55 protein-coding genes (1 of these 55 running past the window's edge) are annotated in these 54,896 nt (G+C 66.5%); 31 read left to right on the top strand and 24 right to left on the bottom strand.

Annotation, left to right across the window (positions count from 1 at the left end; genetic code table 11):
* A protein-coding gene (locus ACE3QM_RS06135; protein WP_374420949.1) for a LysR family transcriptional regulator crosses the window boundary here: on the bottom strand, positions 1–533 show its 5' portion. Its footprint begins 295 nt before the window's first position; only the first 533 of its 828 coding nucleotides appear in the window; its start codon is at positions 531–533; the stop codon falls past the left edge of the window.
* A 115-nt stretch (positions 534–648) separates the two neighbouring features.
* On the opposite strand from ACE3QM_RS06135, the gene ACE3QM_RS06130 reads away from it, so the two are divergent.
* Positions 649–1,371, top strand: coding sequence for an SDR family oxidoreductase (locus ACE3QM_RS06130; protein WP_374420946.1), 723 nt, complete (start codon positions 649–651; stop codon positions 1,369–1,371).
* Positions 1,372–1,526: 155 nt separating this feature from the next.
* Here ACE3QM_RS06130 and ACE3QM_RS06125 read toward each other — a convergent pair whose 3' ends face one another.
* From ACE3QM_RS06125 to ACE3QM_RS06110, 4 genes are all read right to left on the bottom strand, one after another.
* The gene (locus ACE3QM_RS06125; protein ID WP_048411300.1) at positions 1,527–2,291 is read right to left on the bottom strand and encodes a DeoR/GlpR family DNA-binding transcription regulator; all 765 of its coding nucleotides are present in this window, start codon (positions 2,289–2,291) and stop codon (positions 1,527–1,529) included.
* Between the two features lie 58 nt (positions 2,292–2,349).
* A complete protein-coding gene (locus ACE3QM_RS06120; protein ID WP_374420944.1) occupies positions 2,350–3,447 on the bottom strand; it encodes an NAD(P)/FAD-dependent oxidoreductase in 1,098 nt (365 codons plus the stop codon).
* Positions 3,448–3,550: 103 nt separating this feature from the next.
* The gene (locus ACE3QM_RS06115; protein ID WP_048411301.1) at positions 3,551–4,939 is read right to left on the bottom strand and encodes an aminopeptidase P family protein; all 1,389 of its coding nucleotides are present in this window, start codon (positions 4,937–4,939) and stop codon (positions 3,551–3,553) included.
* 103 nt (positions 4,940–5,042) lie between these two features.
* The gene (locus ACE3QM_RS06110; RefSeq protein WP_374420942.1) at positions 5,043–6,251 is read right to left on the bottom strand and encodes a benzoate/H(+) symporter BenE family transporter; all 1,209 of its coding nucleotides are present in this window, start codon (positions 6,249–6,251) and stop codon (positions 5,043–5,045) included.
* Positions 6,252–6,367: 116 nt separating this feature from the next.
* Between ACE3QM_RS06110 and ACE3QM_RS06105 the strand changes: the two genes are divergently transcribed.
* Complete coding sequence (locus ACE3QM_RS06105) at positions 6,368–7,801, top strand: PLP-dependent aminotransferase family protein (protein WP_374420940.1); 1,434 nt, start codon at positions 6,368–6,370, stop codon at positions 7,799–7,801.
* A gap of 64 nt (positions 7,802–7,865) precedes the next feature.
* Here the strand turns inward: ACE3QM_RS06105 and aroG are convergent, their stop codons facing one another.
* The 6 genes from aroG to ACE3QM_RS06075 all read right to left on the bottom strand — a co-directional run bounded on the left by aroG (position 7,866) and on the right by ACE3QM_RS06075 (position 12,390).
* Positions 7,866–8,927 carry a 3-deoxy-7-phosphoheptulonate synthase AroG gene (aroG, locus tag ACE3QM_RS06100; RefSeq protein WP_048411304.1) on the bottom strand — a complete coding sequence of 354 codons (1,062 nt, stop codon included), beginning with the start codon at positions 8,925–8,927 and terminating at the stop codon, positions 7,866–7,868.
* A gap of 230 nt (positions 8,928–9,157) precedes the next feature.
* A complete protein-coding gene (gene dksA / locus ACE3QM_RS06095) occupies positions 9,158–9,568 on the bottom strand; it encodes an RNA polymerase-binding protein DksA (protein ID WP_019102526.1) in 411 nt (136 codons plus the stop codon).
* A gap of 285 nt (positions 9,569–9,853) precedes the next feature.
* Positions 9,854–10,159 carry a c-type cytochrome gene (locus tag ACE3QM_RS06090; RefSeq protein ID WP_048411305.1) on the bottom strand — a complete coding sequence of 102 codons (306 nt, stop codon included), beginning with the start codon at positions 10,157–10,159 and terminating at the stop codon, positions 9,854–9,856.
* Between the two features lie 92 nt (positions 10,160–10,251).
* Complete coding sequence (locus tag ACE3QM_RS06085; RefSeq protein ID WP_048411306.1) at positions 10,252–10,833, bottom strand: YggT family protein; 582 nt, start codon at positions 10,831–10,833, stop codon at positions 10,252–10,254.
* An 8-nt stretch (positions 10,834–10,841) separates the two neighbouring features.
* Positions 10,842–11,645, bottom strand: coding sequence for a pyrroline-5-carboxylate reductase (proC, locus tag ACE3QM_RS06080; RefSeq protein ID WP_374420935.1), 804 nt, complete (start codon positions 11,643–11,645; stop codon positions 10,842–10,844).
* Positions 11,646–11,697: 52 nt separating this feature from the next.
* A complete protein-coding gene (locus tag ACE3QM_RS06075; RefSeq protein ID WP_374420934.1) occupies positions 11,698–12,390 on the bottom strand; it encodes a YggS family pyridoxal phosphate-dependent enzyme in 693 nt (230 codons plus the stop codon).
* Between the two features lie 247 nt (positions 12,391–12,637).
* Here ACE3QM_RS06075 and ACE3QM_RS06070 point away from each other — a divergent pair, with 247 nt between their 5' ends.
* Both ACE3QM_RS06070 and ACE3QM_RS06065 read left to right on the top strand, forming a co-directional pair.
* Positions 12,638–13,675: a type IV pilus twitching motility protein PilT gene (locus ACE3QM_RS06070; RefSeq protein ID WP_048411309.1), complete on the top strand. Its 1,038-nt coding sequence runs from the start codon at positions 12,638–12,640 to the stop codon at positions 13,673–13,675.
* Positions 13,676–13,720: 45 nt separating this feature from the next.
* A complete protein-coding gene (locus ACE3QM_RS06065; RefSeq protein WP_048411310.1) occupies positions 13,721–14,857 on the top strand; it encodes a PilT/PilU family type 4a pilus ATPase in 1,137 nt (378 codons plus the stop codon).
* Between the two features lie 124 nt (positions 14,858–14,981).
* On the opposite strand, the gene ACE3QM_RS06060 is transcribed toward ACE3QM_RS06065, so the two are convergent.
* Positions 14,982–15,557 carry a TetR/AcrR family transcriptional regulator gene (locus ACE3QM_RS06060; RefSeq protein ID WP_231465161.1) on the bottom strand — a complete coding sequence of 192 codons (576 nt, stop codon included), beginning with the start codon at positions 15,555–15,557 and terminating at the stop codon, positions 14,982–14,984.
* Between the two features lie 273 nt (positions 15,558–15,830).
* Here ACE3QM_RS06060 and ACE3QM_RS06055 point away from each other — a divergent pair, with 273 nt between their 5' ends.
* The 3 genes from ACE3QM_RS06055 to ACE3QM_RS06045 all read left to right on the top strand — a co-directional run bounded on the left by ACE3QM_RS06055 (position 15,831) and on the right by ACE3QM_RS06045 (position 19,102).
* Positions 15,831–17,747 (top strand): diguanylate cyclase, encoded by a 1,917-nt coding sequence (locus tag ACE3QM_RS06055; protein WP_374420931.1) that lies wholly within the window; start codon positions 15,831–15,833, stop codon positions 17,745–17,747.
* Between the two features lie 34 nt (positions 17,748–17,781).
* A complete protein-coding gene (locus ACE3QM_RS06050; protein WP_231581056.1) occupies positions 17,782–18,492 on the top strand; it encodes a pseudouridine synthase in 711 nt (236 codons plus the stop codon).
* A 253-nt stretch (positions 18,493–18,745) separates the two neighbouring features.
* A complete protein-coding gene (locus tag ACE3QM_RS06045) occupies positions 18,746–19,102 on the top strand; it encodes a VOC family protein (protein WP_374420928.1) in 357 nt (118 codons plus the stop codon).
* Between the two features lie 504 nt (positions 19,103–19,606).
* On the opposite strand, the gene fepB is transcribed toward ACE3QM_RS06045, so the two are convergent.
* Both fepB and ACE3QM_RS06035 read right to left on the bottom strand, forming a co-directional pair.
* On the bottom strand, positions 19,607–20,620 hold the full coding sequence (gene fepB / locus ACE3QM_RS06040; protein WP_231465169.1) for a Fe2+-enterobactin ABC transporter substrate-binding protein: 1,014 nt from the start codon (positions 20,618–20,620) through the stop codon (positions 19,607–19,609).
* A gap of 297 nt (positions 20,621–20,917) precedes the next feature.
* Complete coding sequence (locus ACE3QM_RS06035; RefSeq protein WP_374420926.1) at positions 20,918–21,781, bottom strand: M949_RS01915 family surface polysaccharide biosynthesis protein; 864 nt, start codon at positions 21,779–21,781, stop codon at positions 20,918–20,920.
* A 185-nt stretch (positions 21,782–21,966) separates the two neighbouring features.
* Between ACE3QM_RS06035 and ACE3QM_RS06030 the strand changes: the two genes are divergently transcribed.
* Entirely contained in the window at positions 21,967–22,962 is a 996-nt protein-coding gene (locus ACE3QM_RS06030; RefSeq protein WP_048411314.1) for a PHB depolymerase family esterase, read from the top strand.
* An 18-nt stretch (positions 22,963–22,980) separates the two neighbouring features.
* Here the strand turns inward: ACE3QM_RS06030 and ACE3QM_RS06025 are convergent, their stop codons facing one another.
* A complete protein-coding gene (locus ACE3QM_RS06025; protein ID WP_048411315.1) occupies positions 22,981–23,868 on the bottom strand; it encodes a LysR family transcriptional regulator in 888 nt (295 codons plus the stop codon).
* A 119-nt stretch (positions 23,869–23,987) separates the two neighbouring features.
* Between ACE3QM_RS06025 and ACE3QM_RS06020 the strand changes: the two genes are divergently transcribed.
* A complete protein-coding gene (locus ACE3QM_RS06020; RefSeq protein WP_374420923.1) occupies positions 23,988–25,187 on the top strand; it encodes an MFS transporter in 1,200 nt (399 codons plus the stop codon).
* Here ACE3QM_RS06020 and ACE3QM_RS06015 read toward each other — a convergent pair.
* Genes ACE3QM_RS06015 through ACE3QM_RS06005 form a run of 3 tightly spaced genes read right to left on the bottom strand, consistent with a single transcriptional unit; the run spans position 25,142 to position 26,884 of the window.
* A complete protein-coding gene (locus tag ACE3QM_RS06015; RefSeq protein WP_374420921.1) occupies positions 25,142–25,921 on the bottom strand; it encodes an EAL domain-containing protein in 780 nt (259 codons plus the stop codon). The genes ACE3QM_RS06020 and ACE3QM_RS06015 overlap by 46 nt on opposite strands.
* A gap of 52 nt (positions 25,922–25,973) precedes the next feature.
* Entirely contained in the window at positions 25,974–26,429 is a 456-nt protein-coding gene (locus tag ACE3QM_RS06010; protein ID WP_374420919.1) for a DMT family transporter, read from the bottom strand.
* Positions 26,426–26,884, bottom strand: coding sequence for a DMT family transporter (locus ACE3QM_RS06005; RefSeq protein WP_374420917.1), 459 nt, complete (start codon positions 26,882–26,884; stop codon positions 26,426–26,428). Before ACE3QM_RS06005 ends, ACE3QM_RS06010 begins: the two co-directional genes overlap by 4 nt.
* Positions 26,885–26,977: 93 nt before the next feature.
* Here ACE3QM_RS06005 and ACE3QM_RS06000 point away from each other — a divergent pair, with 93 nt between their 5' ends.
* The 12 genes from ACE3QM_RS06000 (at position 26,978) to ACE3QM_RS05945 (ending at position 42,479) form a co-directional block, all read left to right on the top strand.
* Positions 26,978–27,910: a LysR family transcriptional regulator gene (locus tag ACE3QM_RS06000; protein WP_231581058.1), complete on the top strand. Its 933-nt coding sequence runs from the start codon at positions 26,978–26,980 to the stop codon at positions 27,908–27,910.
* Positions 27,911–28,321: 411 nt separating this feature from the next.
* Positions 28,322–28,960 carry an acyl-homoserine-lactone synthase gene (locus ACE3QM_RS05995; RefSeq protein WP_374420915.1) on the top strand — a complete coding sequence of 213 codons (639 nt, stop codon included), beginning with the start codon at positions 28,322–28,324 and terminating at the stop codon, positions 28,958–28,960.
* A 60-nt stretch (positions 28,961–29,020) separates the two neighbouring features.
* A complete protein-coding gene (locus ACE3QM_RS05990) occupies positions 29,021–30,352 on the top strand; it encodes a 3-dehydroquinate synthase II (RefSeq protein ID WP_197081536.1) in 1,332 nt (443 codons plus the stop codon).
* Between the two features lie 63 nt (positions 30,353–30,415).
* The gene (locus ACE3QM_RS05985; RefSeq protein ID WP_231462108.1) at positions 30,416–31,507 is read left to right on the top strand and encodes an SDR family oxidoreductase; all 1,092 of its coding nucleotides are present in this window, start codon (positions 30,416–30,418) and stop codon (positions 31,505–31,507) included.
* Between the two features lie 10 nt (positions 31,508–31,517).
* The gene (locus ACE3QM_RS05980) at positions 31,518–32,927 is read left to right on the top strand and encodes a hypothetical protein (protein ID WP_048411319.1); all 1,410 of its coding nucleotides are present in this window, start codon (positions 31,518–31,520) and stop codon (positions 32,925–32,927) included.
* Between the two features lie 18 nt (positions 32,928–32,945).
* Positions 32,946–34,715, top strand: coding sequence for a class I adenylate-forming enzyme family protein (locus tag ACE3QM_RS05975; RefSeq protein ID WP_374420912.1), 1,770 nt, complete (start codon positions 32,946–32,948; stop codon positions 34,713–34,715).
* Positions 34,676–35,920, top strand: coding sequence for a hypothetical protein (locus ACE3QM_RS05970; protein WP_048411320.1), 1,245 nt, complete (start codon positions 34,676–34,678; stop codon positions 35,918–35,920). The genes ACE3QM_RS05975 and ACE3QM_RS05970 overlap by 40 nt, the downstream gene beginning before the upstream one ends.
* 30 nt (positions 35,921–35,950) lie before the next feature.
* On the top strand, positions 35,951–36,691 hold the full coding sequence (locus ACE3QM_RS05965; protein WP_053074524.1) for an ABC transporter ATP-binding protein: 741 nt from the start codon (positions 35,951–35,953) through the stop codon (positions 36,689–36,691).
* An 8-nt stretch (positions 36,692–36,699) separates the two neighbouring features.
* On the top strand, positions 36,700–38,682 hold the full coding sequence (locus ACE3QM_RS05960) for an outer membrane lipoprotein-sorting protein (protein ID WP_231462114.1): 1,983 nt from the start codon (positions 36,700–36,702) through the stop codon (positions 38,680–38,682).
* Between the two features lie 13 nt (positions 38,683–38,695).
* A complete protein-coding gene (locus ACE3QM_RS05955) occupies positions 38,696–40,015 on the top strand; it encodes an ABC transporter permease (protein WP_374420909.1) in 1,320 nt (439 codons plus the stop codon).
* 37 nt (positions 40,016–40,052) lie between these two features.
* Positions 40,053–40,865, top strand: a complete 813-nt coding sequence (locus ACE3QM_RS05950; RefSeq protein ID WP_374420907.1) for a class I fructose-bisphosphate aldolase — start codon at positions 40,053–40,055, stop codon at positions 40,863–40,865.
* A gap of 51 nt (positions 40,866–40,916) precedes the next feature.
* Entirely contained in the window at positions 40,917–42,479 is a 1,563-nt protein-coding gene (locus tag ACE3QM_RS05945) for a class I adenylate-forming enzyme family protein (RefSeq protein WP_197081537.1), read from the top strand.
* Between the two features lies 1 nt (position 42,480).
* On the opposite strand, the gene ACE3QM_RS05940 is transcribed toward ACE3QM_RS05945, so the two are convergent.
* Positions 42,481–43,209 carry an autoinducer binding domain-containing protein gene (locus ACE3QM_RS05940; RefSeq protein ID WP_048411325.1) on the bottom strand — a complete coding sequence of 243 codons (729 nt, stop codon included), beginning with the start codon at positions 43,207–43,209 and terminating at the stop codon, positions 42,481–42,483.
* Between the two features lie 400 nt (positions 43,210–43,609).
* Here ACE3QM_RS05940 and ACE3QM_RS05935 point away from each other — a divergent pair, with 400 nt between their 5' ends.
* The 5 genes from ACE3QM_RS05935 (at position 43,610) to ACE3QM_RS05915 (ending at position 47,990) form a co-directional block, all read left to right on the top strand.
* Positions 43,610–44,314 (top strand): TenA family transcriptional regulator, encoded by a 705-nt coding sequence (locus ACE3QM_RS05935; protein ID WP_048411326.1) that lies wholly within the window; start codon positions 43,610–43,612, stop codon positions 44,312–44,314.
* Between the two features lie 88 nt (positions 44,315–44,402).
* Positions 44,403–45,212 carry an aldolase gene (locus ACE3QM_RS05930; protein WP_048411327.1) on the top strand — a complete coding sequence of 270 codons (810 nt, stop codon included), beginning with the start codon at positions 44,403–44,405 and terminating at the stop codon, positions 45,210–45,212.
* A gap of 121 nt (positions 45,213–45,333) precedes the next feature.
* Positions 45,334–45,951: a hypothetical protein gene (locus tag ACE3QM_RS05925; protein WP_048411328.1), complete on the top strand. Its 618-nt coding sequence runs from the start codon at positions 45,334–45,336 to the stop codon at positions 45,949–45,951.
* The gene (locus ACE3QM_RS05920) at positions 45,948–47,027 is read left to right on the top strand and encodes an alpha/beta hydrolase (RefSeq protein ID WP_053074528.1); all 1,080 of its coding nucleotides are present in this window, start codon (positions 45,948–45,950) and stop codon (positions 47,025–47,027) included. The genes ACE3QM_RS05925 and ACE3QM_RS05920 overlap by 4 nt, the downstream gene beginning before the upstream one ends.
* 345 nt (positions 47,028–47,372) lie before the next feature.
* Positions 47,373–47,990 carry a tetratricopeptide repeat protein gene (locus ACE3QM_RS05915; protein WP_374420900.1) on the top strand — a complete coding sequence of 206 codons (618 nt, stop codon included), beginning with the start codon at positions 47,373–47,375 and terminating at the stop codon, positions 47,988–47,990.
* A gap of 10 nt (positions 47,991–48,000) precedes the next feature.
* On the opposite strand, the gene ACE3QM_RS05910 is transcribed toward ACE3QM_RS05915, so the two are convergent.
* A complete protein-coding gene (locus tag ACE3QM_RS05910) occupies positions 48,001–48,420 on the bottom strand; it encodes a hypothetical protein (protein WP_048411330.1) in 420 nt (139 codons plus the stop codon).
* A gap of 203 nt (positions 48,421–48,623) precedes the next feature.
* On the opposite strand from ACE3QM_RS05910, the gene ACE3QM_RS05905 reads away from it, so the two are divergent.
* Both ACE3QM_RS05905 and ACE3QM_RS05900 read left to right on the top strand, forming a co-directional pair.
* A complete protein-coding gene (locus tag ACE3QM_RS05905) occupies positions 48,624–49,196 on the top strand; it encodes a YqiA/YcfP family alpha/beta fold hydrolase (protein ID WP_374420898.1) in 573 nt (190 codons plus the stop codon).
* Between the two features lie 271 nt (positions 49,197–49,467).
* A complete protein-coding gene (locus ACE3QM_RS05900; RefSeq protein ID WP_374420897.1) occupies positions 49,468–50,442 on the top strand; it encodes a quinone oxidoreductase in 975 nt (324 codons plus the stop codon).
* A 16-nt stretch (positions 50,443–50,458) separates the two neighbouring features.
* On the opposite strand, the gene ACE3QM_RS05895 is transcribed toward ACE3QM_RS05900, so the two are convergent.
* The 4 genes from ACE3QM_RS05895 to ACE3QM_RS05880 are packed head-to-tail and all read right to left on the bottom strand — an operon-like array spanning position 50,459 to position 52,339.
* The gene (locus tag ACE3QM_RS05895; RefSeq protein WP_048411333.1) at positions 50,459–51,172 is read right to left on the bottom strand and encodes a YafY family protein; all 714 of its coding nucleotides are present in this window, start codon (positions 51,170–51,172) and stop codon (positions 50,459–50,461) included.
* The gene (locus tag ACE3QM_RS05890; protein WP_048411334.1) at positions 51,173–51,625 is read right to left on the bottom strand and encodes an EVE domain-containing protein; all 453 of its coding nucleotides are present in this window, start codon (positions 51,623–51,625) and stop codon (positions 51,173–51,175) included.
* On the bottom strand, positions 51,622–51,990 hold the full coding sequence (locus ACE3QM_RS05885) for a VOC family protein (RefSeq protein WP_048411335.1): 369 nt from the start codon (positions 51,988–51,990) through the stop codon (positions 51,622–51,624). Before ACE3QM_RS05885 ends, ACE3QM_RS05890 begins: the two co-directional genes overlap by 4 nt.
* 28 nt (positions 51,991–52,018) lie before the next feature.
* Positions 52,019–52,339, bottom strand: coding sequence for a hypothetical protein (locus tag ACE3QM_RS05880; RefSeq protein WP_048411336.1), 321 nt, complete (start codon positions 52,337–52,339; stop codon positions 52,019–52,021).
* 403 nt (positions 52,340–52,742) lie between these two features.
* On the opposite strand from ACE3QM_RS05880, the gene ACE3QM_RS05875 reads away from it, so the two are divergent.
* The 3 genes from ACE3QM_RS05875 to ACE3QM_RS05865 form a co-directional block, all read left to right on the top strand.
* Positions 52,743–53,468, top strand: a complete 726-nt coding sequence (locus tag ACE3QM_RS05875) for an MgtC/SapB family protein (protein WP_197081538.1) — start codon at positions 52,743–52,745, stop codon at positions 53,466–53,468.
* Positions 53,469–54,232: 764 nt separating this feature from the next.
* On the top strand, positions 54,233–54,589 hold the full coding sequence (locus tag ACE3QM_RS05870; protein WP_374420894.1) for a DUF1484 family protein: 357 nt from the start codon (positions 54,233–54,235) through the stop codon (positions 54,587–54,589).
* A 23-nt stretch (positions 54,590–54,612) separates the two neighbouring features.
* A partial coding sequence (locus tag ACE3QM_RS05865; protein WP_374420892.1) for a hypothetical protein occupies positions 54,613–54,896 on the top strand: 284 nt, incomplete at its 3' end.

Here is a 54,896-nt window from a genome sequence, read left to right as displayed (position 1 = left end):
AGATCCTGGCCCAGCAATTGCGCCGGCCGCAGCCATGGCTGTGCCGCCAGCGGCGCGTCGGCGCGCATCGTCAGCACATAATCCTCTTCCCACAGCGGCAGGAACAACTCGTCCTCGCAGCGCCTGGCATCCTCGTCCAGCCGCGCGTCGCCGGCGCAGCCCGCCGCCAGTTCCAGCAGCAAGCCATCCACCGCGCGGTAGGCCGCCGTCAGCACACGCGCCACGTCGGCCTGGCCCAGGTCCGCGGCCACGCCCAGCGTCAGCGGCAGGCAGTCCTGCCGGCCGCGAAACAACTGCTTCAGTCCCTCCGCTTCCTCCACCAGCCGGCGCGCTTCCGGGTAGAGCAGGCGCGCGGCGTCGGTGACGTCCACTCCGCGCGGCTGGCGCTGGAACAGCTCGGCGCCCAACTCTTGTTCCAGTTGTCGGATGGTGGCGGACAGCGCAGGCTGGCTCAGGTAGAGACGCGCCGAGGCCTGGGTGATGTTGCGTTCTTCGAACACGGCGATGAAGGCTTTGAGCGAGCGGATGTCCATAAATTAAACCGATGGCAGCAAGTGGAATAAACGATTTTTCGTGGAATCTTCAGCGGATTATAGTGCTGCTCAAGGATTTGATATCAGTTATTTCTATTGCTAAAGGAGAAGTCCCATGACTAAAGCCCTCATCGTGATCACCGGCGCCAGTTCCGGCATCGGCGCCGCCACCGCCCGTTTGTTGTCGCAACAAGGCCATCCGCTCTTGCTATTGGCGCGCCGGGTGGAGCGCCTGGAAGCGCTGGCCTTGCCCAATGCCTTGTGCCGCGCGGTGGACGTGACCGACCGCGCCCAGCTGGCCGCTGCGGTGGCGGAAGCGGAAGGCCGCTTCGGGCCGGTGGACGCCATCGTCAACAACGCCGGCGTGATGCTGCTGGGCCAGATGGCCGAGCAGGCGCCGGAAGAGTGGAAAACCATGTTCGACGTCAATGTGCATGGCCTGCTCAACGGCATCCACGCGGTGCTGGGCGGCATGGTGGAGCGCAAGCGCGGCACGGTGATCAATATCAGTTCGGTGGCCGGGCGCAAGACCTTCCCCAACCATGTGGCCTATTGCGGCACCAAGTTCGCGGTGCACGCGATGTCGGAGAATCTGCGCGAGGAAGTGGCGGACCACGGCGTGCGGGTGGTGACGATAGCGCCGGGCGCGGTGGACACCGAGCTGCTGTCGCATACCAGCAGCGAGGCGATCAAGGCCGGTTACGAAGCCTGGAAACAGGAAATGGGCGGGGTGCTGGCGGCCGAGGATGTGGCCAACGCCATCGTCTATGCCTACCAGCAGCCGCAGAATGTGTGCATTCGCGAGATCGTGCTAGCGGCGACGCGGCAGCAGCCTTAAGAACCTGTTTACGATCTGCTGCGTGTCGGCGATACGGCGTTGAAACCAAGCTCAAAATGCTCATGTACCAGGTGTACATTCCGCTTTTTCGCTCGTTTTCGCCTTGTCTCGCTCTTGCTCGCGAGATCGTAAACAGGTTCTAAGAGGACTGACTGTCAGTCCGCCACGTACAACTGAGTCTCCGCCTCCCGCATCAGCTCGACGACGGCGGGCGGCGGCGGCTGGTCGGTGAACAGCGCGTCTATCTGCGACAGATGGCCCAGTTCCACCAGCGCCGGGCGGTCGAACTTGCTGTGGTCGGCGGCCAGGAACACGTGGCGCGATTGCTGGATGATGGCCTCGGCGCTGCGCACCTCGCGGTAGTCGTAATCGCGCAGCGTGCCGTCCAGCTCGATGCTGGAAATGCCGATGATGCCGTAATCGACGCGGAACTGGCGGATCAGCTGCACCGTAGCTTCGCCGGTGATGCCGCGGTCGCGTTTGCGCAGCATGCCGCCCAGCACGATGACTTCGCAGTCCGGGTAGTCGCACATGGTGTCCGCCACGTGCAGATTATTGGTGATCACCCGCAGGCCGCGGTGTTGGTGCAGCGCCTTGGCCACTTCCTCGGTGGTGGTGCCCAGATTGATGAACAGCGAGGCGTTGTCCGGGATGTGGCGCGCCAGGCATTCGGCGATGCGGCGCTTTTCGTCTATGCACAGCACTTGCCGTGCCTGGTAGGCGACGTTCTCCACGCTGGACAGCACGCTGGCGCCGCCGTGATAGCGTTGCAGCAACTGGTGCTCGGCCAGCAGCGCGATGTCGCGGCGTATGGTCTGCCGGGTGACGGAGAAATGTTCGGCCAGCTTTTCCACGCTGACATAGCTGTCGCGTTTGACCAGGGCCAGCAACTCCTGCTGGCGTTGATTCAGAATGAGCATAGACGGCAAGGCGGCGGGTTGGGACGGTTCGATTGTAAGCGGACAACTTGTCCCGGCGCTATGCCGTCAGCGTTGCCGCCGCGTATTCGGCCAGCGCCAGGCTGGCGGTGAGGCCGGGGGATTCGATGCCGTAGAGCTGAAGCAGGCCGGGCACGCCGTGCTGCGCCGGGCCCTGGATCAGAAAGTCCGCGTCCGGCGCGCCGGGGCCGGCGATCTTGGGGCGGATGCCGGCATAGGCCGGCGCCAGCGCCTGTTCCGGCAGCGCCGGCCACCAACGGCGAATGCCGGCGTGGAAGCGCTCGGCGCGTGCCGGGTCCACCCGGTAGTCGATTGCGTCCACCCATTCCAGGTCCGGGCCGAAGCGTGCCTGGCCGGCCAGGTCCAGCGTCAGATGCGTGCCCAGGCCGCCGGCCTCGGGCAGCGGGTAGATCAAGTGCTGGAACGGCGAGCGGCCTTGCAGCGCGAAGTAAACGCCGCGCGCGTAATAGGGCGTGGGAATGGTTTCACGTGGAACCCCGGCAATGCTGGCAGCGACTCGCGGCGCCGATGCGCCGGCGGCGTTGACCACGCAACGCGCGCGCAGCCGCAGGCCGGCGATGTCCAGTTCCAGCCCATCGTCGCCAACGCGACCGCCGCTCAGCGGCGAGTTCAGCGCCAGCGTCGCGCCGTGGGCTTCGGCGTCGGCCAATAAGGCCAGCATCAGGCCGTGGCTGTCTATTATGCCGGTGGACGGCGACAACAGCGCGGCGCGGGCGTGCACGGCCGGCTCCAGCGCCCGGAGCTGTTCCGCGTCCAGCCAGCGCAGATCATCGACGCCGTTGGCGGCGGCGCGCTGTTGCAAGGCTTGCAGCCGCGGCAGTTCGGCTTCGTTTGCGGCGACGATCAGTTTGCCGCAGCGGCGGTGGGCAATCGCGCGCTGGGCGCAGTAGTCGTACAGCCGCTGGCGGCCGGCCACGCATAGCCGCGCTTTCAGGCTGCCGGGCGGATAGTAGAGCCCGGCGTGGATCACTTCGCTGTTGCGGCTGGAGGCATGTTGGCCGATGGCGCTTTCCGCTTCGACGATGACGACTTCGCGGCCGGCCATCGCCAGCTGCCGCGCCATGGCCAGGCCGATCACTCCGGCGCCTATCACCAGGCATTCCACTTGTTCCATCATCGCTCCCCTTGGCTCAGTCGTCAGATGGTGCGCCCTGGCCCGCGCGGCGTCCATATGGAAAAAGCCGCCCGTGGGCGGCTTTGAACCGGCGTGGCGGCTGGACTCAGCCGGCCATCGCGGCTTCGACTTCTTCCACCGTCTTGGGAATCGGCGCGCCCAGCACGCGGCTGCCGTCGGCGGTGATCAAGACATTGTCCTCGATGCGGATGCCGCCGAAGTCCTGGTATTCGCGGAATGTGTCGTAGTTGATGTACTGGCTGTGGCGGCCTTCGGCGGCCCAGGCTTCGATCAGCGCCGGGATGAAGTACATGCCGGGTTCCACCGTCACCACCATGCCGGCCAGCAGCGGCTTGCCCAGGCGCAGGTAGCCCAGGCCGAACAGCGGGCTGCGCTCGGTGTCCGCGCCATAGCCCACCAGGTCTTCGCCCAGGCCTTCCATATCGTGCACGTCCATGCCGATCTGATGGCCGAGGCCGTGCGGGAAGGCGATGGCGTAGGCGCCGGATTCAACGATGGCGTTGGCGTCGCCGCGGAAGAAGCCCAGCGCGCTCATTCTTTCCACCATCAGCCGCGCCGACAGCTTGTGCACGTCCAGATAGCGCACGCCCGGCTTCATCGCCTCGATGGCGGCCAGCTGCATGTCCAGCACGATGTTGTACAGTTCGCGCTGGCGCGGGCTGAACTTGCCGCCCACCGGGAAGGTGCGGGTGATGTCGCTGGCGTAGCCGCCGCCGGAGGTACAGCCGGTGTCGTTCAGCGCCAGGTCGCCGCTTTCCAGGCGGTTGTCGTGGTGATGGTTGTGCAGCACTTCGCCGCGGCGGGAGAAGATGGACGGATAGGCCAGCTGCCAGTCGCGGCGGCGCATGATGCCTTCCATCTCGCCCACCACTTCGTATTCCATCACGCCGGGCTTGGCGTGGCGCATCGCGGCGATGTGCATGTCGCGGGTCACCGCCAGCGCGGCTTCCATTTCGGCGATTTCCTCATCGCCCTTGATTTCGCGCAGCGCCACCACGGCATGGGTCAGCGGCGCGGAGAAGCCGTCCTTGACCTGGGCCGGATGAACGTCCAGCAGGCGGCCCATTTCGATCAGGGTTTCGCCGCGGTACGGCGCCAGGTAGTGCACGGCGCGGCCGGCGGCGCGCGCGGCGCTCAGCGCGGCGGCCAGGTCGGCGTAGCCGCGGCTGTGTGTCAGGCCGGCCAGCGCGGCGCGTTCGGCCAGGCTGGGCAGCGGGCCGGTCCAGACGATGTCGGCCACGTCCGGATCGTTGCCGAACAAGGTCGCTTCGCCGCTGTCGGCGTCGATGAGGCCGGCCAGGCCCGGCTCGTTCAGGCCGAAGAAATAACGGAAGCTGGAGTCCTGCACGAAGGGCAGGGTGTTGTCGTGGTAGTTCATCGGCGAATCGACATTGCCGACAAACAGCAGCAGGCCGGACAGGCCGGCCGCTTGCAGACGGGCGCGGCGTTGCGCGTATACGGTGGCAGCGAACATGGTTTCCTCGGGAGTGGGAAGGGTCCGCCCGGTGCTTGCCGTGCGGAATATTGTATCCAGTCCCTTAACTTATCATGCTGGCCGCCGCGCGGCCAGTGCCGGTTCAGCCGCGTTGGCGCGCGGCATCGGCGCTGGCGGGCCGGGCCTTGGCCGGGCGCAGGATCAAGGCCACCGCGCCGCCGGCCAGCAAGGCCCACAGCGGCGCGCCCAGGCCGGCGATGCTGACGCCGGAGGCGGCCACCACGAAGGTGATCAGCGCCGCCTCGCGGCGGCTTTCATCGCCCAGCGCCGCGCTCAGCGAGGACGCCAGGGTGCCGAACAGCGCCAGCCCGGCGGCGGTGGCCACCAGCGCCTTGGGCAGGGTCAGGATCAGGCTGGCCAGCGCGCCGCCGGCCACGCCCAGCGCCAGGTAGAGCAGGCCGCAGATCACGCCGGCCACGTAGCGGCGCTTGGGATCGGGGTGGGTTTCCGGCCCGGTGCAGATGGCGGCGGTGATCGCCGCCAGCACCACGCCGTGGCCGCCGAAGGGCGCGGTCAGCATGGACACCGCGCCCAGCAGCGATACCGGCGAGCGCGCCGGGATGTGGTAGCCGGAAGACGACAGCACCGCCATGCCGGGCAGGAATTGCCCGGTCAGCGCCACCAGCGCCAGCGGCAGCGCCAGGTTGAAGAAGGCGCTCCACGACCATTGTGGCGCGGTGAACAAGGGGCCGCCGTCGCCGCCATGGGCCGGCAGCGGCTGGAACAGGCCTTGCGCCGCCGCCAGCAGTAGGCCCAGCAAGATGGCGGCCGGCAGCGCGTAGCGCGGGAAGAAGCGGCGGCCGATGAAGAACAGCGCGGCCATGCTCACCACCAACAGCGGATCGTGGCTGGCGGCGCCGGCCAGCTCCGCGACGAAGCGGAACAGGATGCCGGCCAGCATCGCCGCCGCCAGCGCGGCGGGGAATACCTTCATCAGCCGGTCGAACAAGCCGCTGATGCCCAGCAGGGTGACGATGGCGGCGGCGGCCAGGTAGGCGCCCACCGCTTCTCCATAAGGCACGCCGGGCAGGGCCGCCAGCAGCAGCGCCGCGCCGGGGGTGCTCCAGGCGGTGATCACCGGGGCTTTCCAGCGCCAGGACAGCCACAGGCCGGCCACGCCGGAGCCGATGGACACCGCCCAGATCCAGGAGCCGAGTTGGGCCGGGGACAGGCCGGCGGACTGGGCGGCGTGGACGATGATGAGGAAGGGGCCGGAGTAGCCGACCAATAAGGCCAGCACCGCGGCCAGCGCGGCGGAGGGCGACAGGTCGCGCCAGAAGGTGGACGGCATGATGCGCTTTCTTGCGATGAAAAGTAGCGCCCAGCCTAACGCAGGCACGGGTCCGCGCCTTCCCACAGCCGGCGCAAACAGTTTATGCTGCGCCCAATCTGTTCTATATAACAGCGATGACTGATTCCCTGTATCTACGTATTGCCGCCGAGATCGCGCAGCGGCTGGATAGCGGCGCTTATCCGCCCGGCAGCCGGCTGCCCTCGGTGCGGCGCTTGGCCGCCGAACACGGCGTCAATGCGCTGACCGCGTTGGCGGCTTACCGCCACCTGGAGCGGCAGCAGCGCGTCAGCGCCCGTCCGCGCGCCGGTTTCTTCGCCGCCTTGCCCAGCCGCGCGCAATGGGCGAGCGCCGCCGCCAGCGGCGTGCCGTCGGCGGCGACCCTGGTGCGGGTGGACAGCCGCATGTCGCAATTGATCGAGTGGTCCGGCCTGGACATCGGTACCCAGTTGCACATGGCCGAAGCGCATGGCGGCATGTATCCGGCGGCGGCGCTGGCGCGCCGGCTGCAGCAGGCCTTGAGCGGCCGGCCGGAGTTGATCGGCGCCTATCTGCCGCGCGAGGAGCAGGCACGGCTGAACCGGCTGGTGTGCGAGCTGGCGGCGCAGTGGCAGCTGGCGCTGGAGCCGGACGCCATCCTGTTCACTCATGGCATCACCGAGGCGATCAGCCTGTCGCTGCGCTTGCTGACCCGGCCCGGCGACACGGTGGCGGTGGAGACGCCGGTGTACTTCGGCCTGTTGCAGACGCTGGAGACGCTGGGCTTGAAGGCGCTGGAAATCCCGTGCACGCCGGACGCCGGCCTGTCGCTGGAAGCGCTGGAGTTCGCGCTGCGCCATGGTCCGGCGCCGCGCTGCCTGGTGACGGTGACCAATTTCCAGAACCCCACCGGCGCGCTGATGCCGGACGAGGCCAAGAAGCGGCTGTTGCAGCTGGCTTACCGTCATGGCCTGACCATTATCGAGGACGATGTGTTCGGCGAGCTTTACTTCGGCGAGCAGCATCCGACGCCGCTGAAAGCCTGGGACAGCCGCGGCGAGGTGATCTATTGTTCCTCGTTCACCAAGAGCTTGGCGCCCTCGTTCCGCCTGGGCTGGCTGTCCGGCGGCCGCCATCACGCGGCGCTGGCGCGCTTGAGCAATAGCAGCAGCCTGGTGAGCTCGGCGCTGTATCTGGCGGTGTTGGCGGATATGCTGGCCGATGGCGATTACGCGCGCTTCGCCGCCCAGTTGCGGCGGCAATTGGCGCGCCAGATGCGCCAGCTGGCGGACGCGGTGCTGGCGGCCTTTCCCAAGGGCACGCGGCTGCGGCGGCCGCAGGGCGGGCTGCTGCTGTGGGTGGAATGTCCGGAAGGGCTGGACGCCGGCCGGCTGCTGGAGCGGGCGCTGGCCGAATCCATCAGCTTCGCGCCGGGGCTGGTGTTTTCCGCCGAGCCGCGCTTCGGCCATTGTCTGCGGCTGAACTTCGGCCAGCCGTGGTCGCCGGAACTGGAGCGGGCGATCCGCACGCTGGGGCGCTTGGCCGGCGAGCAATTGCGCGGCGGCGCCTGAAGCGCGCCGGAATGAAAAACGGCGGAGCCTGGCTCCGCCGTCATCTCCTGGCTGGCGCTGAAACTCAGTCCTTGCGCGCGCGGCGCGCCTTCACCGCGTTTGCCAGCGTGGTCAGCAGTTTTTCCGTGTCGTCCCAGCCGATGCAGGCGTCGGTGACGCTTTGGCCGTAGGTCAGCTCGCAGCCCGGTTTCAGGTCCTGACGGCCTTCCACCAGGTGGCTTTCCACCATCACGCCGAAGATATTGGCGTTGCCGGCGGCCAATTGGCCGGCGATGTCGTCGGCCACTTCCATCTGGCGGCGGTAGTCCTTGCGGCTGTTGGCGTGGCTGAAGTCGACCATCAGCTTTTGCGGCAGGCCCACGGAGACCAGTTCCGCCGCCGCGGCGCTGACGTGCTCGGCCGAGTAATTGGGTTCCTTGCCGCCGCGCAGGATCACGTGGCAGTCGGGGTTGCCGCCGGTGGAGACGATGGCGGAGTGGCCGGTCTTGGTCACCGACAGGAAATGGTGGGGCACGCTGGAGGAGCGGATGGCGTCCACGGCGATCTTCAGATTGCCGTCGGTGCCGTTCTTGAAGCCCACCGGGCAGGACAGGCCGGAGGCCAGTTCGCGGTGCACCTGGCTTTCGGTGGTGCGCGCGCCGATGGCGCCCCAGCTGATCAGGTCGGCGAAGTACTGCGGCGTGATCATGTCCAGGAATTCGGTGGCCGCCGGCATGCCCATGTCGTTCAGGGTCAGCAGCAGGCGGCGCGCGATGCGCAGGCCGCTGTTGATGTCGAAGGATTCGTTCAGCAGCGGGTCGTTGATCAGGCCTTTCCAGCCGACGGTGGTGCGCGGTTTTTCAAAGTAGACGCGCATCACCACCACCAGCTCCTGCGACAGCTGCTCGCGCAGCGGCGCCAGTTTCTTGGCGTACTCGATGGCGGCTTCGGTATCGTGGATGGAGCAGGGGCCGATCACCACCAGCAGGCGGTCGTCCTCGCCGCGCAACAGCGCGGAGATGTCGCGGCGGGTGGCGTAGATCACTTCCGAGGCTGCCTCGGTGATCGGCAGTTCGTACAGGTGGGCGATGGGCGGCAGCAGTTCCTTGATTTCGCGGATTCTGACGTCGTCGGTCTGGCGTTGCATAAAGCGTGTCCCTTGCTATTTCAGTTTTTGCATAGCAGCAAGATAACCGGATTCCACGACGCTAGACAAGCGGCCGGCGCGCTTTAAGGCGCTTGATTTTTTAAAGCGCGGGCTTAGACGCAGGCTATCGGCCCGGCGTTTATCCCTCTGTTTTTGCTGGGATTGCCGCGCGGCAATGAAAAACGCCCTGGCGCTAGCAGGGCGTTTTGCGTGGTGAAGCGCGCGGCGTGTCAGTCAGCGTACTGGCGCTTCATGCGTTCGCGGCGTTCCTGGGCTTCCACCGACAGCGTGGCGGTGGGGCGTGCCATCAGGCGGCGCAGGCCGATGGGCTCGCCGGTGTCTTCGCAGAAACCGTAGGAGCCGTCTTCGATCTGGCGCAGCGAGGCCTGGATCTTCTGCAGCAGCTTGCGCTCGCGGTCGCGGGTGCGCAGTTCCAGCGCGTATTCCTCTTCCAGCGTGGCGCGGTCGGCCGGGTCCGGAGTGGCTTCCTGCTCTTGCAGGTGGTTGGCGGTCGCATTTGCGTTAGAGAGCAACTCCTGCTGCATCTGCAACAACCGGTCTTTGAAAAACTCAAGATGGTCGGCGTTCATATAATCGTCGCCGGTCCAGTTGAGGATATCCTGTTCGGTTAGTTTGGCCATATTAGGTGCTTCCAGCATAGAGTTGGCAACAGGCGGAGAAGATTACCGGCGCCCCGCTATTTCTGCAACTGTCTTAGGCGCTTAGGTGATATTAACTCCCTGTTGCTGACAATCGGTATAGCGTTGTTTCACTCCGGTAACAAGCCTGAAGCATCGTTAAAAAGGGCATTGGCGCAAGGACCTTGGACATAAAATGTCCCAGGCAGTTCAAAGGCGGCAATCCGCCGCCTTTTTCCGGGATCCGGCGCGCCGGGGGGCGTGCCGGTTCTGCACTGCCTGGATGGCTTATTTCAGCGACAGCACCCACTTGGCCAGCGCGCGCAGATCCGCGTCCGGGATGCTCGGATGCGGGGTCATCGGCACCGGACCCCACACGCCGGAGCCGCCGTTCTTGATCTTGGCCATCAGCATGGCTTCCGCGCCTTTCTGGCCGGCGTACTTCTTGGCCACGTCCTTATAGGCCGGGCCGACGATCTTCTTGTCCACCGCATGACAGGCGGTGCAGCTGTATTTCTGCGCCAGTTGCAGATTGGCGAAGGCGGGTGTGGCGACGGCGCTCAGCAGGACGGCGGCGAGCAGTGCTTTTTTCATTGGAAGTCTCCTGTGTGGTGATGCAAATCGATTGCCAAATAGACGGCCGCAGCGGAGCGGCCGCAAAAAAATATGACAAATAACCTGAATTCCTACAGTACTACCTTGAGTTGGGTCAAGAAGCTTGCTTCCAGCATGCGCACCGGCAGCATCAGGATCACCTGGATGATCAGGAACAGCACCAGCGGCGACAGGTCGACGCCGCCGATATTGGCCTTGCGGAACGGGCGCAGAAAAGGCCGGGTCAGCGCGTCCAGCACCGGCATCAGCGGGTTGTAGGGGCTGACCCAGCTGAGCACGGCCTGCACGATGACGCTGCCCATCAGCAGGGTCAGCGATTGCTTGAACACCTCCAGCAGCGACAGCAGCGACAAGGCCACCCAGACCTGCGGAAAGGTGAACACTTCCGGCACCGAGCTGAGCAGGGTGACCAGCACATTGGCCAGCAGCGAGACCAGCCAGGCCAGCAGCATGGTGGCGCTGTCGTAGCCGCGCATCGCCGGCACCAGCTTGCGCAGGGGCAGCACCGCGAAATTGGTGGCCGCCATCACGAACTGGCACAACGGGTGTTTGAACGGCGCGCGTGCCACTTGCAGATAGAAGCGCAGCAGCAGCACCAGCACGAACAGGCCGGAAAGAGTGTGGATCAGAAAGCGCAAAGTGTCGAAGAACATGGCGTGGCTTAATCCTGGCTGAGTTGTTGGCCCATTTCGATGGAGCGGTCGCGGCAATCCATGGTGCCGGCGATGATGGCCTGCTTGACGTTTTCCGCCTCAAAGCGGGCGATGGCGCGCTCGGTGGTGCCGCCCTTGGACATCACATTGGTGCGCAAGGTGGCCACCGGCAACGGGCTTTGCTTGGCCAGCTCCACCGCGCCTTCGAAGGTGGCCAGCACCAGCCGGCGCGCCTCGGCTTCGGAAAAGCCGGTTTGCTGCGCCGCTTCCACCATGCTTTCGATGAAGTAGAACACATAGGCCGGGCCGCTGCCGGACACGGCGGTGATGTCGTCCATGCGCTGCTCGTTTTGCAGCCAGATGGTGATGCCGGCCGCCTGCATCACGGTGTTGGCGTCCTGGCGGTCGTCTTCGCTGACGCCGACCGAGGCGAACAGGCCGGACACGCCCTTGCCTATCATCGCCGGGGTATTGGGCATCACCCGCACCACGCGCTTGCTGTTCAGCCAGCGGCACAGCGCGTCCAGGCGGACGCCGGCGGCGATGGAGATCACCAGCGCGCCGTTCAGGCGCGGCGCCAGTTCCAGGCACAACTCGCGCAGATGCTGGGGCTTGACCGCCAGCAGCACGATGTCGCCGATGCCGAAGGCTTCCGGCAAGGCCGCGCCGCCGCTGACGCCGTAGGCCTGCTGCAGGCGCGCCACTTTGTCGGCGTCGGGATCCACCACGTGGATGCGATGCGCCGCCTGCTTGATCAGGCCGGCGATGATGGCGTTGGCCATATTGCCGCCGCCGATGAAGGTAATCCGCATGATTTTTCCTTATAAACCGACCTGAGCGTCTGTGCGTTCAGGCCGATGTCATTCAATGATAATGGCGCGCGCCGAAAATGGCGGTGCCTATCCGCACCATGGTCGCGCCCTCGGCGACGGCGACGGCCAGGTCGGCCGACATGCCCATCGACAAGGTGTCCAGCGCCAGGCCCTCGGCCGCCAGCTGCTGTTGCAGCCGGCTCAGCAGCGCGAACTGCGCCGCCAGCCGCGTGGCGTCTTCGGTGGGTTCCGGGATGCACATCAGGCCGCGCAGCGCGAGCCGCGGCAGCGCCGCCACCGCGCGCGCCAGCTCCAGCGCCTGCTCCGGCGCGCAGCCGCTCTTGCTGGCTTCGCCGGACACATTCACCTGAATGCACACATTCAGCGGTGGCAGCGCCTCCGGCCGCTGCGCCGACAAGCGCTCGGCGATTTTCAGCCGTTCCACCGAGTGGACCCAGTGCGCGAGCTCCGCCACCGGGCGGGTTTTATTGGATTGCAGCGGGCCGATGAAGTGCCATTCGATGTCGAGCGCGGCCAGTTCCGCGCATTTCTGCTGCAACTCCTGCACATAGTTTTCCCCGAAGGCGCGCTGGCCGGCAAGATAGGCTTGCTGGACATCGGCGGCGGGAAAGGTTTTGCTGACCGCCAGCAACTGCGCCGAGCCGGCCGGCCGGCCGGCGGCGCGTTCCGCGTCCGCCAGGCGCTGGCGGACATGCTGCAAGGCTAGGGTGATGGATTCTGTCATGGCGTCGAGAAGTCGTGTGCCGCGGGCCTTGCGGCTTGTTGCCCGGGGCTGGGGTTTCTACAAAGAAGCATGGCCGCGCATCTTTAAAATAATATGGGGTGGCTGCGATATCCCAAATGGCTGAGTTGAGCTTACAATCAGCGCCGGGGCCTGCCGCGCCGGACTGGCGGTTCCGCATCTTTAGCAGCATGAAGCCGCCTAGCGCGTGCAAGCATGGCGGCGGCGCAGTCATCGTGGAGATTATATTATGGAAATTTCGGAGCTCTTGGCCTTTACGGTCAAGAACAAGGCATCCGACCTGCATCTGTCCGCCGGGCTGCCGCCGATGATCCGGGTGAACGGCGATATCCGCCGCATCAACCTGCCGCCGATGGACCATCATGATGTACACGATATGGTGTACGACATCATGAACGATTACCAGCGCAAAATCTTCGAAGACACCTTCGAATGCGACTTTTCCTTCGACCTGCCCGGCATCGCCCGCTTCCGCGTCAACTCCTTCGTGCAGAACCGCGGCATGGGCGCGGTGTTCCGGGTGATTCCGTCCAAGGTGCTGTCGCTGGAACAGCTGGGCGCGCCCAAGATCTTCCAGGAAATCGCTTCGTTTCCGCGCGGGCTGGTGCTGGTGACCGGCCCCACCGGTTCCGGCAAATCCACCACGCTGGCGGCGATGATAGATTTCATCAACGATAACCATTTCTCCCACATCCTGACGGTGGAAGATCCGATCGAATTCGTCCACGACAGCAAGAAATGCCTGATCAACCAGCGCGAGCTGGGCTTGCAGACCCACAGCTTCTCCAATGCGTTGAAATCGGCGCTGCGCGAAGACCCGGACGTGATCCTGGTGGGCGAATTGCGCGATCTGGAAACCATACGCCTGGCGCTGACCGCGGCGGAAACCGGCCACCTGGTGTTCGGCACCCTGCATACCAGCTCCGCCGCCAAGACCATAGACCGTATCGTCGATGTGTTCCCGGCCGGCGAAAAGGAGATGGTGCGTTCCATGTTGTCGGAATCGGTGCGCGCGGTGATCGCCCAGACCCTGCTCAAGACCAAGGACGGCAACGGCCGGGTGGCGGCGCATGAAATCATGCTCGGCACCCCGGCCATCCGCAACCTGATCCGCGAGAACAAGATCGCCCAGATCAATTCGATGATACAGACCGGCCAGCAGCATGGCATGCAGACGCTGGACCAGTGCCTGCAGGAACTGGTGCGGCGCAATATGGTGTCGCCGGCGGACGCCAGGCAAAAGGCCGCCAACAAGGATCAATTCTGAGCGGGCGCTGCTCTACACTGAAATTGTGACTCGCGGGACCGCATCATGGAAAAAGACCAGGCTTCCAAGTTCATACTGGATCTGCTCAAACACGCCACCGGCAAGAACGCCTCCGATGTCTTCATCGCCGCCGATTTCCCGCCGGCGATGAAGATAGACGGCAAAATCACCCCGGTGGCGCCGCAACCCTTGTCCGCCCAGCACACCAAGGAGCTGGTGCGCGCGGTGATGAACGACCGCCAGACCGAGGAGTTCGAGTCCAAGAAGGAGGCCAATTTCGCGATCAACCCGCCAGGCCTGGGGCGTTTCCGTGTCAGCGCCTTCGTGCAGCAGGGCCATGCCGGCATGGTGCTGCGCAAGATCAACACCGAAATCCCCACCTTCGACCAACTCAACCTGCCGCATGTGCTGCGCGACATCGCGCTGATCAAGCGCGGGCTGGTGATCTTCGTCGGCGGCACCGGCTCCGGCAAATCCACCTCGCTGGCGGCGCTGGTGGACTGGCGCAACAGCCATAACCACGATCACATCATCACCATCGAAGATCCGATCGAATACGTGCACCAGCACAAGAAATCCATCGTCACCCAGCGCGAAGTGGGCGTGGATACCGAGGACTGGGACATCGCGCTGAAGAACACCCTGCGCCAAGCGCCGGACGTGATCCTGATGGGCGAGATCCGCGACCGCGAAACCATGGGCTACGGCCTGCAGTTCGCCGAAACCGGCCATTTGTGCCTGGCCACGCTGCACGCCAACAACGCCAACCAGGCGCTGGACCGCATCCTCAACTTCTTTCCGGAAGAACGCCACCAACAGGTGCTGATGGACTTGTCGCTGAACATGCGCTCCATCATCTCCCAGCGGCTGGTGCCGATCAAAACCGGGCGCGGCCGGGTGGCGGCGGTGGAAATCCTGCTCAACAGCCCGCTGGTGTCCGACATGATCTTCAAGGGCGAGATCGCCGGCTTGAAGGAAGTAATGGGGCGCTCGCGCGAGAGCGGCATGCAGACTTTCGACCAGTCCTTGTTCGAGCTGTACGAGGAGGACCTGATCAGCTACGAGGACGCGCTGCGCAACGCGGACTCCATCAACGACCTGCGGCTGAAGATCAAGCTGTACAGCGAGGGCTCCAAGTCGCGCGATCCGCTGGAAGGCATCGACCACCTCGACATCGTTTGACCGCCTGTAGCGAGCCGCCAACGCAAGGACGGATGCCGCGTTGCGCCGGCTTGCCTCAATGCCGAATCTGACTTCAGTTATCCACGCTTGGCATCCGCGCTGCCGCGGCATGCGCCAGCGCGGCTCACAGCTCCAGCGCGGCGGTGGCGGTTTGCAGCAGCCGGTCGGACAGCGTCTCGTCCGCAGTGGCGCGCGACAACAGCAGCGCGCCCACCATCAGCGCCAGACAGGCCTCGGGCGCCAGCGCCGGCCGCGCGCCGGCGGCGGTGTCGCATTGCTGCGCTTGCCGCAGCGTGTGCAGCAAGGCCTGTAGTCCTTCGGAAAAGGCCTGGCGCGTGGGTTTGTCGTGGCGGGCCAACTCGCCGGCCAGCGCGGCGGCGGCGCAGCCGGAATCCGGGAAGTCCCGATGCGCGGCGCTCAGGTAGTCCTTGGCCAGCCGCTTCACCCCGGCGCCGCTGGGTGCCTGCTCCAACTGCGCCTGCCAGATCTCGTTCATGTCCAGCAGCGCCTGGCGACAGGACTGGGCCACCAGATCGTCCTTGCTGTGGAAATGGGCGTAGAAGCCGCCATGAGTCAGGCCCAGATCGGCCATCAGATTGGCGATGCCGACGTTGGCGACGCCCTCGGCGCGAAAACGCAGCGCGGCCATGGTCAGAATCCGCTGTCGGGTTTCGGTCTTGTGGCTTGAGCTGTAACGCATCGTAGACCTTCCTGTTGAGGGCCGGGCATGGGACAGCGACGGCGTGGTGATTCCGTTTTAGATGATAACTATCATTTCTTCAATCGCGATGTGAATCAGCAAGATAGGATGCGCATAAAAATCCCGGCGGCGCGGCGGATTTAGTCCAATATTATTTATATCGACTAAAATTTCCGCGTTTTCGAGCCGGCTTGCAACCAAGGATGGCGGCCGGGCGAAACGCAAATCCCAGCGTTCGCCGGCAGCCGCGGCCGCGCGCTGGCGGAGACCGGCATGCAACAGCGGGACCAGCCCATCGTGGCCTTAGGCGCGGCCACAACGCGGCAATTGGGCGTGACCATCGCCTATTGGGGGCTGGCGCGGCTATTGATGGCCGGCTTCATGACCGAGGACAACTGGCTGACGCCGGCCTGGTTTCCGGCCGGGCTGGCGCTGGCGGTGGTTTTGCGCGGCGGGCAGCGCTATGGCCTTGGGCTGTTCGCCGGCTCGCTGGCCTTCAGTCTGCTGTCGCGGGAACTGGCGCTGGCGGATGCCTTGCTGATTGCCGGAGCCAATGCGGTGGGCAGCCTGCTGGGTGCCTTGCTGGTGCGCTACCGCTGCGGCGGCCGCCTGCCCTTGCGCAGCCTGCCCCATGTGCTGGCCTTCATTGCCGGCGCGGCGCTGGCAGCTACCGTATCCGCTCTGGGCGGCACCGCGGCCCAACTGCATGGCCAGGCGCAGCCGCTGCTGCCGTTGGGCCATCACTTCGTCGCCTGGTGGCTGGCCGATCTGGCCGGCGTGTTCTGTCTGGCGCCTTTCCTGTTGCTGCTGCGCTGGCCCAGCGGCGGCGAAGGACATGGCGGACGCGGCTCGCTGGACGGGCTGATCGCCTGGCTGACGCTGCTGGCGGCCGGCCTGGCGCTGCTGGGCATAGACGACAGTTCCGGCCGCTATGCCGCGCTGCCATATTGCTTCAGCCTGCCGCTGCTGTGGTTCGCCTTCCGCCAGCGCTTGCGGCTGGCGCATGGACTGTCGCTGGGCATTTTGTCGCTGGCGCTGCTGGGCGGGGTGTTGGGGCGTGGCGCCTTCGGTCATGGCGCGCAGGCCTTGCTGACCATCAGCATGATGATGTTGATCCAGACCACCACCTTGCTGGTGTTCGGCGCGCTGGCGGTGGAACTGCGCCGTTCCGAGGCGCGGCTGCGCGGCGTCAACCGCCAGTTGGAAGCCAAGGTGAGCGCTCGCACCCGCGAACTGGCGGACAGCGAGGCCAGGTTGCGGCTGATGGCGGATGCCGCGCCGTTCCCGCTGGCGATGAACCGCTTGCATGGCGGCGAGCTGATCTACGCCAATGCGCGCGCCGAGGAGTTGTTCCGCGATCATCTGGCGCCGGAGCGGTCGTTGCGGGTACAGGATTTCTATGTCGACCCGGCCGAGCGCGAGCGGGTATCGGCGCTGCTGCGCCTGGGCGGTTGCGTCAGCGATCGCGAAGTGAGGTTGCGCGCCGCCGACGGCCGTGAATTCTGGGCGCTGATTTCCTGTTCCGTGGTCAAGGCCGACGATGGCTGGTGCGTGATCAACGGCATTAACGATATCAGCGAGCGCAAGCGCCTGGAGCAGGATTTGCTGCAGGCCAATCGGGCGCTGCGCCAGAACCTGAGCGAGATCGAAACCCTGCAGCAAGGGCTGCGCGAACAGGCGCTGCGCGATCCGTTGACCGGGCTGTTCAACCGCCGTCATCTGGACGATATCCTGCCGCGCATCCTCAGCCATATGCTGGCCTTGCACCGCGATGTGGCGGTGCTGATGATAGATGCCGACCATTTCAAGCGCATCAACGACAACTACGGCCACCCCTGCGGCGACGCGGTGCTGACCGCCTTGGCCGCCCACTTGAGCGATGCCTTCCGCAGCGGCGACATCGTCTGCCGCTACGGCGGCGAGGAATTCTTCGTGCTGCTGCCGGGAGCGTCGCTGGACGCGGCCTATGCCAAGGCGCAGCAGCTGTGCTGCGAAGTGCGCGCGCTGCCCATCGTCGCCCTGGGCCAGCCGCTGAGCATCACGCTATCGGTGGGCCTGGCCTTGAGCCCCTTGCACGGCGTCGACGCCGTCAGCGTGGTCAGGGCGGCCGACGCCGCCTTGTACCGCGCCAAGAAGGAAGGGCGCGACCGGGTGTGCGTGGCCGATCCGGCGCGGCCGCTGGTGTCCTGAGGCCGGGGCGCGCAGGTCGGTGTGCTACCATCCGATGATGGAACTTTACCGACTATTGCAGCAACAAGGCTTCGGCGGCCGCAAGGAATGCCGGCAGCTGATCGACTACGGCCTGGTCGAACTCAATGGCGAGATCGTCGACAACTACCGTCAGCAAGTGGAACTGGCCGATATCCGGCAGCTGGTGGTGGACGACAAGCCCTGGGAGGTGGTGACCGGCCCGCTCTACCTGCTGTTTCACAAGCCGCCCAATTACGAAACCTCGCACAAGCCGCAGCACAATCCGGGCATCTACCGGCTGCTGCCTTATCAGTTCGGCAATCTGGGCATCACCGCGGTGGGCCGGCTGGACGTGGACACCACCGGCCTGATCTTGCTGACCAACGACGGCCAGTTCGTGCACGCGCTCAGCTCGCCCAAGAAGCTGGTGCCCAAGTGCTATCAGGTCACGTTGAAGCACGCGGCCAGCGAGGAATTCATCGCCAAGCTGCAAAGCGGGGTCTATCTGAACGACGAAGGCGCGGAGTTCGCCGCCGACAGCATAGAGCAGCTGGACAGCCACGTGATCCTGCTCACCATCACCCAGGGCAAGTACCACCAGGTCAAGCGCATGGTGGCGGCGGCCAGCAACCGGGTGGAACAGCTGCACCGCATCAGCCTGGGCGAGGTGACGCTGGGCGAATTGCCTCAGGGCGAATGGCGGCATCTTAGCGCGGAAGAGCTGGCCAGCCTGGGCTGGACCTGAGCGGAACGGAGTTCGTCGAGCCCGGTTTCGCGCGCTTAGAACCTGTTTACGATCTGCTGCGCGTCGGCGATACAGCGTTAAAAACGCTTTCAGAATGCTCATGTACCACCTGTACATTCCGCTTCTTCAACCGTTTTCGCCTTGTCTCGCCTTAGCTCGCGAGATCGTAAACACGTTCTTATGAGCAGGCCGCCTTCGGGCGGCCTTTGTTTTGGCTGCGGCCAGCCTGGCCACAGAGACATGAACTTCATGGATGGGAACGACCATGCTTCACCACATCTCTTTCGGCGTCCGCGACTTGGGCCGCTCCGGCGCGTTTTACGACGCGGTGCTCGCCCCGCTGGGCTATGTCCGGGTATTTGAGCACGATACGGCGCTGGGTTACGGCAAGGCCGGCGGAGGCGACAAGTTGTCGCTGAAATGGGTGCCCGAGGTCGCGCTTCCCGGCGATGGCTTCCATCTGGCTTTTGCCGCCGAAACCCCTGATCAGGTGCGCGCGTTTCACGCGGCCGCGTTGCAACACGGCGGGCGCTGCAATGGCGCGCCGGGGCCGCGGCCTCACTATGGATGTCATTATTTCGCGGCTTTCGTCGTGGATCCGGATGGCTAGCGCATCGAAGCGGTGATCAATAAAGCCGGCTGAGTCGGTCTCGGCGGATGATTTGGCCGGCGGAGGGCTGTCAGTCGGCGTTGCGTTGTTTGAGGCCGATGTGTTCTTGAAGTCGCGCTGGGCTCGTTTGAGCCGAGAGCTCGATATCGCATTCCACCCCCAGGGTTGCGCCGTGGCGCCCCTGGGGTTTTTTGCGTCCAAGGCCGGCGTGACCGAAATTGGCCTGGGTTTTGGATGGGGGGTGAAATATACGAAACTATCGAAACAAAGGTATCGATTGCTGTAATTGTAAATTTTAAAATGAATAACATTGATTATTTACTTTAAAAAATTACAATTGACGAGGACGTGGCGGCTAAGCGGCGCAGACAGCCGGAACCGGGCATGGCGGTGGAGATGACGCGAACAACTGCTGGAATGGGATGGAGGTGGAGCGCGCTGCGCTCCGGGAAGGCGGAAGAGGAGGGGAAGGCAGGCCAGTTCAGACGCTGGCCTGCATGCCGCTTATTGGAACTGCCGGGCCAGCCGCGCCAGCAGATTGCGCGAGCTGTAGTAATCGAGGCGGAAGGTGTCGAAACCGGCGGCAAAAACCTGCTTGCCGCGCACCGCGGCATTGTCGGCCAGGAAGGGATTGGCCAGCACGCGCGGCACCATCGCGGGCTCGGCGTTGAACAGCATGATGCTGTTGCCGCGCAGGCCTTCGGCGAATTTCTCGCCGGACAGCTGCACGATGTCGCGGCGCACGCCCTGACTGGTATTGCCCTTGACGCTGTCCGGCGCGGTGGCGAGCGTGAAGCCCAGCGCTTGCAGCAGCTTGCCCTGCGCCGATTCCGGCGTCCACAGATTGGCCCCGGAGCCGTTCTCGTAATAGACCATCGCGGCGGTGGGCTGCGGCGGCAGCTTGAGGCGGGTTTTCAGGCGCGCCACTTCGGCGTCGAAACCGGCGATCACCGCCTGGGCGTCGGCTTCGCGGCCGCTGGCGCGGCCGAGCAGCAAGGCCAGTTCCTGCCAGCTCTTGTCGTCGTAATTGACCACCAGGGTGGGCGCCAGCTGACTGAGTTGCTCGTACAGCTTGAGCGCGGAGTCGCCGCCGGTGCCGGCCATCACGATCAGGTCCGGCTGGGCGGCGATGATGGCCTCGGCGCTGGGTTCTCCCTGGTATAGCGCTTGCACGCCGCGTTGCTTGGCCACCTCGCCCCATTGAGTGAAGAAGCCCTGGCTGTCGGTGACCTTGGAATTGGCGGCGCTGCCGCCGCTGGCCACCACCGGCGCCTGGATGGCGAGCAGGGTGCCGGTTAGCGTCACGCTGGTGGACACGATGCGCAGCGGCGGCCGCTGCAGCGTCAGCGGGCCCTTGGGCGTGTCCAGCGTGCGCGGCCATTGGCCGGTTGCTGCGTTGGCGGCGGGGCCGGCGGCGTTTGGCGCCGGCGCGTCGCAGGCGCTCAGCAGCAGGCCGAAACCGGCGGCCAGCAGCAGCCGCAAGATGGCGCGGCGCGGCGGGATGGAATGGAGAGGCATTGAATGTCCTTGTTTGCGAAAGCGCGGGTGGTTGGCGCGATTTTATTGCAAACAAGAATTGTTATCATTAATACCCAAGCTAAAAACCGCCGCGCGAGGCCTCTCGGCGGCGGGATGTGGCGTTTTGGCATCGGACGGCGGGAGCCTGCCGCCGGCCTTGTCCGGCCTAATAAGCTGTTTACGCGCTGCTGCGCGTCACGGTGAGAGCGAGCTCAAAATGCTCATGCACCAGTCGTACCTACCGCTTTTCACTCGTTTTGTTATCTCACCCTTGCCCGCTAGATCGTAAACAGACTCTTACTCCTGCTGGCGTTTGATCCAGCTGCTTTCCAATTCGCGCATCCGCGCGAACCATTGCTTGCGCATGTATTTGACGAAGGCGGGCGGCGCGGTGGCGAAGTCGTTTTCGTCGGTGTAACAGCCGGGCAGATAAGGCGGCTCGAATTCCCGCTCCCAGCCCTTGGCCTGCAAGGCCAGCTGCGCCTGCGGGCTGCAGTCGGTGGGCAGCGGCAGCCTGGAGGAAAGGCCGTGCTCCGGGTCCAGCCAGCTCATGCCCTGGCGGTCCAGGCCGCGCAGACCGTATTTGGCCTTGCCGGCGTGGAGGATCAGCTTGTAGTCGTTGGGGCTGACGTCGCTGGTGCAAGTGCTGTGGTAGCCGATGACGGTCTCCAGCACGCCGTCGCGGTTCAGGTCGGGAAAGCTGAGCGCGTCCAGGTCGAAGCCGGCGCCGGCGTCGAATTCGCAGCGCTCGACGCCGTCGCTGAGCATCCACTGCCGGCGCGGCTTGCCCTGGCCCAGCGTGTATTGCGCGGCGTAAAGCACGGCGCTCTGGGTGCCGTCGGCGGCGCGCTCGTCTTGCCGTTCTCCCAGCACCAGCAATTGCTGCCCGGCGGCATCGCTCCAGCCGTAGGCGGCGGCCAGTTTGCCGCGCAGTTCCACGCCGTCCGGCAGCGAGGCGAGCCGGTGCACCGGCGCCGCGGCGACCGGCGCGCTGGCGGGGCTGGGCGCGGCAGCGGGAGCGGAGGCCGTGGCGGGAGCCTGCGCCGCGGGCTGGCAGGCGCTCAGCAGCAGAACGATGGCGGCGGGCAGCCAGACGCGGTGTCGCGGGAGCGCGGGGAGAGTGCTCATTCCATGTCTTTGTGGCAATGGGATAAGCGGCATAGTACGAAATCCCGGCCGGCCGTGACAGTCCTGGCAGCGAATTTCGCCACGCCGCAGCTGGCCGTAGGGATGGCTTTTGCCGACAAATCATGACATTGCATTAATTTGCGCCGCGGCCTTGCGATAATCCCGAGGTGCCGGCGCGACAGGCGCGCGCGGCCGCATGAACGGGAAAGGGAGGGCTTATGTTGTCCAAGCGTTTGCTGTGGTTGTGCCTGGTTCTGGCGCAGCCGGCGCTGGCGGCGGAACCGCTGCCGGCTTATCACGGGGATGCCAAGGAGTCGTCGGTGTCCGGTCTGTCGTCCGGCGCCTTCATGGCGGTGCAGTATCAAGTGGCGTTTTCCGCCTCGGTGCGCGGTGTCGGCGTGGTGGCGGGTGGACCCTATTATTGTTCCAAGGGCACCCTGGCCGGCGCGGTGCCGTGCATGAGCGGTCCGCCGCCGTCGGCCGCCGGCCTGGCGCTGACGACGCAGCAGTTCGCGCTGGCCGGTCAGATCGATCCGCTGTCCAATCTGGCCAAGCGCCGGGTGTATCTATTCAGCGGCAGCCAGGACAATACCGTGAAGACGGCGGTGGTGGACAGCGCCGACAGTTATTTCCGCAAGCTGGGCGTGCCGGCGGCGCGCATCGAGTACCAGCGCGGCTTGCCGGCCGGCCATGCCCAGATCACGCCCAGCTATGGCAATGATTGCGGCGAAACCAAGTCGCCCTATGTCAATCACTGCGAATGGAAGGGCGAGGGCTACGATCAGGCCGGCGCGATCCTGAAGCAGATTTACGGCTCCTTGCAGCCGCGTGCGGGCCAGTTGAGCAGCCAGGTGGTGGCGTTCGACCAGACGCCCTATGCGCCGCCGGGCAGCAGTCTGGCCGACGAAGGCTATGTCTATGTGCCGCGCGCCTGCGCCGAGGGCGCGTCCTGCAAGGTGCATGTGGCGCTGCATGGCTGCCGCCAGTACGCGGGCGCCGTGGGCGACGCCTACTATGCGCATGCCGGCTACAACGAGTGGGCGGACAGTAATCGCATCATCGTGCTGTATCCGCAGACCACGGCGCTGCCGCCGGGCAATCCCAATGGCTGCTGGGACTGGTTCGGCTACACCGGCATCAATTTCGCCTGGAAGAGCGGGGTGCAGATGCGGGCGATCAAGGCGATGGCGGACAAGCTGGTGTCGGCGCCCTGAACCTGGTTCCGGCGGCGTTCAGCCGCCGGGAAAGCCGCGTTCGGCGAAGAAGTCGATGAAGGCGCGCAGCCGCGGCGGCAGATAGGGCGAGCTGGGCCATAGCAGGTAGAGCGTGCCGCTGCGCTCGGCCCAGGCGTCCGGCAGCGCCTGCAACCGTCCGTCCGCCAGTTGGCGGCGCACGGTGAAATCCGGCAGGCAGGCGATGCCGGCGCCTTGCTCCGCCAGCTGGATCAGCGCGTCGCCGGTATTGGCGCAGGCATGGACCGGCAGCGCCGGCGCATCCTCGGCGAGGCAGGCCAGCGGCCACGGCGCCAGTTTGCCGCTGCGCGGATAGCGGTAATGCAGGCAGCGATGGCGCGTCAGCTCGGCCGGCGCCGCCGGCAGGCCGTGGCGGGCGAAATAAGCCGGCGCCGCTAGCAGCCGCATGCGGTAGCCGCCCAGCCGCCGCGCGCTCAGCCGCGAATCGCCGGGTTCGCCGCCGCGTACCACCAGATCGAAACCCTCGCCGATCACATCCACCAGCCGGTCGCTATAGTCCAGGTCCAGCTCGATATCCGGGTAGCGTTGCATGAAGGCGGCCAACTGCGGCGCCAGCACGCCGCATTCATGCGGCAAGCCTATCTTCAGCCGGCCGCGCGGCGCGGCCTGGCCCAGCTGCAGTTCGCGCTCGGCCGCCTCCGCCTCGTCCAGGATGCGCCGGCAGCGCTGCAGGTATTGTTCGCCGGCGGCGGTCAGCGTCAGCCGCCGGGTGCTGCGTTGCACCAGGCGCACGCCCAGCCGCTGTTCCAACCGCGCCAGTCCTTTGCCGGCGGCGGAGGCGGAAATGCCCAGCTGCCGTCCGGCGGCCACCAGGCTGCCCTGCTGGGCGATGTGGGCGAATAGCTCGATGCCGCTCATTTTCTCCATGGCCTGCCTCGCTAATTACGGAATCCAGTTCCGTTATATATGGAATTAAAGACTATTTATCCGTATCACGATGGAATCTAGCATAGGCGCTTATTCATGTGCGATACGGGAGAAGCGGGATGGCGGGCAAGAACGGCGAGGCGGCGATGCCGGCGACGGTGTATCTGCTGGGTTTGTGCATTTTCGCGATGGCGACATCGGAGTTCATGGTGGCGGGGATGATGCCGTCGCTGGCGGCGGCGCTGGGCGTGAGTCTGCCGGCGGTGGGCAATCTGGTGTCGGCCTTCGCCGCCAGCGTGGTGCTGGGCGGGCCGGCGCTGACTTGGCTGCTGCGCTCGGCGCGGCGCAAGCACAGCCTGATCGGCCTGCTGCTGTTGTTTCTGGTCGGGCAGGCGGTGGGCGCGCTGGCCGGCGATTACCAGCAGATGCTGTGGTCGCGGCTGATCTGCGGCGTCGCGCAGTCGGCTTTCTTCGGCGTGGCCCTGGCCTTGGCGGCGGAACTGGTGGGCGAACAGCGAGTGGCGCGCGCCGCCGCGCTGGTGCTCAATGGCCTGATGCTGGCCTCGGTGGCCGGCCTGCCGCTGGCGGCCTGGGTGGATCAGAACTGGGGCTGGCGTTTGAGTTTCTGGCTGGTGGCCGGCATGGTGGCGCTGGCGGCGGCGGGCATCGCCGCGCTGACGCCGTCCGGCGCGCGGCCGCAAGCCCTGAGCCTGGGCGAAGAAGGGCGGCGGCTGGCGCGGCCCAGCCTGTGGGCGGCTTATCTGAGCAGCGGCCTGATCATAGGCGCGGTCTTCGCCGCCTTCACTTATCTGGCGCCCCTGTTCACCCGGGTCAGCGGCTTCGCCGCCGCGACGCTGCCCTGGCTGTTCGCCGGCTACGGGCTGGCGACGGTGCTCGGCAATCTGTGCAGCGGCCGGCTGGCGGACAGCCATACCCGCGCGGTGCTGCGCGGCGGCTTGCTGGTGCTGCTGATGGCGCTGGTGGCGCTGGCCTTGCTGGCGCAATGGCAGGCGGCGACGGCGGTGTGCGTGCTGCTGCTGGGCCTAGCCGGCCTGCCGATGAACCCGGCGATGGTGGCGCGGGTGGTGCGCGCCGGCGGCAGCGGGCCGATGGTGAACAGCCTGCACATGTCGGTGGTGAACCTGGGGCTGATGCTGGGCTCATGGGGTGGCGGCGCGCTGTTGGACGCCGGCTGGAGCCTGCGCGCGCCAGTGTGGCTGGGCGCCGCGCTGGCGGCCTTGGCCTTGGCCAGCCTGTGGCTGGACCGCGCCGGTCACAGCTGGCAGGCCACCGGCAGCTCGGCCGGCATGCCCAGGTAGAAGCCCTGGTAGAGTTCGACCCCCAGCTCCTGCATCGCCTGGTGCTGTTCGCTGGTTTCTATGCCTTCCACCGCCATGCGGCAGCCTATCTGCCAGCCCAGCTCCAGCAGCACCGGCAGCCGGTGGCGCTCGCCGGACATATAGTCCAGCAGCAGGCTGCGGTCTATCTTGATCAGGTCCGGGCACAGCGCCTTGACCTTGCCGTGGCGCGCGGCCACCGCGCCGAAATCGTCCACCGACAAGCCGAAGCCAGCTTCCGCGGTCAGGCGCAGGCTGTTGATCAGCGGCTGGCCGTGGTGCTCTACCTCGTATTCCGGCAGCTCGAAGATCACCCCGGCGCTGTCCAGCTCCAGCGAGTCCAGCAGGCCTTGCAGCAGCGGCAGGTGAGTGCGGCCGTCATTGTCCACGACGGCGGTCTGCGCCAGCAGGTTCAGGCTCAGGCAGCCGGCCTGGCCGCTTTGCGCGAAGTTGCGGATGTGGATCAGCCGCGCCAGCTGGTCCGCCTCCAGCGCCAGTTCTGGCTGCAGGCTGGCGAAGAAGGCGTCCGGAGGCGGCGATTGGCCATCCAGCGTGCGGACGCGCAGCAGCGCCTCATGGCCGAACACGCCGCCGCTGCGGTAGAACAGCGGCTGGAACACGCTGCTGAACTGGTAGCCGCCCAGCCGCGCGCAATAACGGCCGTCGGCGTCGCGGTACAGCTGCCGTTCGGAGTGGGGGCCTAGGGGTGGGACCATGGTTGTCTAGCCGCGCGGAGTGGACTTTCAGCATAGCAAGCATTGCGCGGCGCTACCGGGCGGCGGCGCGCGCCATCGCCGGCTGGGCCGCCGGCCGCCGCGCCAGCCACAGCCCGGCCAGGATCAGCGCCGCGCCCAGCAACTGGGCCAGCGCCGGACGTTCGATGCCGGCGAGGCGATCCAGCAGGATGCCGGTCAGCATCTGCCCGGCGATCACCAGCAGCGTGGTTTTCATCATGCCCAGCCGCGTCAGCACATGGCTGTTGACCGCGACGAACAGCGCGCCCAGCACGCCGCCCAGATAAGCGCCGACCGGCGCGTCGGCCAGGCCGCTGCCGGCACTGCCGGATAGCATCGGCAGCAGCGCGCTCAGCAGCAGGAAGCCCACCAGATGATTCCACCAGGACGCGGCGAAGGCGCCGCCTTGCTGGGCCAGGCGGCCGTTGATGGCGCGGCTGGCGCCGATGCAGACGCCGTTGAGCAGCGCCAGCAGGATGTAAACGCTCATATCGGCTCCTGAACGGCGAAGATCAGCACCGCGCAGCCGCCGAGCACCAAGAGCGCGGCCAGCGCGTCGTGGACGGTCAGCGCGCGCCGGGCGGCGAGCAGGCCGAAGCGTTCGCACAGCAGGCCGAATAGCAACTGGCCGGCGATGGCCAGCGCCAGGGTGCCGGCCAGCGCCAGCGGGCTATTGACCGCGATGGCCGCCAGCGCCACCGTCAACGCGCCGGGCAGGCCGCCCAGATAGGCCCAGCGCGGCGGCCGGCCGGCCGCCGGCGCTGGGCTAGATCGCGCTGTCGCGCGCCACAGCGCCAACGCCGTCAGCGCGCCCAGGCCATGCGCCAGCCAAGAGGCTTGCAGCGGGCCGCTGTGCGCGGCCAGCTGGCTGTTGCAGTGAATCATCCAGGCCAGCATCGCGCCGGCGGCGAGCGCCAGCGGGCTGTCCAGCCGTTTTGTGTCCATGGTTGTTATCTCGCGTCAAGGTGTGGCGGACACTGTATATCGTGGCGTGATGCGCGATAATCCGGTTTAGTGGAAACGGATAGTGGAGTCAAAGTGGACAATATCGGAGAAGGCGAGCGTTTTGCCGCGCTGCCCTTGTTCGTCGCGGTGATCGAGTGCGGCAGCTTCGCCGCCGCCGGCCGCAAGCTGGGCTTGAGCAAGTCCGCGGTCAGCAAGCGCATCCTGCAACTGGAGGCGCGGCTGGGCGTGCGGCTATTGCAGCGCACCACCCGGCGTCTGCATCTGACCGAGGCCGGCACGCTGTACCACGGCTATGCGCGCCGCGCCTTGAGCCTGGCGCGCGAGGGCGAGGACGCCATCGCCCGCTTGCAGAGCCAGCCGCGGGGCCTGCTGCGCATCAGCGTGCCCATGGTGTTCGGCCGGCTGCATCTGTCGCCGCTGGCGCCGGAATTCCTGGCCGCGCATCCCGGCGTGCAGCTGGACATGCAGATGGACGACAGAATGGTGGACCTGGTGGAAGGCGGCTTCGATCTGGCGATCCGCATCGGCCACCTGCCGGAATCCAGCCTGATCGCGCGTCGCATCGCTTCCTGCCGCAGCGTGATCTGCGCGGCGCCGGCCTACCTCGCCCGCCATGGGCGGCCGGAAACGCCGGCGGAGCTGGCCGAGCACAATTGCCTGCGCTACGCCTATTACCGCGGCGGCGCGGAATGGACGCTGCAAGGCCCGGACGGCCCGGTGGGCGTGCCGCCGCGCGGCAATTACCAGGTCAACAACAGCGAGGCGCTGCGCGATGCGCTGCTGGCCGGGGCGGGCATCGCCCAGATGCCCACCTTCATCGTCGGGCCGGACCTGGCCGCCGGCCGGCTATTGCCCTTGCTGGAGCGCTATCCCTTGCCGCTGCACGCGGTGTACGCGGTGTTCCCCGAGCGCAAGCATGTGCCGGCCAAGGTGCGGGCCTTCCTGGAGTTCATCGACAGGCGGCTGGGCGGCGAGCCGCCGCCATGGGAACGGGAAAGTTCCTGAAGCGAGCCGTTTGAAACACTGTCCTATGGGTCAGTTATCGCCGTTTCCGGCTGAGCCATCCTGATGGCCTCGCTGGCGCGGCAGCCGCGTATTTCTCGTCGCTCCATCAGCGCTTCTCCGCCGTGAAATCGGCGTCAAAGGCCCGCCACGCGGGCCTTTTGTCTTTTCCGCGCCGCCATCGGCGCTAGCCATCGCCGCGCCGCTCGCCCCTGGCCCACCTAACAGTTCTGCTAGCTTACGCCCGCTCCTGTCGCTCCCTACGATGCAAGCCAGGTCGGACAGCCCGGTTTGCTGTTCGATTCGACCCGCAAGTTCATGAAAGCAAACATGAATTTTTTATGAACCCAGGTCGGTGCCCGCGGCGTGAAGTCCGGCGTGGCCTGTCCTGCGATGTGGAAGGCGATGTGTCGAATGAATGGTTCCGCTTTGAATGTGCAGATTGTCCGGCGTGAGCTGCTGCCGGTGGCCGACCTTGAAAACATGCTGCGGCTGCGCGCCCGGTTTTTCCACGAACGCATGGGTTGGGATGTGCGAGTGGAAAACGGCATGGAGCGGGACGGCTACGACGAGCTCGATCCGCACTATCTGCTGATGAAAAGCCGCGATGGCTGCGTGCAGGGCTGTATGCGGCTGCTGCCGACGCTGGGACCGAACATGCTGCGCGACGTGTTTCCGTCGCTGCTGGCCGGCCAGCCGATTCCGGCCGACGCCCACGCCTGGGAAATCTCCCGTTTCGCGCTGAACCTGGATGGCTCCTGTCGTTACCACGCGCAGCGGCTGGAGCATATCCGCGCCGCGCTGCATCAACTGGTCGGTTTCGCTAGGGAACGCGAGATCCACCGTTATGTGATGGTCACCACCCCGACGGTGCAGCGCTTGCTCGCCCAGCTCGACATCCGGGCGCAGGCCCTGTCGGCGCCAACCCGTTTCGGCGTGGACGAGGCGCTGGTGTTGTCGGTGCCGCTGACCGCGGCCAACCGCCGCGCGGTGGCCCCGTCCGTGTTTTCGATGCCGTCGGCGCCGCCCGTCGTCATCCGGGCCTGGCAGTGAACCGGGCCTTGTTTGTCTCTTTTTCTCGCAACCGCTGTTGCTAAACCACCTGGAACCACCATGGAACAAACCTTGAGCAAACGTCCGTCCGCGAGCGCGGAAAAAACCGCAGCGGCCGACAAGACCGCGGCCAACGACAAGCAGGCGGAGCAACGCAATCCCACGACGCCACGCGAACCGGTGCCGCCGAGCAACGCCGCGCTGTCCCCGTTCACCACCGAGATGCGCAGCAACGATGGCAACGTGCTGTGGTACGACTCCAAGGTGCTGGCGGCGCTGAGCGAAGAGGGCCGCCGCGCCATCATCCAGCGTTTGGGCCAGGGCCGTTACAACGGCATCGTGCTCTACGCCGACAACCTGAAAATGCTGAGCCAGGCGGTGTCGCCGCGGCTGCAGCGCGTGCTGCACATCGAATCGGCCGAGCAGTGGGCCGAGTTGTCGACGCAGATCGCGCCGACCGCCGGCAAGGAACTGATCCAGGTGTCGGTGATTTCCAGCAGCCAGCCCTCTTTGCTGGCCGCCGCCCGCGCCGCCGGCTTCCGCACCAGCTGGCGCGCTCACGTCGATAACGCGGCGTCCTTGCACGCCTCCTTCCACGACGGCATGCACTACGATTTCCTGATGGTGTCCTTCAAGGATCCCACCAATATCCCGCTGGAACTGGTGATCGCCGAGCTGCACAAGACCAATACCGTGCTGCTCAAGGAAGTGAACCAGGACGTGGACGACGCGGTGATCGCGCTGGGCGTGCTGGAACTGGGCAGCGACGGCGTGCTGGTGGCCTTTACCGACATGGAGCAGTTCGACCGCTTCGCCCACAAGATGGACGCGCAGGCCACGCCGCGCATCGATATCCAGGTTGGCGTGATCGAGCGCATCACTCACCTGGGCCTGGGCTACCGCGCCTGCATCGACACCACGCATATGTTCAACCCGGACGAAGGCATTCTGGTTGGCTCCACTTCCACCGGCGGCATCCTGTGCTGTCCCGAAGTCTTCCACCTGCCTTACATGGAACTGCGTCCGTTCCGCATCAATGCCGCCTCGGTGCACAGCTATGTGTTCCAGGCCAATGACCGCACCAGCTATATCAGCGAGCTGCGCGCCGGCAGCACGCTGACCACGGTGAACGCCCGCGGCGAAACCCGCCAGATCTTCGTCGGCCGCACCAAGACCGAAATCCGCCCGTTGCTGCTGATCGAGGCCACCTTCCCGCAAAACCGCAAGGTCAACATCATCATGCAGGACGACTGGCACGTGCGCGTGTTCTCCGACGAGGCCAAGCCGCGCAACGTCACCGAGCTGAAGCCGGGCGATCGCGTGCTGGGCTTCGGCACCGAGCCGGGCCGCCACGTGGGCGTGAAGGTGGACGAACACATCATCGAACTCTGATCCGCCGCGGAAGCGCCCCCGCGGGGGCGCTTCGACGGCTCATCGCGCAATGAGGAGCATCAAGTGCATCAGATCCTGATTTCCGGCGCCACCGGCTTTGTCGGCGGCGCCCTGGCGGCCAATTTCCTGGCGCGCGGCGCCCGCGTGCTGGCCCTGTCGCGCAACGACCCCGACGGCATGCGCACCATCAACGCGGTGGTGGCAGCGGCCAAGGGCTGCGGCCTGGACATCCGTGGCGCGCTGGAAAGCCATCTGGACGTGCTCAACGTCGATTTCGCCCAGCTGGAAGAAACGCTGGACGGCGCCGCGCTGGCCGGCGTCACCGAGGTGTGGCATGTGGCGGCGGAGATGAGCTACTCGTCCCACAAGCTGTCGCAGTCCTTCGCCACCAACGTCGGCAACAGCACTCGGCTGTACGAGGCGGTGCAGCGCCACGCGCCGGCCTGTCGGCGCTTCTACTATGTATCCACCGCCTACGTGGCCGGCATGGCCGGCGGCCTGGTCAAGGAAGAGCTGCATGCGCGCAGCCACATGGCCAACACCTACCAGGTGACCAAGTGGAGCGCGGAGCAGGCGCTGCACCTGCTGTACCAGCGCCACGGCCTGCCGGTGACCCTGTTCCGCCCCAGCGTGGTGGTCGGCCATCGCCACACCGGCTGGGCCTTCCGCAACGGTTTCGGCTTCTATATGTTCCTCAACGCCATGGTGGCCATCGCTCAGGCGGGCCACAAGGAATTGGCGGTGGATCTGGCCGCCGACAGCCGTCCGGACCTGGTCTCCATCGACCAACTGGTGGCCGATGCCTGCGCGCTGACGCTGCGTCAGCAGCAAGGCCGCGACTTTGAAGTGTTCCATTGCGCCGGCGGCCGTTCCGAGCGCATGGAGGACATCGTGAGGATGTGGGGCGAAGTGGCCGGCGTGCGCGCCGCGCTGGGCGCGCCGGCTTCGGCGCTGGACCAGAAATTCGACCGCGCGGTGGAGCCCAACCGTCCGTTCGCCAACCAGGAATGGCAGTTCGACCGCAGCCGGCTGGATGTCGCCGCCAACCGCGCGCAAACGCCGGCGCCCTTGTCGCTGGACGAGCTGCGCATGCTGTGCGCCTGGTATGCCGACGACGCGGCGGCCGAGCAGGCCGTCGCGGCCGAAGCCAACTGAGGAGGCTGCCGTGACCTCTCAGACCGCCACGCTGCCCGTCCGCTCGAACGTCGCGGAGGTCCGGCCGCTCGACGCCTTGTCGGAAGCGTTCGTCCACCTGGGCGAACTGGCCAACGTCAACACCAACCAGATCATCATCGTCGATGGCCGGCTGGACGCCGCCATGCTGGAGCAAAGCGCGCGCCTGGCGCTGGCCGGAGTGCCGCTGCTGCGCGCCCGGCCGTTGCCGGGCCGCCCCGGCCTTCAGTCCGACGCCTTCAGCGGCGCGCGCAGCCTGGTGCGCCATCGCGAACACGCCGGCGCCTGCGATTTCGGCGATACCGAGTTTCGCCGTCTGCTGATGGACTTCAGCCACGATAATCGGCTGGACTGGCGCGAGCGCGCTCCGGTGCAGCTATTGCTGATCACCGCCGCCGACGGCGCCAGCAGTTGCGTCTATCTGTGCACCCATCACGGCGTGGCGGACGCGCGCAGCGACAGCTTGCTGTTCCGCCTGATCATCGACCATTACGCCCATCTGAGCGGCGCGGCGGCCACGCCGCCGTCGTCGGAGCCGCTGCCCTTCGACACCCTGGCCGAAATCCGGCCGGATTGGTATCGGCCGCTGACGCGGACCCTGCGCTGGCTGCGCGGTTTCCGCAGCGTGGCGGCCGACCTGGTGCAGCGCGACATCGGCCTGCGCGTGCCGCTGAGCGGCTCGCGCTGGGAAGGGCGCTCCGCTCATCCGCGCATCGGCGAGCTGGATTTTTTCCACAGCGTGCTGCCGGAGGCCCTGGCCGAGCGACTGATCCGCGTGGCGCGCGCCACCGGCGTCACCGTCAATACCCTGCTGTGCGCGGGGCTGGCGCGGCACCTGGAGCGAGCCAGCGAACGCGGCGACGGCATGTTGCGCATCACGTGCGCGGTCAGCCTGCGCCGGCTGATAGACCCGCGCTACGACCGCAGCTTCCGCAACTACCTGGTGCCGAGCAAGATCCGCGTCCGCCTGGGACTGGGCGCGCGCGGACTGATCCGCTCGGTGCACCAGGCCATAGGCGCGGCGCGCAGCGACCGGCAACTGAGCACCGAGCTGGGCCGGCTGGAATCGTTGTTGCTGGCGCTGCGCCGCAGGCCGCTGCACGGCGTTGCCCGCGCGCTGATCGACGGCTGCCAGGGCACCAACGCCTGCTATTCCAATCCGGGCCGCATCGAGGAGGACTTCTCCAGTTTCGGTTCGGAGCGGCACCGCACCCGGCAATTCATCGGTTTCGGCTGCCTGGTGCCGCCGTACGACTTCATTCTTTACACCCCCACCGTCAACGGCCGGATGCAGCTGGACGTGGTGTATCGCCGCGCCGCCTTCAGCGCCGTTCGCCAGCAGTTCGTCGGCCCCTTGCTGAGCGAGCTGCAGCGTTTGCTGGACGAACTCGAGACCCCCTGAACCAGGACGGACGCCGCCATGAGCTATTTATTCGCCGCCATCGCGCTCGCCGCGCTCGGCTATCTGATCTTCGCCTTCATCCATCTGGGCTTTCCCGGCCGGCTGGCGCTGCTGGCGCGCTGGGACGATCGCATCGACACCGTGCTGGAGGCCGCCGCGCGCCGCCACGGCGCGCGCGAGCTGATCGAACTGGCGCAGCCGTTGAGCTGGCATGAACGCCGCGTCTGGAACGCCGGCCAACTGCTGGAGGTCGTCAATGCGCTGGCCGCTTGCTGGCACAGCCTGGGCGTGGCGCCGGGCGACCGGGTGGCCATCTACAAGGCCAACGATTTCGATTACTTCCTGTTCTCCGCCGCCGCCATCCGCCTGGGCGCGATCGCGGTGCCGATGAACGCCAATGTGGCGCCGGATGTCGCCGGCCGCTATTTCGAGCGCGTCGGCGCCAGCCTGCTGCTGAGCGATGGCGTCAGCTGGGCGCGGCTGCGGCCGTTCGCGCCGGACTGTCTGCGCCAGATAGTGCTGGCGGACAGCCCGGCCTTGCTGGCCGGCGAGCGCACCCATGGACTGACGGCGCTGCTGCGCCAGGATCTGCGCGCGGCGCCGCGGCTGGAGCGCGGCCCGGCCGATCCGCTCTACATCGTGCATACCTCCGGCACCACCGGCGTGCCCAAGGGCGTGATTCTCAAGAGTGAGGGCGTGGCTCAGTCGCTGCGCTCCATCGTGCTGTTCAACCTGGTGTCGCCGCGCGACCTGGCCAGCTTCGCGCTGCCGCTCAACCATCAGGTGTCCCAGCTTTATCTGCACGGCTCGCTGCTGATGGGGGTGCGCTGCATCATCAACGGCGATTTGAGCGCGTCGGGCCTGCTGCGCCAGTTGGAGCAGCGCCGTCCCACGGTGTTCTTCGGCTTCCCCATCACCTATACCCGGCTGCTGGCCGCCGGCGCGGCGGCGCGGCCGCTGGACAGCGTGCGGGTCTGGGGCACCACCGCCGACGCCAGCCACGAAGTACAGCAGCGCGCCTTCCTGCCCAAGGGCTCCTTCTTCCGGCGCCTGGGCCTGCCGGTCAGCGGCTCGCTGTTCATCGACGGCCTGGGCTCCAGCGAGGTGGGCATCGCCGCCTTGCTGCGCATCGCCACGCCGTGGACCCGTCGTTTCGACCGCCGCGTCGGGCGCAAGACTCCGCTCGGACCGCTGATCAAGGTGGCGGACAGCCAGGGCCATCCGGTGGTCAAGGGCCGTCCCGGCCTGCTGATGATCAAGGGCAAGAGCATGTTCGGCGGCTACTGGAACGCGCATGACGTGCTGTACGCGGCTTCCCGCGATGGCTGGTGGTTCACCGGCGACGTGGTGCGCGAGGCCGCCGACGGCGAAATGATCCACCTGGACCGCGAGGTGGACGTGATCCACACCTCGAGCGGGGCGGTGTACACCCTGCCGCTGGAAGAGGTGCTGCTCAAGCGCGACGGCGTGCTGGACGTCTCGGTGTTCGGCGTGCGGCCGGAGCCGGACGCGCCGGAACGGCCGGCGGCGGTGGTGGCCCTGTGCGAGGGCGCCGCGCCGGTGGCGGCGGACGCCCTGCTGCGGGAGCTGAACCGCCAGCTGGAGCCGGAGCAGCAACTAGCCCATCTGTGGATCCTGCCGTGGGAGGACTTCCCCATCGGCGCCACCGGCAAAACCCTGAAACGCCGTCTGCGCGAGCGCTACAACGCGCAACTGCAGGCTTCCGCCACCGCTACCGCGAGTCATGCATGCGCAGCCGTTCCCGTTACCGAATTGCGGCCGTCCTGAGCGGCGCGCTGCTGGCGTTGAGCGCCGGCGCGAGCCGGGCCGACGACGCCGTCGAGGCGGCCGGCGGCCTGCGGCTGGAGCATGACGCGCTGTTGCAGCTGATCCACGAGAGCGGCCGGCTGTATCCGGCGCTGGGCGGCGGGACCAGCCGGCGCGACGGCGCCGAGCTGAGGCTGGACTTGCGCCTGAAATGCGAGGGCGGCGCCTGCGACGGCAGCCGCGCGGTGCTGAAGCCGCGCTTCTGGCTGGGCGATGAATCCAAGCCGGACGCGCTGCCGTCGCAGTTGCCGGAACCGCTGATGGAGGGCTACGCCATCGTGCCGGTGGGTCGTGGCGAGATCGGCGCCGGCAAGCGGCTGATGGGCTGGGGGCCGTCGATGCTGTACAGCCCCACCAACCGGTTGTTTCCGGACAACGGCGCGGTGACGCCGCGGCGTGAAATCGCCGGCAAGCCGATGGCCTTCGCCAGCCTGCCGCTATCCGAGCGCGGCCGGCTCAATCTGTTGGCGGCCAATCCCAATCTGGACCCGGTGCCGGGCGTTCGCGCCAGCGACGGCCTGTTCATGCTGGCGCGCGGCGAATGGAACTGGACCGATCAGCCGGCGGCCACCGCGGGCGCGGTGCTCGCCGGCGGCGGCGGCTTCCAGCCGTATGTCGGCGGCTATGCGCAGTACGGCCTGGACGATGCCTGGACCCTGAGCGGCGAGTTCGCCGCCTCGCGCGGTTACGCGCGCCGCGACGCGACTGGGCCGTGGCTGGCCCAGGACGACGCGCGCTGGCGCTGGGACGGCACGCTGGGCCTGCGCTACGGCCTGGCCTCCGGCGCCGAGATCGGCCTGGAGCTGATTTACAACGGCTACGCGATGACGCCGGAGGAGTGGGCCAATCCGCTGCGGGCCGCCGCGCCGTCCAGCGGCAGCAAGCCCTCGCACAACCGGCCGCTGCATCCGTTCGCGCAGCAGCGTTACGCGCTGCTGCAAACCACCTGGCCCAAGCTGTTCGGCGATCGGCGCTGGGGGCTGACCGCGCGCTGGCAACAGGGGCTGGACCGGCCCAGTTCCGACGCCTTCGTCGAACTGTCCTTCAGCCCCGGCGACGCCGCCACCGTTTACCTGGGCGTGTCCCGCAGCCGGGTGACGGACGATTTGAAGCAGACCAGGGCGTTGCCGCGCAACGCCTACCTGGCGCTGGAAATCCATTTCTAAACCTGATCAAGACCTTATCGGAGGATTGCCGTGTACCTAGTTGAATTTGCATCGGTCACCAAGCGCTACCAGCTTGGCGATGTCGAGGTGGTGGCGCTCGATGGCGTCGACTTCCATGTCCAGCCCGGCGACTTCGTCGCCATCACCGGCCCCAGCGGCAGCGGCAAGACCACCATGCTCAACCTGATCGGCTGCCTGGACTCGCCCTCGGACGGGGAGGTGAGGGTGATGGGCAAGGCGGTCAACGCCCTGGGCGAGCCGGCGCTGGACCAACTGCGCAGCCGCACCTTCGGCATGATTTTCCAGAACTTCAACCTGATCCCGGTGCTGACCGCGGAAGAAAACGTGGCGCTGCCGCTGCATCTGCACGCGTTGTCGCGGCAGGAAGCGCGCCAGCGCGTCGCCGAGGCGCTGCGCGCGGTGGGCCTGGAGCGCTTCGCCAGCTTCCGCCCGGACCAGCTTTCCGGCGGCCAGCGTCAGCGGGTGGCGGTGGCGCGCGCGCTGGTGACGCGCCCGCAGCTGATCCTGGCGGACGAACCCACCGCCAGCCTGGACACAGCCAACGCCATCGCGCTGGTGGAGTTGATGAAGCAATTGAACGCCGAGCAGGGAGTGACCTTCGTGTTCTCCACCCATGACGACCGGCTGCTGCAGCACGTCCGCCGCATCGTGGAACTGCGCGACGGCAAGCTGTCGGTGACCCGAGAGCAGCAAGCGGCCGCGCCGCGCGACGGCCTTGTTCCGCAAACCGACCGTTACGAGGTGATGTGATGTGGGGAATGGCATTTCGCAATCTGTACCGCGACCGGCGCCGCACGCTGGCCACGGTGGTGGCGGTGGGCGTCGGCCTGCTGGCCGTGCTGCTGTTTCTCGGCTACATCCGCTTCGTCGAAGGCTCGCTGGCCTCGGTGGTGATCTATCGCGACGCCAATGCGCATGTGCAGATCTACCGCAAGGACGGGCCGGAGCAACTGGCCGCGACGCCGGCGCAGTACTCGCTGGACCGCGCCGAGCAGCGGATGCTGCATAAGCAGGCGCAGGAGCTGGCGCACTTCCGCCGCGTGTCGGACCAATTGGTCGGCGTCGGCATGGTCAACGCCGGCGGCGAGAACGCGGTCTTCCTCGGCCGCGGCATCGATCCGGCCTTCGAGGCCGCGCTGCAGGCGGCCAGCCCGCTGGCCGCGCCGCCGTCGGCGCTGGGCCGCGACGGCCTGTTGCTGACCCGCCAGCTGCAGGACTTGCTGGGCGCGCCGGCCAAGGGCGGCGACTTGCAACTGTTCGGCGCCTCCTATTCCAACCGCCTCAACGCGGTGGAAGCGCCGCTGAGCGGCGAATTCTCCACCGGCATCGAGGCGATCGAGGACAAGGGCCTGAAAGCGCCGCTCAGCCTGCTGCAATCGCTGTACGACACCGACGCGGTATCGCGCGTGGTGGTGCAGCTGGACGACCGCGGCAACGCCGCCGCCTATCGCGATGCGTTGGCGGCGCGGCTGGAGAGCCTGGCGCCGGGCCGCTACGAGGTGACCACCTGGAATCACCCGCAGATCGGCCAGCTCTACGTCAGCTTCATGGGCTTCTTCAACATGGTGTTCGCCTTCACCGGCACCGTGGTGTTCGTGATCGCCCTCACCACCATCCAGCACACGGTGGCCATGAACGTGGCCGACCGCACTCGCGAAATCGGCATGCTGCGCGCCATGGGCTTCAGCCGCGGCAAGATCGCCGGCCTGTTCGTGCGGGAAAGCGTGCTGACCACACTGATAGCGGCCTGCGTGGCCCTGGGACTCGCCTATATGACCATTTACGCCATCCTCTCCGCCAATCTGCAAACCCAGCTGCCGCGCATCGCCGAACCGGTGAAGCTGGCGCTGGACCTGCCGCTGGGCTGGGCGCTCGCCGCCAGCGCCGTGGCGGCGCTGGGCATCGCGCTGGGCGCGGCCATCACCGCGCGCAAACGCATAGGCGGCGAAGTGCGGGCCAAGGGCAAATCGGTGCCGCTGACCCGGCTGCTGGCCACCACCTCCTGCCTGATGCTGGCCACCATGCTCACCGTCAGCCTGGCTCACGCCGAAGACGCGCCCAGCGAGGCGACCATGCGCGATTGGCTGCGCAAGGCCGATCTGGCCCGCGGCGGCTGGGGCGCCTACAAATGGTCGCTGAGCATACACACCGAAGACCCGGCCGGCGCCACCACCACCACCTATGACATCGCGGTGCGCGACGGCAAGGCGCTGGCGCGCACGGTGGAGCCCAAGCGCTACCAGGGCGAGAAGATCCTGATCGCCTCGCGGGCGATGTGGTACGCCAAGCCCGGCTTGCGCAAGCCGGTCAGCATCAGCCCGCAGCAGCGGCTGGTGGGCGAGGCCGCCAACGGCGACATCGCCGCCACCCAGTACGCCCGCGACTACACCCCGGCCTATGTCGGCAGCGCCCAGGTCAACGGCGTGGACTGCCACAAGCTCAAGCTCGTCGCCGCCACGCCGGGCGCCACCTACGAAAGCATCGTCTACTACCTGGACAAGCGCAGCCTGATGGGCGTGAAGGCGGATTTTCTGACCGCCGGCGGCGCGGTGTTCAAGAGCGCCTCCTTCGAGTACGGCAACAAGGTCAGGGTCAACGGCCGCGAGCAGCCCTTCGTGTCCAGCATGAAGATCGTCAACGCCAACTTCCCGGACCGCTACAGCCGCCTGCAATACGGCCAGGTGGCGCCCAGCAATCCGCCGGACAGCCTGTTCGCGCTGGATACGCTGATGACCATGTGAGAGAGGCCGCGAGATGAACGCCAAATTGTTATTGAGCATGTCGCTGCGCAATGTGCGGCGGCAGGGACGCAAATCCGTTGGCACCCTGGTGGTGATGGCGGTGTCCATCCTGGCGCTGTGCCTGCTGGCCGGCTATATGCAGTCCAATGTGGAGCTGATCCAGAACGCCTTCATGCGCTGGGGCGCGCGTGGTCACCTGGTGATAGAGCGGCCGGCCTCGCAGCTGGCGCGCGAGGTGGAAGGCGCAGGCCAGAACCCGATCGGCGCCACGATGCAAGCAGGCATCGACAAAGTGCTGGCCGCCGATCCGGACGTGGCCGCCCGCGCCCGCATCCTGCGCGTTTCGGGCATGGTGTCCAACGCCCGCGTCAGCACCATCTTCGCCGGCATCGGCCAGGACGTGCAGGAAGTGCGCCGCATCAAGGGCCCGGCCTATGAGTACGACGTGGTGGCCGGCACGCCGCTGTGGCAGGAAACCCGCGCCCATCCGCTGGTGTTGGGCCAGGGCCTGGCCGCCATTCTGGGCTGCGAAGTGCCCAAGGTCGGCTTTGCTCCGGCGCAGCCGGGCCAGACCCCGGCCTCGCGGCCGATGCGCTGCCCGCCCGGTCCGCTGGAACTGACCGTGTCCACCCGTGGCACCGCGCGCATCAACGCCACCCAGGCGCTGCCGACCGGCATCATGGATTGGGGCATCAAGGAAATCAACGACCGCCTGGTGGTGATGCCGATGGCCGAGGCCCAGGCCCTGCTCAACACCCGCGAAATCAGCGAATACCACGTGCTGCTGGCCGACGGCGCGGACCTGGACGCCGCGCGCGACCGGCTGTCCGCCAAGCTCAAGACCGCCGGCCTCGACGTCACCGTGTTCCGCTGGTCCGACCGCGCGGCCTTCTATCAGCAGGTCAAGGCGGTGCTGGGCGGCTTCCTCAACTTCATCGCCATCGTCGCCGGCATCGTCGGCTTCACCAGCCTGCTCAACGCCAGTTACATGAACTTCGCCCAGCGAGCGCGCGAATTCGCCACCCTGCGCAGCCTGGGCTTCACCCGCCGCTTCGTGATGACGCTCACCGCGCTGGAAAACAGCTGGCTGGCCGCGGCCGCGGCGCTGGTCGGCATCGCATGCGCGCTGGGCGTCACCTGGGCGGTGCGCGCGGCCAAGATCATGTGGACTCCGCCCGGCTCCAGCAACGCGGTGCCGGTGGAAGTGGCCTGGGTGGCGCCGGTTTACGCGCTGACCCTGGCGGGCGTGGTCATCCTGGCCGCGCTGGCCAGCGCGATTCCCACCCGAAAAATCCTGCGCCGGCCGATCCGTTCGGTGCTGAGCGAAGGCTGATCCCCCGTTGGACACACACAGCAACAAGGAGGCTTGAATGACTGAAATGGCACGCAAACGTCGCTGGTCCCGCTTTGTAGACCGGCAATCCGGCAAGGCGCTGATCGTTCCCATCGACCATGGCCTGACCATGGGGCCGCTGGACGGCCTGAATCGGGTGGAGGAAGTGCTGCGCTGGCTGGACCCGGAAGTGGTGACCGGCATCGTCGCCCACAAGGGTTTTGCCCAGCGGCTGGGCGGCGCGCCCGGCTGCGGCCTGATGATTCACCTGAACGGCTCGCTCAATATCGGCGCCACCCCGGACCTCAAGCAGATGGTCACCAGCGTGGAAGCGGCGGTGCGCCTGGGCGCGGACGCGGTGTCGATCCAGACCAATTTCTGCGCCGACACCGCCGGCCACAACCTGCAATTGATCGGCCAGGTGGTGGATCAGGCCCATGCCTACGGGCTGCCGGTGCTGAACATGCTGTATGACAAGGGCCCGCTGGCGGGCAAGGGCCTGAGCCATCTGCGCCACTTCATGCGCGCGGCGGTGGAACTGGGCGTGGACGCGTTGAAAGTGGCGGCGCCGGAGGACCTGAACGCCATCCCGGAATTGGTGGACGGCATCCAGGAGCACACCCCGGTGTTGTTCGCCGGCGGCGCGCTGGCCGATGAACTGGCCCTGCTGGAGCTGGCCGCGGCGGTGGTCCGCCACGGCACCGGCGGCATCTGCGTGGGCCGCAATGTGTTCCAGCGCCCCAATCCGCTATCGACGATGACCCGGCTGCGCGACTTGTTCCGCAGCGGCGTGCCGGCGCTGGACTACCGCCGCCTGGCGCAGCCGGTGGCCGAGGCGCTGGAAAACTGAGCGCGAGCCGCCGCCGGCGGCCCGCATTTTCAAATTTGTGAGGTTCAAGACATGTCTGAGGTTCAAAACGCATCTATAGATTCCAGCCCCGGCTGCGTCGACCTGATGGTGGACCGCCATGTGCGCGCCGGGCGCGGCGATTGCGTCGCCCTGATCGAACGCGGCGCCGAGGGCCGCCGCGTCCTCAGTTATCGCCAATTGCAGGCCTTGAGCCTGACGGCCGCGCGCGAGTTGGACATCCTGCTCGCCGGCCGCCGCCCGGGCCAGCGCGTGGCGCTGGTGGGTTCGGCGACGCTGGAAACGGTGATCTACTGGCTGGCGGCGATGCGTTCGCAGCGGCTCGCCTTCATGGTGCACCCGGATTTGCCGGCCGAACATTACGAAGGCCTGTGGCAAAGCTACGACCCTGACCTGATCCTGGCCGACCGCACCGCGCGCCAGCCGCGCGCCGAGGCGATGACCGACCTGGCGACGCTGGCGGCGCGCAAGAGCGCGCCGGCGGCGACGCACGCGGTGGGGGACATCGAGGCCAGCTTTGATCTGAGCCCGGCGCTGGTGCTCGCCACCTCCGGCTCCACCGGCCGGCCCAAGCTATGCGCGCACTCCCATCGCTCGTTCTGGGAGTTCGAGCGCACCGTGACCCGGCCGATGTGGGGGCTGTGCGCCGAGGACAAGGTGCTGGCCAGCACCGGGCCGTTCTTCTCTTTCGGCCTGCAAGGCCTGCACGCGCCGCTCAGCGTCGGTGCCTGCGCGGTGCTGCTGCCGGAATGGGGGCGCCACGCCGATTTTCTCGACGCCATCGAGGCCGAGGCCGTCACCGCCTTCCTGGCGGTGCCCACCCTGTACCACCTGCTGATGGCGCGGGCGGAGCGCGCTTACGACTTCAGCGCGCTGCGGCTGTCCTTCTCCGCCGGCGAACGCCTGCCGCCGGCGATCCGCCAGCGTTGGGAAGCCTGGACCGGCTCGCGGATGCTGGACTCCATCGGCACCACCGAAACCTTCGCGCCCTATCTGTCCGAAACCGCCGACGGCGGGGCCGGCCTGCGCCGCGTCGAGGGCTTCCGCTACCTGGAAACGCCGCACGCCGGGGATGCCGACGCGCCATCCGACGCCTTCACCCTGGACCTGTCCGGCGGCTGTCTGATGCTCGGCTATTTGCGTCCCGGCGAAGCCGGCGCCATCGAGGCGGCGCCGGCCAGCTTTCCCACCCGGGATCTGTTCGTGCGCGCCGGCGAAGGCCTGAGCTTTGTCTCGCGCGACAGCGAACGCATCAAGGTGGCCGGCTATTGGGTCAGCCCGCAGGAGCTGGAGGCTTTCCTGCTGGACGACAAGCGGGTGCTGAAGGCGGCGGCGCTGCCGGTGGTCACCGCCGAAGGGCTGACCCGGCTGCGCGCTTACGTGGTGGCCACCGCCAGCGGCTACGTCGGCGCGGCCCTGGTGGAAGACTTGATGAAGCGCGCCCAAAGCGAACTGCGGCCCAAGGCGTTACGGCCGGACCGCATCGAGCTGGTGGCCGACATCGCCACCACGCCCAGCGGCAAGCTCAAGCGCCAGGAGCTGCAAGGCCTGGTCAGCCATCCGGCGGCCACCGCGGGCGCGGTGCTGGCCGGGTGAGTCAGACGGGGATCAGGCCTTGGGCCAAAGCCCTGGCCACCGCCTGGCGGCGGTTGGACACCTTCAACTTGTTGATGATGTTGCGGATATGAAAATTCACCGTGGACTCGGAGCAGCGCAGGATGCGCGAGGTTTCCCAAGAGGTTTTGCCGGCGGCGGCCCAGCGCAGGCACTCGTGCTCGCGCTGGGTCAGGCTGACCGACGCGGCCAGGCAGGCCTCTTCGATGCGGCAAATGGCCTCGTAAGCGTAGGTGCACAACAAATGCACCGTCGGCGTCAGCATTTGCAGCCATTGGTCGGTGCGCGCGTCGGCGCGGGCGTCGCAGGCCACGGTCATCATCATCGGCTGGCTGCGGCCGACGCCGCGCAAAGAGGTGGCGACGCCGGCGGAAACGCCGTAGGCCGACGCTTCTTCGAACAGATGTTGGGCGGTTTCGTCCTCAAAGCGGTTGCGGTGCCAGATCAACGGCACCGCCGACTGCCGGCAATGGCGCACCACTGGGTCGCGGCCCATCCATTCCAGCCGCGAGTAACGCTCCATCCAGGCCGCCGGGTAATTGGTTTCCACCCGGGGCGCGGGCGTGTCGCCGTTCACGGATTCAATGCCGATCAGGAAGAAATCCAAGCCGATGTTGGAGACCAGCTGTTGGCAGTGCTGTTTGACCTGCTCAATCGTCGCCGCCGACAGCAGGTCGGGCAAAGCGCGGATGACATGCTCTTGCGGATGCATCTGACTTTCTCTGACTTTCAACTGTGGGTCTAACAGCAAATAAGTAATAAGCGCGTGATTTGTCTTGCTGGAAAAAGTCTGACAGGCGCGCCAAAAAATGACAAATGGAAAGTTCTATCAAATTGAAATTTCATGACAATTGGTTCGTGGTTGATATGAACTCATTTGCGCTTGTCAATGTAGCGATAGTTTTAGAAGGAAAAGACAGATGGCCGGTGTTTGTCGTTTTTACTGACAATTACTGACATTTAACTTCTTTATGGTACGGCAACGTGCCGATCTTGGCACCCGGCCCGCGCCGGGCGGCTCGCCGCCGCCAGCCGCAAGGCTGTGCCATTGCCGCAACGCATTAATCGCCGGTCCGATAGGGCCTTCTCAATCTTGGTGTTGGAGCAAACTCATGGACATGCAAATGGCGCTCTTGGAATCGACCAAAGAGCAATTGATCGAACGCATCCGTTCCCATTCCTTCCTGACGCGCTGTCGCGCCGGCGAAGTCTCGCTCGACGAGCTGAAGATCTTCCTGGTGCAGCAAGGCTTGTACAGCGCCTACTTCACACGCTACCTGTGCGCGATGATGGCCAATCTGCCCAGCAACGAGGAAGTGCTGGAACTGGCGGAAAACCTGTTCGAGGAATTGGGCCTGGCGCCGAACAGCCCGCGTCCGCATCATCTGATCTATCGCGAAATGCTGGAGCACTACTCGGTGTCGCTGGACGGCGCGCAGCCGCTGGCCGGCACGCGCCGCTTGATCGACAGCATGTTCCAGCATTGCCGCCACCTGAACCCGGCCGCTGGGCTGGGCGCCTTGTGTCTGGGAGCGGAAGGGCTGGTGCCGCCGATGTACAGCGACATCATCCTCGGCTTCGAGGCGCTGGGCGCGGCGCGGCGCGACATCGAGTTCTTCCACATCCATGTGGAATGCGACGACGGTCACGCCGAAACCATACGCGACATCATGCTGGACATCGCCAGCTCGGCGCCGGAGCAGATCGACCTGATGTTGCAGGCGGGGCATCGCCTGGTGGACGCGCGCTTGGAGTTCTTCAGCTCCATCGAGGCCGCGTACCAGGAGGCATCGCGCGCCCAGCCCGCCATCGCATGAGCGCGGCCCTCCCGTGCCGGGAGGCGTTCCGCGTCCTTCGGGCCGGCCCCGCGCGAAGCGGCCGGCTCTTTTCAAGAAAGGAGACGCCATGACCGATACCATGGCAATGGACAAGCAAAGCTTGATCGAACGGGCGAAGACGCAGATGCAGCAGCATCTGGGCGCGCCGGACTGGTCGCTGCGCGAAAAAGTGGCGCTGACCTGTCGCATCTTGTTCGCGCAGGGCCATGATTCCGGCCTGGCCGGCCAGATCACCGCGCGAGCGGAACGGCCGGGCGAATACTATACCCAGCGGCTGGGCCTGGGTTTTGATGAAACCACCGTCGGCAACCTGCTGCGGGTCAACGCCGACCTGGACGTGCTGGAAGGCGACGGCATGGCCAATCCGGCCAACCGCTTCCATAGCTGGATCTACCGGGCGCGGCCGGATGTGCGCTGCATCATCCATACCCACCCGGTTCATGTCTCGGCGCTATCCATGTTGGGGCGCCCGTTGAAGATCGCCCACATGGACGCCTGCATGCTGTACGAAGACGTGGCCTTCCTGCCGCAGTGGCCCGGCGTGCCGGTGGGCAATAGCGAGGGCGAGATCATCAGCGGCGTGCTGGGGGACAAGCGCGCGGCGCTGCTGGCCCACCACGGCCTGGTGGTGGCCTGCCGATCGGTGGAAGAAGCCTGCATGATGGCGATCCAGTGCGAGCGCGCTGCCCGGCTGCAATTGCTGGCGGAAGCGGCGGGGGAGATTCGCGAAGTGGAGCCGGCGCTGGCGCGGGAAGCGCATGACTGGATCCTGCAGGACAAGCGTTCCCAGGCCGGCTTCGCCTACTACGCGCGCCGCGCGCTGCGCGCGGTGGAGGCCGGGGCCGAGCATCCGCTGGCGACAGCGGCCACGGCATGAGCGGCGACGCCATCCTGCTTTCAGGCAGTACCGTGAGCTTGATCCCCGGTATTAAGCTGCGAGACTGGCCGGCGCTGCGCCTGCGCTGGCCGGCTCACGTCTTTCGCCGAGAAGGGATTGTATGTTGCACAAGCTACACCGTCTGTCCGCCTGTCTGATCAGCCTTTACATCTTGTTCCACCTGCTCAACCACCTGAGCGCGCTGGCCGGCATCCAGGCCCATATCGACTATATGCGCAGCTACCGCCTGCTGTACCGCTTCCCGCCGGTGGAAACATTGCTGCTGGCCTGTGTGCTGTTCCAGGCGGGCTCCGGCCTGTATTTCGTGTGGGCGCGGCGCGGCCAGCGGCAGGGTTTTTTCGATCACGCCCAAGCCTGGTCCGGCCTGTACCTGGCGTTCTTCCTGCTGTTCCACCTCAGCGCGGTGCTGTACGGCCGCTGGGTGCAAGGGGTGGACACCAATTTCTATTTCGCCGCCGCCGGCCTGCATCTGGGCCATTACTTCTTGTTCTTCATGCCCTATTACTTTCTGTCCATCGTCGCCTACTTCACCCATATCGGCTGCGCGTTGCGCTGGCTGTTGCAAGCGCGGCTGGGGCCGCGCGGCGGCGACCGGCTGGCCGGCGGGATGATGGCGGCCGGCGCGCTGCTGTCCGGCGTGGTGATCGCCACCTTCAGCGGCGCCTGGTATCCGGTGGCCATTCCGGCCGCCTATCAATTCAGCGGGCTGGTGCGATGAGGCCGCCGACGCTGGCGCAAAGACTGGAACGGGCGCTGGCGCGCCGCGCGCTGCGCCTGCCCAAGCCCTTGCTCAAGGCGCTGGCCGGTTCGCCGCGCCGTCTGGACGGCCTGACGCTGAACCCGCAACTGCAATTGCTGCTGCGGCTGCGATGGCTGGGCCGTAAGCGCGGCTGGCATCGTCTCGGCGTGGCCGCCGCGCGGCGGGAGCTGGATTGGGAGGGCGGCCTGCTGGCGCAGCGGGCGCCGCAGCGCGTGTTGGTCGAGGACGCGACGCTGACCGGGGCCGCCGGCGCGATCCGCGTGCGCCGCTACCGGCCCGAGGGGCTGGCATTGCCGCTGCCGACCCTGGTGTTCTATCACGGCGGCGGCTTCGTGGTCGGCTCGATCGAATCGCATGACCTGCCTTGCCGCGCGCTGGCCGCCGACGCGCGCTGCCAGGTGATCTCGGTGGATTACCGGCTGGCGCCGGAACATCCCTTTCCCGCCGGCGTGACGGACGCCATCCACGCTTTTCGCGCGTTGGCGGCGGACTGCGCCGCCTGGGGCATGGACCCGGAGCGGCTGGCGGTGGGCGGCGACAGCGCCGGCGGCAACCTCGCCGCCGTGGTCGCGCTGGCCACGCGCCAAGACGCGACGCGGCCGCGCCTGCAACTACTGTGGTATCCGGTGGTGGACAATAGCGCCGGCTTTCCCTCTATCCAGCGCTTTGGCGATGGCTTCTACCTGGAGCGGGCCACCATGACCTGGTGCGTGCGCCACTATACCGGCGGCGGCCAGCTGCGCCATCCACGGGTATCGCCGCTGTTCGACGAGCTGGACGGCGCGCCGCCGGCCTATATTCAAACAGCGGGTTTCGATCCGCTGCGCGACGAGGGCGAGGCCTACGCCGCCAAGCTGGCGGCCGCCGGCGTGCCGGTCCGCTGCGAGCGGCAAGCGGGGCTGATCCACGGCTTTCTCAATATGGCCGGCGACATCGACGAAGCCGCCGCCGCCTTCGCCGCCGCGGTGGCCGCGCTGCGCCGGGCCTGGCGAGTCGAGGCGGAACCGGCGCTGGCGCCCGAGCCGGCGACATAAGCGGCGGCGCGCGTCGACTAATCCTGCAAGAACCTGATTACGATCTCGCGAGCAAGAGCGAGGCAAGGCGTTGCGGCTGAGAAAGCGGTATGTACAAGTGGTATATGAGCATTTCGAAGGCGTACTCACCGTGTAAGAACCTGTTTACGATCTGCTGCGCGTCGGCGATACGGCGTTGAAACCGAGCTCAAAATGCTCATGTACCACCTGTACATTCCGCTTTTTCGCTCGTTTCCGCCTTGTCTCGCCTTAGCTCGCGAGATCGTAAACACGTTCTAAGAGCCCGCTCAAGGCCCGTGCGCATTGCGGCGGCGGGGAATCGGGCGGCGTCCAGAGGAGGCGAAGATGCGCAAGGTGGGGAGATGGATCTTGCTGTGCTGGGCGCTGGCCGCCGCCGCCGAGGTGCCGGGCTGGGCCAGCTACCAACGCGGGGATTTCGCCGCCGCGCGCCGGCAGTTCGAACAAGCGGCTGAGGCCGGCGACCGGGTGGCGGCCTTCGATCTGGCGATGATGGACTGGCGCGGGGAGGGCGCGACGGCGGACCGGGCGCGCGCCCTGCGCTGGCTGCGCCGCGCCGCGGAACTGCGGCTGCCGCAGGCCCAGCATGCGTTGGGCGTGCTGTACGAAACCGGCCAGGGCGTGGACAAATCGCTGACCGAGGCGACGCGCTGGTTCCGCCAGGCGGCGGATCAGGGTTATCTGCCGGCGGAGCTGGACCTGGGCACCCAGTATTTTCTTGGCCGCGGCGCGGCCAAGGATTACCGGCTGGCGGCGTTCTGGTACGAAAAAGCCGCGCAGCAGGGCGATGTCGGCGCGCAGTATTTGATCGCCAGCATGTACGAGCACGGCGATGGCGTGGAACGGGACCTGCCGGCGGCGATACGCTGGTACGCCAAGGCGGCGGCGCAGGGCGATGTCGGCGCCAGGCTCAAGGCGCTGGATCTGGCCAAGCGAGCCAGATGAGATCGGGCGTTCAGGCGCGGGCCGGGCCGCGGCGCATTTCGGCCAGACACTGGCAGGCGGCCTGCCAATCCTGCACGCCGCGCAGGCCGCGCACGATGATGCCGGCCAGGGTGTCGTTGCAGGCGTCCGGGCCAAACTGCATCAGCATCTCGTGCAAGGCGAAGTGCAGCGAAGCGTTGTGCTGCAGCAACAGCCCCACCTGCTCGTGAACGAAACCATCCACGGTGGCCTGGCCGTTACGGTCCACGTGCACATGGTGGCGCGGGCAGAAGCCGGAGCGGATCAGCGCCTGGTCGGCGCGCACATCGTCGAGAAAGGTTTGCGCGCTGTGATGTAGAAAGCCGCAAGCCATGATCAGGCTGGCGACGGAATAGGGCTTGGTGGTGGTGGAGTCGGCGACTAGGGCGTTGTCCGGCAAGGTGGCAAGCATAATGTTCTCCTGTTGTTGTATTTAAACCGCTCCATATGGCATAAATCGTCGGTTTTTTTATATTTTCCGCGCTTTTGTAGCATTCATGCGAATGTATTGGCAAGTCAGTCGAAAGGACGGTTGCCAGGCGCGGCCGCCAGGGTTTGTCTTGGTGCGACAGCCATTTAGAATGAACGTTTTATTCACGCTTTGTTCCCATCCGCATGCATATCGTTTACCTGCACGGCTTCAACTCCGGTCCGCAATCGCTGAAGGCGAATGAAACCGCCGCCTACCTGCAACAACACGCGCCCGATGTGACGCTGCATTGCCCACAGCTGTCGCCGCATCCGGCCGAGGCGATCGAGCAGGCGTCCGCGCTGGTGGCGTCCCTGCCCGCCGACACCTTGCTGATCGGCAGCTCGCTGGGCGGCTATTACGCCACCTTCCTGGCCGAGCGCCATCAACGCCCGGCGGCGCTGATCAATCCGGCGGTGCGGCCTTACGACGACCTGGCGCGCTTCATCGGCGAACAAACCAATCCCTACACCGGCGTGGTCTACACCCTGAGCGACGCCGACATGCAGGCCTTGCTGGCGCAGCGCGTGGCGCGGCCGTCGCCGCGCCGCTACTGGCTGCTGCTGGGCAGCCGCGACGAAGTGCTGGACTGGCGCGAGGCCGCCGCCCGCTATCTGGATTGCCGCCAGACCGTGTTCAACGGCGACGACCACCGGCTGGAGGCCTGGCCGCGCATGCTGCCGGACGTGGTGGCCTGGGGACGCCAGCAATTGGCCTGAGAACCCGTTTACGATCTGCTGCGCGTCGGCGGGATGGATAGAAATGGGCGTTGAAACCAAGCTCAGTGCTCATGTACCACGAGTACATTCCGTTTTTTCGCTCGTTTTCGTCTTGTCTCACCTTAGCTTGCGAGATCGTAAACAGGTTCTGAGAGCCGGCGCGGCGGGCATGAACAGGTTCTGATATCCGGAACAGTCTTTTCAGCGAAGCGGCTTGTTGCGCGCGGGGCGCTTGCCGCACACTGCTCATTTCTCCCGCGAGGACGCAGTCATGACTCAAGCCATCGTTTTCTCCCAGACCGGCGGCCCGGAAGTGCTGGGCCTGCAAAGCCAGACCCTGGGCGCGCCGGGGCCTGGCCAGGTGCGAGTGCGCCACACCGCCATCGGCATCAACTTCATCGATACCTACCAGCGCAGCGGCCTGTACTCGCTGCCCTTGCCGTCCGGCCTGGGCCAGGAAGCGGCCGGGGTGGTGGAAGCGCTGGGGCCTGAGGTGAGCGGCCTCGCAATCGGCGACCGCGTCGCTTACGCCGGCGGCCCGCTGGGCGCATACAGCACCGAGCGGCTGCTGCCGGCGGCGGTGCTGGTGAAGATTCCGGACGGCATCAGCGACGAATCCGCCGCCTGCATGATGTTGCAGGGCATGACCGTGGAGTACCTGGTACAGCGCACTTACCCGGTGCGGCCGGGCCAGACCGTGCTGTGGCACGCCGCCGCCGGCGGCGTCGGCCAGATCGCGGTGCAGTGGCTGACCGCGCTGGGCGCGACGGTGATCGGCACCGTGGGTTCCGACGCCAAGGCCGACATCGTGCGCGGCCTGGGCTGCCAGCATGTGATCAATTACAGCAGCGAGGACGTGGTGGCGCGGGTGCGCGAGATCACCGGCGGCCAGGGCGTGCCGGTGGTGTACGACTCGGTGGGCAAGGACACCTTCCAGATCTCGCTGGCCTGCCTGAGCCCGCGCGGCATGCTGGTCAGCTTCGGCAACGCCTCCGGCGCGGTGCCGCCGTTCGCGCCCTTGGAACTGACCAGCCGCGGCTCGCTGTTCTTCACCCGGCCCAAGCTGGCCGATTACGTGGCGACGCGGGCGGAGCTGGAAGCCTCGGCCCAGGCCTTGTTCGAACGCGTGGCGGACGGCCGGGTCAAGGTGGCGCCGTCGCACCGCTACCCCTTGGCCGAGGCGGCGCAGGCGCACCGCGATCTGGAAGGGCGCAAGACCAGCGGCTCCATCATCCTGCTGCCTTGAGCCGGCGGCGCGGGTCTTATTCCTGGTGCCAGGGCTGACGCTGGTGTCGTTCCAGCCAGGCCAGCGCCTGGCCGTCGCTGTCGACATGGCCCAGATAGCCGGCCAGGCTGATGCCGGGCGGGCAGCTCAAATCCGTGTCGCGCCAGCCTTGCAGCCGGTCCACGCGGAAACTGCGGTAGTCCTGTCGCAGCCCGCACCAGGCGGCCAGCAGCCAGCGGTCGCCCCAGAAAAACAGCGCCAGCGGCAGCAAGGCGCGCTGGCTGTCGCGGCCGCTTTCATCGCGGTAATCCACCCATAGCGGCTGGCGGGAGACAATGGCGTCGCGCAGCGGCGCCAGCCGCTCGCGCGGATAATTGCCCGCTGCCGGCGCGTACAGCGGCTCCGGCGGCAGGCCGGAGGAACCCAGCACCGCGTGGATGCGGCCCAGCGCCGATTGCGCCGCCGCCGCGGTGTCGCGGTCGGCCCAGGCCGCCAGCATGCGCGCGCCCACCTCCAGCGCCGCCAGCTCGCGCGCGGAAAACGCCACCGCCGGCGGCGTGAAGCCGGCTTCCAGCCAATAGCCCTCGCCGGCCTCGCCGTTGACCGGCGCGCCGCTGGCCATCAGGTCGGCCATGTCGCGATAGACCGTGCGCGGCGTCACCTCCAGCCAGTCGGCCAACTGTCGGGCGGTGGTGCGGCGACGGCCGCGCAACAGCAAGAGGATTTGAACCAGTCGGTCGGCTCGGCGCATTCAATCGGGTTCCCGCAGCAAGGATGGCGGCAGTGTCGCCTGCATTGCGCGCGCGATCAACAGGAAATCGGCGCGGCCGATTTCCAGGTGGCCGAAGCGGAAGGCGTAGCCCCAGCGCGCCGGGTCGGCGATGAAGGACAACTGGCCGAGCAGCGGCCGGATCGCGGCGTCCTCGGCCGGCCAGAACGCGATGTCGCGGCGGTAGGGCTCGAAATCGGCGCTGACCCGGAACGGATAGACCCGCGCGTCCGCCACCAGGCCGACGGCGGTGAAGCGCTGGCAGGGCTCGCGCCCCTCCAGGCTCAGCACCGGCGAGTAATAAATCAGCCCATCGCCGGCCGCCATCCGCCGGAGCGGCGCCGCCTTGCCGTGGCAGAGCTGGGCGAAGCCGCCGGCCAGGCCGCGCCGCACATGGTCGCGGCTGGCCACGCCTATCCAGTAGCGTCGGCTCATGCCGCGCTGTGCAGGCCGATCAGATTGCCGTCCAGGTCGGAAAACAGCGCGATCTGGCCCCAGGTTTCCGGCAGCGCGGTCTTGGGCTGCACCACGATGCCGCCGGCGGTCTTGACCCGCTCCAGCGTGGCGTCGAGATCGGCGCCGCCATCCAGGTAGATGCGCACGCCGTCGACATGGGGGCGGGCTTGCGGACTATGCAGCAGCGCGCCGCCGCAACTGCCGTCGGCTTGGGGAAACAGCGCCATGCGATGATTGTCGAAGCTCTCCTCGTGCAACTCCAGCTGCAAGACCTGTTGATAGAAGGCGACGGCGCGCTCGAACTGGAGCACCGGAATTTCAAACCAGTGTAGGACGGGGGACATGCTTAACTCCTTGTGGGGGTGGTTTGGTTTATAGGCAGCGGTAAAAATCCATGCGCCCGGTATCGGCGGCGATGGCGGCGAGAAAATCGCGGCAGGCGGGCGCGCTGGGCCACTGCGCGCACAACTGGCGCGCGCGCTCCGGGCTGTCCGCCAGCGTGAGATGGGCGAAGCGGCGGCCATCGCCGCGCAGCAGCGCATAGCCCAGATAGCCGGCTTCATGGCGCAGCCAGTCGGCGTCGATCTGTTGAGCGGCTTGTTGCAGTTCGGCTTCGGACACCTCTTCCCGCAGCTCGAAGGTGGCGATTTCCAGACCGTGCCCGGCGGGAAGCTGAAATAGAGGCGTATGCATTGGGGGCTTTCTGTGGTGATTGAGCTGTTCGGCTCAGAACCTGTTTACGATCTGCCACGCGTCGTGGGACGTGACACGGTGAGTGCGTCTTCGAAATGCTCATGTACCAACTGTACATTCCGCTTTCTCAGCCGTTTTCGCCTTGTCTCGCTCTTGCTCGCGAGATCGCAAACAGGTTCTCCGAGCCGTGCCCACAGTGTGCGGCCCCCCTGCTGACAGCGTGCTGTCAGCAGGAATCCGCCGCCGCCAATTTTTGTTGTCTGGGTGTGGGGTGGGTGTATTCCCTCGCGTAAAAATCACCGGTCCGAACACGACCCGGCCACGCGGATGTGGCAAACTGCCTGACTGTTTCCCGGCGCGCCGGGAGCGCTGTTTTTTCAATCGACCGCAGGAGGAATAACAAGTGGAAACCTTACTGCAGTTTCTGGGCTTCAACGGGTCTGGTCTGCTGCAAACCTTGCTCAGCCTGTTGACGGCTTTCATCCTGGGCTCGGCCATCGGCTATGAGCGCCAGTTCCGTCAGCGCACCGCCGGCTTGCGCACCAATACCCTGGTGGCGGTGGGCGCGGCGGCCTTCGTCGACATGGCCTTGCAGCTGGACGGCACCGGCGGCGCGGCGCGGGTGGCGTCCTATGTGGTGTCCGGCGTCGGCTTCCTCGGCGCCGGCACCATCATGAAGGAAGGCTTGAACGTGCGCGGGCTGAACACCGCCGCCACCTTGTGGGGCTCGGCCGCGGTGGGCGCCAGCGCCGGCGCCGGCCAGATTCCGCAAGCCTTCTTGATCACCTTGTTCGTCTTGGCCAGCAATACCTTGCTGCGGCCGGTGGTGAACTCGATCAACCGCAAACCCATCGACGACGAAACCAGCGAAGTCACTTACCAGCTGTGCGTGATTTCCAGCCGTGCCGGCCAGAAGCATGCAATGGCCTTGCTCAGCGATCTGCTGGAAGAGTCGAAATACCCGGTGGGGGATTTGGACGTGGAGCCGTTCGGCGACGACGAGGTGGAAATGACCGCCACCCTGCTGTCCACCTCGGTGGAGTGGGAGGAGTTGGAGGAGATCGCCGCCAAACTGGTGGCCCAGCCTTTCATCAGCCAGGCTTACTGGAACCCCAGCACCTCGGAGTGAGCCGGTTGGGAGATGGGACCACGCCCTGGGCCGCTTGTTGGTCCGGGGCGTTTTTGATGGCGGCAGCTTCCGCCGCCAAGGGCCGCTAACAAAACTCAGTTTTACGGCTGAGGCAAGTCGGCGCAACGCAGCATCAGGGGTTTTGTTAGCGAGTCTAAACAGAAGATCTTGCTACCCTTGATGCTTGCCGCCAGTCTGTTTAGGCTTGGTTCCTCGTTGTGCCTAATTGTGTGGTGCAGGAAGTCTAAGCTCAGGCCTCGCCACGCTATGCCCATTCGGAGCGGGCCGTGGCAGGGAGTCCGAAAGGATTGCCGGCTTTTGGTCGAGTGAGCCGGTCTTGCCACCTTGCCATGTGCCTGCTCTAGCCCCATCTCGGCGGGTTTCCAAGCCGATAGGGCGACCGTGCCGCCCCCTTTGGCCTTTCCTCTCGCGATTCCCTCTTACGTTGGCCCTCTGTGCGCGGGAGAACAGAATGAGTCCGCGCTGTCCTTGACGCTCCCTTCCAGCCTGTTTAGGCTTGGTTCCGCGCCGTGCCCAATAACGCGGTGTAGGGCTTGCAAACCCAAAATCGTTTAACCGCAGATGAGCCGTGTCCGCTGGGCACTGCTACATCTGCTGCCACGCTGTGCCCATTCGGGGCGGGCCGTGGCAGGGAACCCGAAAGGGTTGCCGGTCTATTGGTTAAACGAACCGGTTTTGCAACCTTGTCACGTGCCTGTCCTAGCCTCGCCTAGGCAGGTTTCCAAACTGACATGGAGACCGTGATGACCTTTCCTACCTTTCCCTCTTGTATTCCTCCGCCTGATCCGGAAGAAACCGCCGCCGCGCCGCTGGAACAACTGCGGTTATGCCTGCAAGCGCTGCCGGCCGCCGCTGGCAATCTGCTTGAGCTGGGTGCGCTGAGCCGGCAATTGAGCCGCTGCCACGCCGAACTGGACGCCGCGCTGCTGCGAGGCGCGATCGATCTGCGCGCCGCCCATCTGGGCCTGCAAGCCTTGCTCACCCTGCTGCAACGCCGCGACGAGCCGCTGCTGTTCAGCAGCGAGGAAGCGTTGGCTTTGCTGGAGCCGGTGCAGCAGCGCTTGAAACAGGGCCTGAGCCAGGTGAATCGATTGTTCTGACGGTTTGGATGGAGGGCACTGCCATGATGAAGCTATTGAAGCAGCACAACGACGCGCTCAAGCGCGCCGCGCGCTTGATCATCGCCTACGAGGCGCGCATCGGAGCGATTGCCTTGGTGGATGATCACCCGGCGTATCCGGCCAACACCGCGGCGATCAATCAGGAGATCAAGCAGGCGCTGGCGGAGTTTCGCCGTTGGCAGCAACGGCATGGCGATCAGGAATGCGCCCACGCCGCCATCCTGGCGATGTGGGCGTCCGGCGCGTGGCGCAACCGCGATACCTGCGCGCGGCTGTGCTACCGGCA

Source organism: Chromobacterium sp. (assembly GCF_041912965.1).
Taxonomy (GTDB): domain Bacteria; phylum Pseudomonadota; class Gammaproteobacteria; order Burkholderiales; family Chromobacteriaceae; genus Chromobacterium; species Chromobacterium aquaticum.
The sequence above is the reverse complement of the archived record's forward strand: the minus strand, read 5'-3'. Positions and strand labels throughout refer to the sequence as shown.

Coding starts and splice junctions, on each gene's coding strand:
- ACE3QM_RS06130 (WP_374420946.1), top strand. CDS start 649: ATGACTAAAGCCCTCATCGTGATCACCGGCGCCAGTTCCGGCATCGGC.
- ACE3QM_RS06125 (WP_048411300.1), bottom strand. CDS start 2,291: ATGCTCATTCTGAATCAACGCCAGCAGGAGTTGCTGGCCCTGGTCAAA.
- ACE3QM_RS06120 (WP_374420944.1), bottom strand. CDS start 3,447: ATGATGGAACAAGTGGAATGCCTGGTGATAGGCGCCGGAGTGATCGGC.
- ACE3QM_RS06115 (WP_048411301.1), bottom strand. CDS start 4,939: ATGTTCGCTGCCACCGTATACGCGCAACGCCGCGCCCGTCTGCAAGCG.
- ACE3QM_RS06110 (WP_374420942.1), bottom strand. CDS start 6,251: ATGCCGTCCACCTTCTGGCGCGACCTGTCGCCCTCCGCCGCGCTGGCC.
- ACE3QM_RS06105 (WP_374420940.1), top strand. CDS start 6,368: ATGACTGATTCCCTGTATCTACGTATTGCCGCCGAGATCGCGCAGCGG.
- aroG (WP_048411304.1), bottom strand. CDS start 8,927: ATGCAACGCCAGACCGACGACGTCAGAATCCGCGAAATCAAGGAACTG.
- dksA (WP_019102526.1), bottom strand. CDS start 9,568: ATGGCCAAACTAACCGAACAGGATATCCTCAACTGGACCGGCGACGAT.
- ACE3QM_RS06090 (WP_048411305.1), bottom strand. CDS start 10,159: ATGAAAAAAGCACTGCTCGCCGCCGTCCTGCTGAGCGCCGTCGCCACA.
- ACE3QM_RS06085 (WP_048411306.1), bottom strand. CDS start 10,833: ATGTTCTTCGACACTTTGCGCTTTCTGATCCACACTCTTTCCGGCCTG.
- proC (WP_374420935.1), bottom strand. CDS start 11,645: ATGCGGATTACCTTCATCGGCGGCGGCAATATGGCCAACGCCATCATC.
- ACE3QM_RS06075 (WP_374420934.1), bottom strand. CDS start 12,390: ATGACAGAATCCATCACCCTAGCCTTGCAGCATGTCCGCCAGCGCCTG.
- ACE3QM_RS06070 (WP_048411309.1), top strand. CDS start 12,638: ATGGAAATTTCGGAGCTCTTGGCCTTTACGGTCAAGAACAAGGCATCC.
- ACE3QM_RS06065 (WP_048411310.1), top strand. CDS start 13,721: ATGGAAAAAGACCAGGCTTCCAAGTTCATACTGGATCTGCTCAAACAC.
- ACE3QM_RS06060 (WP_231465161.1), bottom strand. CDS start 15,557: ATGCGTTACAGCTCAAGCCACAAGACCGAAACCCGACAGCGGATTCTG.
- ACE3QM_RS06055 (WP_374420931.1), top strand. CDS start 15,831: ATGCAACAGCGGGACCAGCCCATCGTGGCCTTAGGCGCGGCCACAACG.
- ACE3QM_RS06050 (WP_231581056.1), top strand. CDS start 17,782: ATGATGGAACTTTACCGACTATTGCAGCAACAAGGCTTCGGCGGCCGC.
- ACE3QM_RS06045 (WP_374420928.1), top strand. CDS start 18,746: ATGGGAACGACCATGCTTCACCACATCTCTTTCGGCGTCCGCGACTTG.
- fepB (WP_231465169.1), bottom strand. CDS start 20,620: ATGCCTCTCCATTCCATCCCGCCGCGCCGCGCCATCTTGCGGCTGCTG.
- ACE3QM_RS06035 (WP_374420926.1), bottom strand. CDS start 21,781: ATGCCGCTTATCCCATTGCCACAAAGACATGGAATGAGCACTCTCCCC.
- ACE3QM_RS06030 (WP_048411314.1), top strand. CDS start 21,967: ATGTTGTCCAAGCGTTTGCTGTGGTTGTGCCTGGTTCTGGCGCAGCCG.
- ACE3QM_RS06025 (WP_048411315.1), bottom strand. CDS start 23,868: ATGGAGAAAATGAGCGGCATCGAGCTATTCGCCCACATCGCCCAGCAG.
- ACE3QM_RS06020 (WP_374420923.1), top strand. CDS start 23,988: ATGGCGGGCAAGAACGGCGAGGCGGCGATGCCGGCGACGGTGTATCTG.
- ACE3QM_RS06015 (WP_374420921.1), bottom strand. CDS start 25,921: ATGGTCCCACCCCTAGGCCCCCACTCCGAACGGCAGCTGTACCGCGAC.
- ACE3QM_RS06010 (WP_374420919.1), bottom strand. CDS start 26,429: ATGAGCGTTTACATCCTGCTGGCGCTGCTCAACGGCGTCTGCATCGGC.
- ACE3QM_RS06005 (WP_374420917.1), bottom strand. CDS start 26,884: ATGGACACAAAACGGCTGGACAGCCCGCTGGCGCTCGCCGCCGGCGCG.
- ACE3QM_RS05995 (WP_374420915.1), top strand. CDS start 28,322: ATGAATGGTTCCGCTTTGAATGTGCAGATTGTCCGGCGTGAGCTGCTG.
- ACE3QM_RS05990 (WP_197081536.1), top strand. CDS start 29,021: ATGGAACAAACCTTGAGCAAACGTCCGTCCGCGAGCGCGGAAAAAACC.
- ACE3QM_RS05975 (WP_374420912.1), top strand. CDS start 32,946: ATGAGCTATTTATTCGCCGCCATCGCGCTCGCCGCGCTCGGCTATCTG.
- ACE3QM_RS05970 (WP_048411320.1), top strand. CDS start 34,676: ATGCGCAGCCGTTCCCGTTACCGAATTGCGGCCGTCCTGAGCGGCGCG.
- ACE3QM_RS05960 (WP_231462114.1), top strand. CDS start 36,700: ATGGCATTTCGCAATCTGTACCGCGACCGGCGCCGCACGCTGGCCACG.
- ACE3QM_RS05955 (WP_374420909.1), top strand. CDS start 38,696: ATGAACGCCAAATTGTTATTGAGCATGTCGCTGCGCAATGTGCGGCGG.
- ACE3QM_RS05950 (WP_374420907.1), top strand. CDS start 40,053: ATGACTGAAATGGCACGCAAACGTCGCTGGTCCCGCTTTGTAGACCGG.
- ACE3QM_RS05945 (WP_197081537.1), top strand. CDS start 40,917: ATGTCTGAGGTTCAAAACGCATCTATAGATTCCAGCCCCGGCTGCGTC.
- ACE3QM_RS05940 (WP_048411325.1), bottom strand. CDS start 43,209: ATGCATCCGCAAGAGCATGTCATCCGCGCTTTGCCCGACCTGCTGTCG.
- ACE3QM_RS05935 (WP_048411326.1), top strand. CDS start 43,610: ATGGACATGCAAATGGCGCTCTTGGAATCGACCAAAGAGCAATTGATC.
- ACE3QM_RS05930 (WP_048411327.1), top strand. CDS start 44,403: ATGACCGATACCATGGCAATGGACAAGCAAAGCTTGATCGAACGGGCG.
- ACE3QM_RS05925 (WP_048411328.1), top strand. CDS start 45,334: ATGTTGCACAAGCTACACCGTCTGTCCGCCTGTCTGATCAGCCTTTAC.
- ACE3QM_RS05920 (WP_053074528.1), top strand. CDS start 45,948: ATGAGGCCGCCGACGCTGGCGCAAAGACTGGAACGGGCGCTGGCGCGC.
- ACE3QM_RS05915 (WP_374420900.1), top strand. CDS start 47,373: ATGCGCAAGGTGGGGAGATGGATCTTGCTGTGCTGGGCGCTGGCCGCC.
- ACE3QM_RS05910 (WP_048411330.1), bottom strand. CDS start 48,420: ATGCTTGCCACCTTGCCGGACAACGCCCTAGTCGCCGACTCCACCACC.
- ACE3QM_RS05905 (WP_374420898.1), top strand. CDS start 48,624: ATGCATATCGTTTACCTGCACGGCTTCAACTCCGGTCCGCAATCGCTG.
- ACE3QM_RS05900 (WP_374420897.1), top strand. CDS start 49,468: ATGACTCAAGCCATCGTTTTCTCCCAGACCGGCGGCCCGGAAGTGCTG.
- ACE3QM_RS05895 (WP_048411333.1), bottom strand. CDS start 51,172: ATGCGCCGAGCCGACCGACTGGTTCAAATCCTCTTGCTGTTGCGCGGC.
- ACE3QM_RS05890 (WP_048411334.1), bottom strand. CDS start 51,625: ATGAGCCGACGCTACTGGATAGGCGTGGCCAGCCGCGACCATGTGCGG.
- ACE3QM_RS05885 (WP_048411335.1), bottom strand. CDS start 51,990: ATGTCCCCCGTCCTACACTGGTTTGAAATTCCGGTGCTCCAGTTCGAG.
- ACE3QM_RS05880 (WP_048411336.1), bottom strand. CDS start 52,339: ATGCATACGCCTCTATTTCAGCTTCCCGCCGGGCACGGTCTGGAAATC.
- ACE3QM_RS05870 (WP_374420894.1), top strand. CDS start 54,233: ATGACCTTTCCTACCTTTCCCTCTTGTATTCCTCCGCCTGATCCGGAA.